Origin of the sequence: Streptomyces chlorus (genome assembly GCF_042655885.1) — a bacterium.
GTDB classification, from domain to species: Bacteria; Actinomycetota; Actinomycetes; order Streptomycetales; family Streptomycetaceae; genus Streptomyces; species Streptomyces chlorus.
Window position 1 is genome coordinate 115,883 of sequence record NZ_JBHSOA010000035.1, and the last position, 44,949, is coordinate 160,831.

General features: G+C 71.9%; 42 protein-coding genes and 1 pseudogene. 23 read left to right on the top strand and 20 right to left on the bottom strand.

Features of this window, described 5'->3' with window-relative positions:
- Positions 1–22: 22 nt before the first annotated feature.
- The gene (locus tag ACFPZI_RS17145; RefSeq protein ID WP_381363908.1) at positions 23–451 is read right to left on the bottom strand and encodes a secondary thiamine-phosphate synthase enzyme YjbQ; all 429 of its coding nucleotides are present in this window, start codon (positions 449–451) and stop codon (positions 23–25) included.
- Positions 452–556: 105 nt separating this feature from the next.
- Here ACFPZI_RS17145 and ACFPZI_RS17150 point away from each other — a divergent pair, with 105 nt between their 5' ends.
- Positions 557–1,648 carry an NAD(P)-binding domain-containing protein gene (locus tag ACFPZI_RS17150; protein WP_381363909.1) on the top strand — a complete coding sequence of 364 codons (1,092 nt, stop codon included), beginning with the start codon at positions 557–559 and terminating at the stop codon, positions 1,646–1,648.
- 24 nt (positions 1,649–1,672) lie between these two features.
- Here ACFPZI_RS17150 and mltG read toward each other — a convergent pair whose 3' ends face one another.
- Together mltG and ACFPZI_RS17160 are read right to left on the bottom strand one after the other, a co-directional pair.
- Positions 1,673–2,542: an endolytic transglycosylase MltG gene (mltG, locus tag ACFPZI_RS17155; RefSeq protein ID WP_381363911.1), complete on the bottom strand. Its 870-nt coding sequence runs from the start codon at positions 2,540–2,542 to the stop codon at positions 1,673–1,675.
- 43 nt (positions 2,543–2,585) lie between these two features.
- Complete coding sequence (locus ACFPZI_RS17160) at positions 2,586–4,388, bottom strand: ABC transporter ATP-binding protein (RefSeq protein WP_381363913.1); 1,803 nt, start codon at positions 4,386–4,388, stop codon at positions 2,586–2,588.
- Between the two features lie 155 nt (positions 4,389–4,543).
- Here ACFPZI_RS17160 and ACFPZI_RS17165 point away from each other — a divergent pair, with 155 nt between their 5' ends.
- The 5 genes from ACFPZI_RS17165 to ACFPZI_RS17185 all read left to right on the top strand — a co-directional run bounded on the left by ACFPZI_RS17165 (position 4,544) and on the right by ACFPZI_RS17185 (position 10,085).
- Positions 4,544–5,011, top strand: a complete 468-nt coding sequence (locus tag ACFPZI_RS17165) for a MarR family winged helix-turn-helix transcriptional regulator (RefSeq protein WP_381363915.1) — start codon at positions 4,544–4,546, stop codon at positions 5,009–5,011.
- Positions 5,012–5,242: 231 nt separating this feature from the next.
- On the top strand, positions 5,243–7,078 hold the full coding sequence (locus ACFPZI_RS17170) for an ABC transporter transmembrane domain-containing protein (RefSeq protein WP_381363916.1): 1,836 nt from the start codon (positions 5,243–5,245) through the stop codon (positions 7,076–7,078).
- On the top strand, positions 7,075–8,856 hold the full coding sequence (locus tag ACFPZI_RS17175; protein WP_381363917.1) for an ABC transporter ATP-binding protein: 1,782 nt from the start codon (positions 7,075–7,077) through the stop codon (positions 8,854–8,856). The genes ACFPZI_RS17170 and ACFPZI_RS17175 overlap by 4 nt, the downstream gene beginning before the upstream one ends.
- Before the next feature lie 352 nt (positions 8,857–9,208).
- Positions 9,209–9,679, top strand: coding sequence for a DUF5709 domain-containing protein (locus tag ACFPZI_RS17180; RefSeq protein WP_381363919.1), 471 nt, complete (start codon positions 9,209–9,211; stop codon positions 9,677–9,679).
- A 151-nt stretch (positions 9,680–9,830) separates the two neighbouring features.
- A complete protein-coding gene (locus tag ACFPZI_RS17185) occupies positions 9,831–10,085 on the top strand; it encodes a type B 50S ribosomal protein L31 (protein ID WP_381363921.1) in 255 nt (84 codons plus the stop codon).
- A gap of 32 nt (positions 10,086–10,117) precedes the next feature.
- On the opposite strand, the gene ACFPZI_RS17190 is transcribed toward ACFPZI_RS17185, so the two are convergent.
- Positions 10,118–10,912, bottom strand: coding sequence for a metal-dependent hydrolase (locus tag ACFPZI_RS17190; protein WP_381363923.1), 795 nt, complete (start codon positions 10,910–10,912; stop codon positions 10,118–10,120).
- Between the two features lie 144 nt (positions 10,913–11,056).
- Between ACFPZI_RS17190 and ACFPZI_RS17195 the strand changes: the two genes are divergently transcribed.
- Positions 11,057–13,570: a DEAD/DEAH box helicase gene (locus tag ACFPZI_RS17195; protein ID WP_381363925.1), complete on the top strand. Its 2,514-nt coding sequence runs from the start codon at positions 11,057–11,059 to the stop codon at positions 13,568–13,570.
- Between the two features lie 19 nt (positions 13,571–13,589).
- On the top strand, positions 13,590–14,456 hold the full coding sequence (locus ACFPZI_RS17200) for an acyl-CoA thioesterase (protein WP_381363926.1): 867 nt from the start codon (positions 13,590–13,592) through the stop codon (positions 14,454–14,456).
- A gap of 45 nt (positions 14,457–14,501) precedes the next feature.
- Here the strand turns inward: ACFPZI_RS17200 and ACFPZI_RS17205 are convergent, their stop codons facing one another.
- Together ACFPZI_RS17205 and ACFPZI_RS17210 are read right to left on the bottom strand one after the other, a co-directional pair.
- On the bottom strand, positions 14,502–15,416 hold the full coding sequence (locus tag ACFPZI_RS17205; protein ID WP_381363928.1) for a DUF6397 family protein: 915 nt from the start codon (positions 15,414–15,416) through the stop codon (positions 14,502–14,504).
- Between the two features lie 126 nt (positions 15,417–15,542).
- Entirely contained in the window at positions 15,543–15,956 is a 414-nt protein-coding gene (locus tag ACFPZI_RS17210) for a roadblock/LC7 domain-containing protein (RefSeq protein ID WP_381363929.1), read from the bottom strand.
- An 88-nt stretch (positions 15,957–16,044) separates the two neighbouring features.
- Here ACFPZI_RS17210 and ACFPZI_RS17215 point away from each other — a divergent pair, with 88 nt between their 5' ends.
- Positions 16,045–16,473 (top strand): PPOX class F420-dependent oxidoreductase, encoded by a 429-nt coding sequence (locus ACFPZI_RS17215; protein ID WP_381363931.1) that lies wholly within the window; start codon positions 16,045–16,047, stop codon positions 16,471–16,473.
- Positions 16,474–16,660: 187 nt separating this feature from the next.
- Positions 16,661–17,260 (top strand): class I SAM-dependent methyltransferase, encoded by a 600-nt coding sequence (locus ACFPZI_RS17220; RefSeq protein WP_381363932.1) that lies wholly within the window; start codon positions 16,661–16,663, stop codon positions 17,258–17,260.
- Between the two features lie 435 nt (positions 17,261–17,695).
- Here ACFPZI_RS17220 and ACFPZI_RS17225 read toward each other — a convergent pair whose 3' ends face one another.
- Positions 17,696–18,274, bottom strand: coding sequence for a restriction endonuclease (locus ACFPZI_RS17225; RefSeq protein ID WP_381363934.1), 579 nt, complete (start codon positions 18,272–18,274; stop codon positions 17,696–17,698).
- 477 nt (positions 18,275–18,751) lie between these two features.
- Between ACFPZI_RS17225 and ACFPZI_RS17230 the strand changes: the two genes are divergently transcribed.
- The 3 genes from ACFPZI_RS17230 (at position 18,752) to ACFPZI_RS17240 (ending at position 21,721) form a co-directional block, all read left to right on the top strand.
- A complete protein-coding gene (locus ACFPZI_RS17230; RefSeq protein ID WP_381363935.1) occupies positions 18,752–19,048 on the top strand; it encodes a hypothetical protein in 297 nt (98 codons plus the stop codon).
- A gap of 138 nt (positions 19,049–19,186) precedes the next feature.
- Positions 19,187–20,143 (top strand): hypothetical protein, encoded by a 957-nt coding sequence (locus tag ACFPZI_RS17235; protein WP_381363937.1) that lies wholly within the window; start codon positions 19,187–19,189, stop codon positions 20,141–20,143.
- A gap of 195 nt (positions 20,144–20,338) precedes the next feature.
- Entirely contained in the window at positions 20,339–21,721 is a 1,383-nt protein-coding gene (locus tag ACFPZI_RS17240; protein WP_381364105.1) for a tannase/feruloyl esterase family alpha/beta hydrolase, read from the top strand.
- A gap of 46 nt (positions 21,722–21,767) precedes the next feature.
- Here ACFPZI_RS17240 and ACFPZI_RS17245 read toward each other — a convergent pair whose 3' ends face one another.
- Positions 21,768–21,950 carry a hypothetical protein gene (locus ACFPZI_RS17245; protein WP_266075280.1) on the bottom strand — a complete coding sequence of 61 codons (183 nt, stop codon included), beginning with the start codon at positions 21,948–21,950 and terminating at the stop codon, positions 21,768–21,770.
- Positions 21,951–22,346: 396 nt separating this feature from the next.
- On the opposite strand from ACFPZI_RS17245, the gene ACFPZI_RS17250 reads away from it, so the two are divergent.
- Together ACFPZI_RS17250 and ACFPZI_RS17255 are read left to right on the top strand one after the other, a co-directional pair.
- Positions 22,347–25,217 (top strand): DEAD/DEAH box helicase, encoded by a 2,871-nt coding sequence (locus tag ACFPZI_RS17250; protein ID WP_381364107.1) that lies wholly within the window; start codon positions 22,347–22,349, stop codon positions 25,215–25,217.
- A 26-nt stretch (positions 25,218–25,243) separates the two neighbouring features.
- Complete coding sequence (locus ACFPZI_RS17255; RefSeq protein ID WP_381363939.1) at positions 25,244–26,650, top strand: SWF or SNF family helicase; 1,407 nt, start codon at positions 25,244–25,246, stop codon at positions 26,648–26,650.
- A gap of 45 nt (positions 26,651–26,695) precedes the next feature.
- Here ACFPZI_RS17255 and ACFPZI_RS17260 read toward each other — a convergent pair whose 3' ends face one another.
- Together ACFPZI_RS17260 and xylA are read right to left on the bottom strand one after the other, a co-directional pair.
- On the bottom strand, positions 26,696–27,046 hold the full coding sequence (locus ACFPZI_RS17260) for a hypothetical protein (RefSeq protein ID WP_381363940.1): 351 nt from the start codon (positions 27,044–27,046) through the stop codon (positions 26,696–26,698).
- 448 nt (positions 27,047–27,494) lie between these two features.
- Positions 27,495–28,661, bottom strand: coding sequence for a xylose isomerase (gene xylA, locus ACFPZI_RS17265; RefSeq protein WP_381363941.1), 1,167 nt, complete (start codon positions 28,659–28,661; stop codon positions 27,495–27,497).
- Positions 28,662–28,775: 114 nt separating this feature from the next.
- Between xylA and xylB the strand changes: the two genes are divergently transcribed.
- On the top strand, positions 28,776–30,221 hold the full coding sequence (xylB, locus tag ACFPZI_RS17270) for a xylulokinase (RefSeq protein WP_381363943.1): 1,446 nt from the start codon (positions 28,776–28,778) through the stop codon (positions 30,219–30,221).
- A gap of 75 nt (positions 30,222–30,296) precedes the next feature.
- Positions 30,297–31,535, top strand: a complete 1,239-nt coding sequence (locus ACFPZI_RS17275; protein WP_381363945.1) for an ROK family protein — start codon at positions 30,297–30,299, stop codon at positions 31,533–31,535.
- Between the two features lie 136 nt (positions 31,536–31,671).
- Here ACFPZI_RS17275 and ACFPZI_RS17280 read toward each other — a convergent pair whose 3' ends face one another.
- The 3 genes from ACFPZI_RS17280 to ACFPZI_RS17290 all read right to left on the bottom strand — a co-directional run bounded on the left by ACFPZI_RS17280 (position 31,672) and on the right by ACFPZI_RS17290 (position 33,865).
- On the bottom strand, positions 31,672–32,730 hold the full coding sequence (locus ACFPZI_RS17280; RefSeq protein WP_381363946.1) for a hypothetical protein: 1,059 nt from the start codon (positions 32,728–32,730) through the stop codon (positions 31,672–31,674).
- A 56-nt stretch (positions 32,731–32,786) separates the two neighbouring features.
- Complete coding sequence (locus tag ACFPZI_RS17285) at positions 32,787–33,371, bottom strand: TerD family protein (RefSeq protein WP_381363948.1); 585 nt, start codon at positions 33,369–33,371, stop codon at positions 32,787–32,789.
- Positions 33,372–33,499: 128 nt separating this feature from the next.
- Positions 33,500–33,865: a DUF4180 domain-containing protein gene (locus ACFPZI_RS17290; protein WP_381363950.1), complete on the bottom strand. Its 366-nt coding sequence runs from the start codon at positions 33,863–33,865 to the stop codon at positions 33,500–33,502.
- 96 nt (positions 33,866–33,961) lie between these two features.
- Here ACFPZI_RS17290 and ACFPZI_RS17295 point away from each other — a divergent pair, with 96 nt between their 5' ends.
- Positions 33,962–34,360 (top strand): luciferase domain-containing protein, encoded by a 399-nt coding sequence (locus ACFPZI_RS17295; protein ID WP_381363951.1) that lies wholly within the window; start codon positions 33,962–33,964, stop codon positions 34,358–34,360.
- Between the two features lie 57 nt (positions 34,361–34,417).
- On the opposite strand, the gene ACFPZI_RS17300 is transcribed toward ACFPZI_RS17295, so the two are convergent.
- From ACFPZI_RS17300 to ACFPZI_RS17325, 6 genes are all read right to left on the bottom strand, one after another.
- Positions 34,418–34,612, bottom strand: a complete 195-nt coding sequence (locus ACFPZI_RS17300; RefSeq protein WP_332425950.1) for a hypothetical protein — start codon at positions 34,610–34,612, stop codon at positions 34,418–34,420.
- 110 nt (positions 34,613–34,722) lie between these two features.
- Positions 34,723–35,586 carry a phosphatidylinositol-specific phospholipase C/glycerophosphodiester phosphodiesterase family protein gene (locus tag ACFPZI_RS17305; RefSeq protein WP_381363952.1) on the bottom strand — a complete coding sequence of 288 codons (864 nt, stop codon included), beginning with the start codon at positions 35,584–35,586 and terminating at the stop codon, positions 34,723–34,725.
- 237 nt (positions 35,587–35,823) lie between these two features.
- Positions 35,824–36,942, bottom strand: a complete 1,119-nt coding sequence (locus tag ACFPZI_RS17310) for an acyl-CoA dehydrogenase family protein (RefSeq protein ID WP_381364109.1) — start codon at positions 36,940–36,942, stop codon at positions 35,824–35,826.
- A 56-nt stretch (positions 36,943–36,998) separates the two neighbouring features.
- Positions 36,999–38,183, bottom strand: coding sequence for an acyl-CoA dehydrogenase family protein (locus ACFPZI_RS17315; protein ID WP_381363954.1), 1,185 nt, complete (start codon positions 38,181–38,183; stop codon positions 36,999–37,001).
- A complete protein-coding gene (locus tag ACFPZI_RS17320) occupies positions 38,180–39,157 on the bottom strand; it encodes an NADPH:quinone oxidoreductase family protein (RefSeq protein WP_381363955.1) in 978 nt (325 codons plus the stop codon). The genes ACFPZI_RS17315 and ACFPZI_RS17320 overlap by 4 nt, the downstream gene beginning before the upstream one ends.
- Before the next feature lie 139 nt (positions 39,158–39,296).
- Positions 39,297–39,869 (bottom strand): helix-turn-helix domain-containing protein, encoded by a 573-nt coding sequence (locus tag ACFPZI_RS17325; RefSeq protein ID WP_381363957.1) that lies wholly within the window; start codon positions 39,867–39,869, stop codon positions 39,297–39,299.
- A gap of 92 nt (positions 39,870–39,961) precedes the next feature.
- Between ACFPZI_RS17325 and ACFPZI_RS17330 the strand changes: the two genes are divergently transcribed.
- The 5 genes and pseudogenes from ACFPZI_RS17330 (at position 39,962) to ACFPZI_RS17350 (ending at position 44,138) form a co-directional block, all read left to right on the top strand.
- The gene (locus tag ACFPZI_RS17330; protein WP_381363959.1) at positions 39,962–40,972 is read left to right on the top strand and encodes an NAD(P)/FAD-dependent oxidoreductase; all 1,011 of its coding nucleotides are present in this window, start codon (positions 39,962–39,964) and stop codon (positions 40,970–40,972) included.
- A gap of 59 nt (positions 40,973–41,031) precedes the next feature.
- Positions 41,032–41,952, top strand: a pseudogene (locus tag ACFPZI_RS17335) (ATP dependent DNA ligase).
- Entirely contained in the window at positions 41,949–42,413 is a 465-nt protein-coding gene (locus ACFPZI_RS17340) for an NUDIX hydrolase (RefSeq protein ID WP_381363961.1), read from the top strand. The pseudogene ACFPZI_RS17335 and the gene ACFPZI_RS17340 overlap by 4 nt, the downstream one beginning before the upstream one ends.
- A 77-nt stretch (positions 42,414–42,490) precedes the next feature.
- On the top strand, positions 42,491–43,876 hold the full coding sequence (locus tag ACFPZI_RS17345; RefSeq protein ID WP_381363963.1) for an NADP-dependent succinic semialdehyde dehydrogenase: 1,386 nt from the start codon (positions 42,491–42,493) through the stop codon (positions 43,874–43,876).
- Positions 43,877–43,901: 25 nt separating this feature from the next.
- A complete protein-coding gene (locus tag ACFPZI_RS17350) occupies positions 43,902–44,138 on the top strand; it encodes a DUF6213 family protein (protein ID WP_381363965.1) in 237 nt (78 codons plus the stop codon).
- A gap of 46 nt (positions 44,139–44,184) precedes the next feature.
- Here ACFPZI_RS17350 and ACFPZI_RS17355 read toward each other — a convergent pair whose 3' ends face one another.
- Complete coding sequence (locus ACFPZI_RS17355; RefSeq protein ID WP_381363967.1) at positions 44,185–44,847, bottom strand: thiaminase II/PqqC family protein; 663 nt, start codon at positions 44,845–44,847, stop codon at positions 44,185–44,187.
- Positions 44,848–44,949: the final 102 nt, after the last annotated feature.

Here is a 44,949-nt window from a genome sequence, read left to right on the forward strand (position 1 = left end):
ACCGGCCTTCCGGCCTTTCGGTCTACCGGCCTCCGAGGAAGCTCAGCCGGACCCGGCGGTCGGGGTTGTCGCGGTTGGTGTCGACCAGGCACACGGACTGCCAGGTGCCCAGGTCCAGTTGGCCGCCCAGTACAGGCAGGGTGGCGTGCGGCGGGACGAGGGCGGGCAGGACGTGGTCGCGGCCGTGGCCGGGGCTGCCGTGGCGGTGCTGCCATCGGTCGTCGGCCGGCAGCAGGGTGTGCAGGGCCGTCAGGAGGTCGTCGTCGCTGCCGGCGCCTGTCTCGATGACGGCGATGCCTGCGGTGGCGTGCGGCACGAAGACGTTGAGCAGTCCGTCGCGGCCGGCCGCCACCTCCCGCAGGAAGGACTCACAGTCACGGGTGAGGTCGACGATCCGTTCCGCGGAGCCGGTGGCGACGCTCAGGACCCGGGTGTTGAAGGCATCTGGCATAGCTTCCATCCTGGCCCATGTGCCGGGGGTCTTCGAGGAAGGAAGTCCCCGGGTGGCGGTAACGGCTCGGGGAAGATCTCCACCCCTGGCAACGTTAGTAGAAATGTGAACTACATCAGTGAGGCCGAGGCGGCCGAGGTTCAGGCAGTCGTCATAGGCGCCGGACAGGCAGGTCTGTCCAGCGCCTATCACCTGCGGCGCACCGGTTTCGAGCCGGAGCGCGACTTCGTGGTGCTCGACCACAACCCGGGCCCCGGCGGGGCCTGGCGGTACCGCTGGCCCTCGCTCACGTACGACAGGGTGCACGGGATGCACTCGCTGCCCGGCATGGAACTCACGGACGCCGATCCGGCGCGGCCGTCCTCCGAGGTCATCACCGAGTACTTCGACCGTTACGAGCGGACGTTCGGCCTGCGGGTACGGCGACCGGTGAAGGTGCGGACGGTACGGGAGGGCGCCGGCGGGCGGCTGCTCGTGGAGACTTCGGCGGGCACCTGGTCGACGCGGACGCTGATCAACGCCACCGGCACCTGGGACCGGCCGTTCTGGCCACGCTACGAGGGGCAGGAGACCTTCCGGGGACGGCAGTTGCACACCGCGCAGTACCCCGGTCCCGAGGCGTTCGCCGGACAGCGGGTCGTCGTGGTGGGGGGAGGCGCCTCGGCCACGCAGCATCTGCTGGAGATCGCCCCGTACGCGGCGGACACCACCTGGGTGACCCGGCGACCCCCGGTCTTCCGCGAGGGCCCCTTCGACGAGGAGGCGGGACGGGCGGCCGTGGCGCTGGTCGAGGAGCGGGTGCGGCAGGGGCTGCCGCCGCGCAGTGTCGTCTCGGTGACGGGACTGCTGCTGAACGACGCGATCCGCCGGGGCATCGCCGACGGCGTACTGGACCGGCAGCCGATGTTCGACCGGATCACGCCGGAGGGGGTGGAGTGGAAGGGCGGGCGGCAGGTGGCGGCCGACGCCATCCTGTGGGCCACCGGATTCCGCCCGGCCATCGGCCATCTCACTCCGCTGCGGCTGCGGGAACCCGGTGGCGGCCTCCGCGTCGAGGGCACCCGGGCGGTCGCCGACCCCCGCGTCCACCTCGTCGGCTACGGCCCCTCGGCCAGCACCGTCGGCGCCAACCGTGCCGGACGCGCGGCCGTACGGGACATCAGGCGTCTGCTGGCGGAGGAGCGCGTCACGGTCTGATGCCGACGGCTGGTACGGGCCGCCTCACTTCTCCCCCGGCTCCGCCTGCTTCTCCTTCCGCTCCTGCTTCTCCTTCTCCTGCCACGTGTTGAACTCGGCGACGTCGCTCTGGTGTTCGTTGTAGTCGGCGGTGAAGCGGGTGTCACCCGGCTTGACCGTGATGAAGTACAGCCAGTCGCCCGGCGTCGGGGTGATCGCCGCGCGCATCGCTTCCTCGCCGGGGTTGTCGATCGGGGTGGGCGGCAGCCCCATCCGCGCATAGGAGTTGTAGGGGCTGTTGACCTCGATGCCCTCTTCCTTGACGCCGGGCGCCGAACGGCCCAGGGCGTAGTCGACCGTCGAGTCCATCTGCAGCGGCATCCCGCGCTCCAGGCGGTTGAAGATCACCCGGGCGACCTTGCCCATGTCGGCCTTGGTGGACGCCTCGGCCTGGACGATGCTCGCGATGGTGACGGCCTGATAGACGTTCATCGCGTTGCGCTGTGCACCGGCGGCGATCGGTGCTCCGTTGAACTTCTTGTTGGCCGTCTCGACCATCAGCGCCAGCAACTGCTCCGGCGTCACCTTCTCCTTCAACGGATACGTCGCCGGGAAGAGGTAGCCCTCCGGGTTCCCGTCTGCGTCGCCCGGCAGCTTGAGGTCGGCCTTCGCGAGGGACTTCTTCGTACTCCCCGCGGGCAGTTCGAGGGCCTTGTCGACGGCCGCGTACACCTGGCTCGCCCGTCGGCCCTCCGGGATCACCAGGGTCGTGGGGCGGGAGTCGCCGTCGTCGCCCAGGATGAGCAGGGGCACCGCCACGGCGGTACCGGCCACGACGGCCCCGGTCGCGATGAGGGCGAGCCGCCCCCGGCGCGTCAGTCGGATCATGCTCCGTGACGGATTGTTCGTCTGCATGCGGGCACGGTAACCCGCACATCGTCACAAACCCGGCATATTTTCATCTTGTCGGCTCCAGTTGGGCATCCCTGCGAACCAGGGCCGCGTACCTCCCGTCCCGCTCCAGGAGTTCCTCGTGCGTGCCGCGTTCGACCGCGCGTCCCGCGTCGAGCACCACGATCTGGTCGGCACCGCGGACGGTGGAGAGCCGGTGGGCGATGGTGAGCGTGGTGCGGTCGGCGGACAGCGCGTCGATGGCCTGCTGGACGGCGGCCTCGGTACGGGTGTCGAGCGCGCTGGTGGCCTCGTCGAGAACGAGCACCGGCGGATCGCGCAGAATGGTCCGGGCGATCGCCAGGCGCTGCTTCTCACCGCCGGAGAAGCGGTGGCCGCGCTCCCCCACGACGGTGTCGTACCCGTCGGGCAGGGCGGCGATGTGGTCGTGGATCTGTGCCGCCCGTGCCGCCGCGTGGAGTTCCTCGTCCGTGGCGTCGGGCTTCGCGAACCGCAGGTTGTCGGCTACGGAGGCATGGAAGAGGTACGTCTCCTGGGAGACGACGCCGACCGCGCGCGCCAGGGTGTCGAAGTCGAGGTCGCGCACATCGACCCCGTCGAGGGTGACCCGGCCCCCGGTGATGTCGTACAGCCGTGGCACGAGGTGACCCAGTGTGGACTTGCCGGCGCCGGTCGAACCGACCACCGCGAGACTGGTGCCGGCGGGGACGGTGATGTCGATGCCGTCGAGGACGGGGCCTCCCTTGCCGTCGTAGCCGAAGGTGACGTTCTCGAACCGGACCTCGCCGTCGACCCGGTCGAGGCGGACCGGGTCCGCGCGCTCGGTGATGTCGACGGGGAGGTCGAGATACTCGAAGATGCGCTGGAACAGCGCGAGCGAGGCCTGAATCTGCACCCCGGTCGACAGCAGGCTCACGGCCGGCCGGAACAGGCCCTGCTGGAGCGAGACGAAGGCGACGACCGTCCCGATGGAGACCCCGGGTCCGCCCGTCCGCAGAGCGATGCCCGCGGTCCAGTAGATGACGGCGGGCATGGCGGCCATGACGATCGTGATGACGGCCATGCGCCAGCGGCCGGCCATGCTCGACCGCACCTCCAGGTCCACCAGACGTTCGGACTCGTCGGCGAAGGCGCTGGTCAGGGAGTCGGAGCGGCCCATGGTGCGGCCGAGCAGGATGCCGCTGACCGACAACGACTCGGTGACCGTGGCGGCCATCGAGGCCATCTGCTTCTGACGCTGGGTGGTGATCTTCTTGCGTTCGTTGCCGACACGACGGCTGATCCACACGAAGGCCGGCAGCAGGACCAGCGAGACAACGGTCAGCCGCCAGTCGAGGACGAGCATCGCGACGACGGTGGCGACGACGCTGGTGAGGTTGGAGACCAGGGAGGTCGCCGTGGAGGTCACGGTGGCCTGCATGCCGCCGATGTCGTTGGCGATGCGGGACTGGACCTCGCCGGTGCGGGTGCGCGTGAAGAAAGCGAGCGACATGCGCTGGAGCCGGTCGTAGACGGCGGTGCGCAGATCGTGCATGACGCGCTGGCCGACGGTCGTGGAGATCAGCGTCTGGAGCACGCCGAAGACGCTGGTGAGGACGGCGCTGAGGATCATGCCGAGGGCCAGCAGGCTGAGCAGTCCGGTGCGGCGCTCGGGGATCGCGACATCGAGGATCGCCTTGAGCAGGAACGGGGTGGCGACCGAGACGAGCGACGCCGCTCCGACGAGCAGGCCGACGATCGCGAGGCGGCCCCGGTAGGGGCGGAACAGTCTCAGGATGCGGCGCACCTGCCGGGGCTGCTCCTCGGCGCCCGCGGGTGCGCTCCAGGCGGGTTCATGGTCGGGGTGCATGGTCTCCTTCGAGGGCTCGGGAGCGGGAAGCGGGGCGCGGGAGCCCGGGACCGCCGTGGGGATGCCGCGGGATTGCCGCGGATTGCCGGGCCAGCGGAGCCTAGCTCATTGTTACCTATACTCACAATGAGCGTCGTCCTGATATTGTTCCGCACATGACCACTCCCGACCCCGACGGCCTGCTGGCCGAGCAGCTGCTTCGGCTGACCCGCCGGGTGCATCGCATTCAGAAGCGCCATCTGGTGCGGCGCGAACTGGGCATCACCCCTGCCCAGTCCCGGTTGCTGCGCACTCTCGCCCACTACGCCTCGCCGCCCCGCATGGCCGACCTGGCGGAGCGGCTGGAGGTGGTACCGCGAGCCGTGACGACGCTGGTCGACGGGCTGGAGGCGAGCGGCAAGGTGCGGCGGGTGCCCGATCCGGCCAATCGGCGGGTGATCCGGATCGAGCTCACCGACGACGGACACGCGGCCCTGCGGGAGCTGCACGCCGCACGCAGGGCCGCCGCGGAGGAGATCCTGGCTCCGCTGGCGGACGAGCAGCGCGAGGTTCTCGGCGAGCTGCTGAACACGCTGATCGACGGGACGGCCGCCGCCCCGCAGCACCGCGACGCGTCCTGCTGAGACACCGCGCCGGAGTCGCTGCCGGGGCCTCGTGCCGTCGTCGGCCGGTGTGCCCGCCGGGGTCGTCCGGTGTGCCGTGAGGTTCCCGTCCCGTGCGTCGAGCCGGTTCTGGGCTCTGCCGTGAAAAATCGTTTGCTTTGCGGCACGCAGTGGCGTCAACCTGTCACGGTTTGCTGTCGCCGCCGTCCGAGGACGGCGCGCGGCCCCGCCTTTGCGAGCCACTGGGACGTCATGCAGATACAAGACCTTCCGTATCCCGACCCGGGCGCGCCCGACGCCCGCTCGGGCTCCCGATTCCTGCGGTGGCTCTTCCTGAATCAGCTTCCGGGCCAGCTCAAATCCCTCGCCTGGGGACTGCTGCACTTCGCCTCCGTCGCCTCGCTCCCGTTCTGTGTGGGCATCGGCGTCCAGGCCGCCGTCGACCGTTCCGGCACCCGGCTCGCCCTGGCCGGCGGGCTCATGGCGCTGGCCTGCGTGGGCAACGCGGTCGGCGACACCTTCCTGCACCGGGCCGCCGTCACCAACTGGATCACCGCGGCCGCCCGTGTCCAGCAGCTGCTGGCCCGCAGGACCGCGACGCTGGGTTCCACGCTGACCCGGCGCGTCGCGGCCGGCGAGGTCATAGCCGTCTCCACCGGTGACGTCGAGAAGATCGGCTGGTTCGTCGAGGCACTGTCCCGGTTCACCGCGGCCGTGGTCACCATCGTGCTGGTCTGCGTCGGCCTGCTCGTCTACCAGCCCGCGCTCGGTGTGGTCGTCGTCGTGGGCCTGCCCCTGCTGGCGCTCGCGGTCCTGCCGCTGCTGCCCCACGCCACTCGGCGGGCCGACGTCCAGCGGGAGAAGGCCGGACGGGCCACGGAACTCGCCTCGGACACCGTCGCCGGACTGCGTGTACTGCGCGGCATCGGCGGCGAGGAGCTGTTCCTCGACCGCTACCGTCGCGCGTCCCAGGAAGTCCGCCACGCTGCCGTGCGCAGTGCCCGGATGTGGTCCCTGATCGCCGCGATCCAGGTACTGCTGCCGGGAATCCTGCTGATCACCGTGGTCTGCTACGGCGTTCATCTGGCCCGTCAGGGGCGGATCGCCGTGGGTGAACTGGTCACCGTCTACAGCTCGGTGATGCTGCTCGCGTATCCTCTGCGCCACTTCGAAGAGATCGCGATGGCCTACTCCTTCTCCCGGCCGTCGGCCAAGCGTGCGGCGCGTGTGCTGTCGCTGGAACGGGCCGTGGACGCCGCCGGGACGCCCGGTTCCGAGAGGCCCGAGAGGCCCACCGGAGACCTGTACGATCCGGCGACCGGTCTGCTCGCCCCGGCGGGCCGGCTCACCGCCGTGGTGTGCGGGGATCCGGACATGGCGGGACGCCTGGCCGAACGGCTCGGCGGGCACGCGGCGCACACCACGCATGCCACGCGGAACGGCTCGGTGCTGCTCGGCGGCGTGCCGCTCGACGAGCTGCCACTGGACTCCGCCCGCGGCTCCGTCCTCGTCCAGGACAAGGATCCGGTACTGCTGTCGGGCACACTGCGCGAACTGCTCGACGTACCCGCGTCCGGGGCCGTCGAAGCGCGCGAGGCGCTGGACGCCGCGCAGTGCGGGGACGTACTGGCGGCGCTGGTGCAGGGTTCGCTCGACGCCGCGGACCCGATGGACGCGCAGCTCACCGAGCGTGGACGATCCCTTTCCGGTGGCCAGCGGCAGCGACTCTCGCTGGCCCGGTCGCTGGTCACCGACCCGGAGGTCCTCGTCCTGGACGAGCCGACCTCCGCCGTCGACTCGCACACCGAGGCCCGTATCGCCGAGGGCGTACGGGAACTGCGGTCGGGACGGACGACCGTCGTGTTCACCTCGTCGCCGCTGCTGCTGGACCGGGCGGACCAGGTGGTCTTCCTGCACGACGAGACGGTCGTGGCGGTCGGCGGCCACCACGAGCTGGTGCGTACCGAGCCCCGGTACCGGGCCGTGGTGACCCGCGAGACGGAGGCCGAGGCGAAGACCGAAGCAGGGGTCGGGACGGACGACCTGACCGACCTGGACAAGCTCGTAGAGATCGAGGAGACAGCATGATCGGCGTGGCGCCACCGGCCTACGACCCGGCGGCCCCGACCACGGCCGGCACCCTGCCCGTGGGCGCGCCCGCAACCGTCCGTGCCTATGTGGGCGAGCTGCTCCGCAGGCACCGCAGGGCCTTCGTGCTCCTGATCACGGTGAACACCGTCGCGGTGCTCTCCTCGATGGTCGGCCCGTATCTGCTGGGCGGCCTGGTGGAGCGGGTCCCGGACCGCGCGCGGGAGCTCCACCTGGGGCTCACCGCCGCACTGTTCGTGGTGGCGCTGATCCTTCAAGCGGTGTTCGTGCGGCAGGTGCGGCTGCGCGGGGCGATGCTCGGCGAGCGGATGCTGGCCGATCTGCGCGAGGACTTCCTGGTGCGGTCGGTCGGGCTGCCGCCCGGTGTGCTGGAGCGGGCCGGGACAGGTGATCTGCTGTCCCGGATCACGACCGACATCGACCGGCTCGGCAACGCGATGCGTGAGGCCGTGCCCCAGCTCGCCATCGGTGTGGTGTGGGTGGTGCTGCTGCTGGGCGGCCTGGTCGTCACGGCACCCGAACTGGCGCCGGCCGTACTGGTCGCCGTTCCGCTGCTCGTGGCCGGCTGCCGCTGGTACTTCCGGCGGGCGCCGGCCGCGTACCGTTCCGAGGCCGCCGGGTACGCCGCCGTGGCCGCGGTACTCGCCGAGACCGTGGACGCGGGACGGACCATCGAGGCGCACCGGCTCAGCGAGCGCCGGGTGGCGTTGTCGGACCAGCGGGTCAAGGAATGGACGGCCTGGGAGCGCTACACGCTGTGGCTGCGGTCGGTGCTCTTCCCCGTCGTCAGCATCACCCATGTGACCGTGCTCGGCTCGGTGCTGATGATCGGTGGTGTCTTCGTCCTGCAGGGCTGGATCGGTGTCGGCCAGCTGACGACCGGTGCGCTGCTGGCACAGATGCTCGTCGACCCGGTGGGGCTGATCCTGCGCTGGTACGACGAATTGCAGGTGGCCCAGGTGTCGCTGGCCCGGCTGGTCGGGGTCCGGGACATCGAGCCCGACGCCGGTGACGCCGCGCTGACCCCCGACGGACGCCATGTGCGCGCCGAGCGGGTGCACTTCGGCTACCACGAGGGCGTCGACGTGCTGCGCAAGGTGTCGCTGGAGGTCGCGCCCGGCACCAGGCTGGCGCTGGTCGGCCCCTCCGGCGCGGGCAAGTCCACCCTGGGGCGGCTGCTCGCCGGGATCTACGCGCCCCGGGACGGCACGGTGACCCTGGGCAGCGCCGAACTGTCCCGGATGACCGCGGAACACGTCCGTACCCATGTGGCCCTGGTCAACCAGGAGCACCACGTCTTCGTGGGTTCCCTGCGCGACAACCTGCGGCTCGCCCGGACGGATGCCGAGGACGCCGAGCTGTGGGCGGCGCTCGGCGCGGTCGACGCGGACGGCTGGGCGCGTGCGCTCGACGACGGCCTCGACAGTGAGATCGGCTCGGGCGGGCTGGCGCTCACTCCGGCCCAGGCGCAGCAGATCGCGCTGGCCCGGCTGGTGCTGGCCAACCCGCACACGCTGGTGCTGGACGAGGCGACCTCGCTGCTGGACCCCCGCGCGGCCCGGCACCTGGAACGCTCGCTGGCCCGTGTTCTCGACGGCCGCACCGTCGTCGCCATCGCCCACCGCCTGCACACCGCCCACGACGCGGACGTCATCGCTGTCGTCGAGGACGGCCGCATCAGCGAGCTGGGCAGCCATGACGAGTTGGTCGCTGCGGGCGGCGCGTATGCGGCACTGTGGCGCTCCTGGCACGGGTGAGGGCCCAGGTGAGGGTGCGGATGAGAGCCCAGGTGAGGGTAGGGGGAGCGCGCAGGGGACGGCCCGGCGGGCTGTGCGGCCGGGCTCGTTCGGCGGGTCCCCGGCCGCGGGGTGAGGCGCGTCCGAGGGCGGATTCGCCGTGCGCACGGTCCGTCACCGGCCGCCGCCGGTGACGGACCGTGCCGTTGCGCGGAGCCGAACCTGGGTGGAAGGGTGGAGTCAGGCACCGGCTCGGGGGGGCGCCCGGGGCTCCGGAGAACCGGGGTGCGGGTGATGACCAGTGCCCCGTGCAGGCACGGCCCGGAACGGGCCACGGCGGGAACGGGCCCGTCCCCACCCCCTGGAGGTCCCCGTGAACAGAGCCGGCGGTTGGGGAGACGATGTCTACCAGCCCGATGGATCCGAGGTCCAGGACGACGCCGGACTGCTCGACGCCGAGGACACTCTCGAGAACGACGGCGTCGACGATCCCCTCGACCGGGGCTGGTCCCCTCCCGAGCGGCCGTGGGCCGTGGAGCACCGTGGTGTGACGGCGGCGGAGCGCAGGGCGGGCGAGACCCTGGACCAGCGGCTCGCCGAGGAGCGGCCCGATCTCGCCGTCGCCGACGGTGACGACCTCGGCGACAGCGAGGGCACCGACGGCGAGCTCCTGGACAACGAGGTCGGTGCCGCGCGCTCCGGCCGGCTCGTGGCCCCCGACGAAGGGGCACACGAGGACGAGGAGACCGCCCTGGTCGCCACGGACGTCGGCATCGACGGGGCGGCGGCCTCGGCCGAGGAGGCTGCCATGCATGTCGTCGACGAGGACACCCTGCCCGGCTGACCCCGCCTTTTCACGGCCGCCCCGGCCGTCCGAACGGCGCAGGCCACCCATGCCGTCGTCCGGACCCTCCCGGTCGTCCGGGACGTCCAGGCCATCCGGATCGATCACATCGCGCGCCGCGCACATCGCCCACGTCGTACGAGGAGCGTCCATGCAGCAGGACAAGCACCCCGACTACCACCCCGTCGTCTTCCGCGACCGGGCCGCCGGATACGCCTTCCTGACCCGGTCCACCGCGACCAGCGAGCAGACGATCGAGTGGGACGACGGCGAGACCTACCCGGTCGTGGAGGTGGAGATCTCCTCGGAGAGTCACCCCTTCTACACGGGCACCGCACGGACCGTGGACACGGAAGGACGTGTCGCCCGCTTCCAGCGCCGCTACGGCGGTGAAAGCTCCGGTTGAGCCGCCGGCGACGACCACCGGTCGTCCGCGCCTCAGATCACGTTGAGCGCCACCACGCAGCCCACTCCGCCGAGCACCATGAACGCCGGCATCAGTACCTTGAGCTCCACCCAGCTGCCCGCCCGGAACCGCATCGCCTTGGGCGGACCTATGGGGTACCAGCGCTTGCGTCCCACCGGTATGGGCCACAGGATCGGGCAGCCCGAGACGGTCAGGGCGTCCCCGATGTCGTGCACCAGCGCGCCCAGGACGATCGGCAGCCCCAGCCACAGGTACTCCTGGCCGGGCTCCGTGAACAGCCAGGCGGCGCCGTTGCCCGGCTCGTCCAGGATGCCTGCGAGGATCCACGCGCTGGTCGCGGCGAGCAGCCACACCAGTACGTCGCTGCTGGCACCCCGCGTAGCCCGCCACAGCAGGCCCTCGATGGCCAGCACCATGTGGACGAAGAGAATGGCCAGCACCGCCCACCGGCCGCCCGTGATCGCCAGAACGGAAGCGCCCCCACCGATCAGGACCGCCCACAGCCAGGTGTGGGTGAGGGTGCGGTGACCGCCGGAACGGCGCGGGTCGCCCGGTTTCCTGGTGGCCTTGTAGACGGCGTACGACAGCTTGTCGACGATCTCGCACAGTCTCTTGGACACGGGGCCGAAGGCCCGCGATATCGTCGCCGCCTTGTGGTCCAGGTCCGGGGCGAGGGCAGCGCCGGCACAGATCAGAGCGCCGACCAGAAGCACCGGCCAGGGCATCGGTTTCCCGGCGGCGGCCGTCGCCGCACCTACACCGAGCCATGCCGCGGCACCCGACAGTGAGTGTGCTGGTCCCATCATCCCCGTTGCCCGTCCCATCCGCTTGTGCCGCTGTCCAGTTGGCCAGGTGCGTTGACGCCCCTTCGGCGACACAGCGTAGCGTTCGCGATCTTCATACCCGAATCCGATTCCCGCGCAGGGCCCGGCGGCAGGCAAGATGGGGGCGTGACCCTCATCGATCAGCTGCCGCCGACCGCCGACCCCGACGCCCTGTACGAAGCCTTCGAGTCGTGGGCGGGGGAACGTGGTCTCACGCTCTATCCCCATCAGGAGGAGGCGTTGATCGAGGTGGTCTCCGGGGCGAACGTGATCGTCTCGACCCCGACCGGCTCGGGCAAGAGCATGATCGCGGCCGCTGCCCACTTCGCCGCGCTGGCTCGGGACGAGGTCACCTTCTACACGGCACCGATCAAGGCGCTGGTGTCGGAGAAGTTCTTCGAGCTGTGCAAGATCTTCGGCACGGAGAACGTCGGCATGCTGACCGGCGACGCGTCCGTGAATGCCGATGCCCCGGTCATCTGCTGCACCGCCGAGGTGCTGGCGTCGATCGCGCTGCGTGATGGCAGGAACGCCGATGTCGGCCAGGTCGTCATGGACGAGTTCCACTTCTACGCGGAGCAGGACCGCGGCTGGGCGTGGCAGATTCCGCTGCTGGAACTGCCTCAGGCGCAGTTCGTGCTGATGTCGGCGACGCTCGGCGATGTCTCCTTCTTCGAGAAGGACCTCGCCCGCCGCACCGGTCGCCCCACGTCGGTGGTCCGCTCGGCGACCCGGCCGGTCCCGCTGTCCTACGAGTACCGCTACACGCCGCTCACCGAGACGCTCACGGAGCTGCTGGCGGCCCGGCAGGCTCCGGTCTACATCGTGCACTTCACGCAGGCCCAGGCGGTGGAGCGGGCACAGGCGCTGATGAGCATCAACATGTGCACGCGCGAGGAGAAGGACAGGATCGCCGACCTGATCGGCAGCTTCCGCTTCACCACCAAGTTCGGCCGCAACCTCTCCCGCTACGTCCGGCACGGCATCGGTGTACACCACGCCGGCATGCTGCCCAAGTACCGGAGGCTGGTGGAGAAGCTCGCGCAGGCCGGTCTGCTGAAGGTCATCTGCGGTACGGACACGCTGGGCGTGGGGGTCAACGTCCCGATCCGCACCGTGCTGTTCACCGCCCTGACCAAGTACGACGGGACCCGGGTGCGCACGCTGCGGGCCCGCGAGTTCCACCAGATCGCGGGCCGGGCCGGACGGGCCGGCTTCGACACCGAGGGGTTCGTCGTCGCGCAGGCCCCCGAGCACGTCGTCGAGAACGAGAAGGCGCTGGCCAAGGCAGGCGACGACCCGAAGAAGCGCCGCAAGGTCGTCCGCAAGAAGGCGCCGGAGGGGTTCGTCGCCTGGTCGGAGCAGACCTTCGAGAAGCTCATCGGTTCCGAGCCCGAGCCGCTGACCTCCCGTTTCCGGGTGACGCACACCATGCTGCTGTCGGTGATCGCACGGCCGGGGAACGCCTTCGCGGCGATGCGTCACCTCCTCGAGGACAACCACGAGCCGCGCAAGCAGCAGCTGCGGCACATCCGACGGGCGATCGCCATCTACCGATCCCTGCTGGACGGCGGCATCATCGAGAAGCTGGACACACCGGATGCCGAGGGGCGGATCGTCCGGCTCACCGTGGATCTGCAGCAGGACTTCGCGCTGAACCAGCCGTTGTCCACCTTCGCGCTGGCCGCGTTCGAGCTGCTGGACCCCGAGTCGCCGTCCTACGCGCTCGACATGGTGTCCGTGGTGGAGTCCACGCTGGACGATCCTCGCCAGATCCTCGCCGCACAGCAGAACAAGGCGCGCGGTGAGGCGGTCGCCCTGATGAAGGCGGACGGCGTCGAGTACGAGGAGCGCATGGAACGCCTCCAGGACATCACGTACCCGAAGCCGCTGGAGGAACTGCTCTTCCACGCCTACGACACCTACCGCAAGAGCCACCCGTGGGTCGGTGACCATCCGCTGTCGCCGAAGTCCGTGGTGCGGGACATGTACGAACGGGCGATGTCCTTCACCGAGTTGGTGTCCCACTACGAGCTGGCCCGGACCGAGGGCATCGTGCTGCGGTACCTGGCCAGCGCCTTCAAGGCCCTGGACCACACCGTCCCGGACGATCTGAAGTCCGAGGATCTCCAGGATCTGATCGCCTGGCTGGGCGAGATGGTGCGTCAGGTCGACTCCAGTCTGCTGGACGAGTGGGAGCAACTGGCCAACCCCGCGGAGATGACCGCCGAGGAGGCCCAGGAGAAGGCCGACCAGGTCAAGCCGGTCACCGCCAACGCGCGCGCCTTCCGCGTCCTGGTCCGCAACGCCTTGTTCCGCCGTGTCGAACTGGCCGCTCTGGACCAGGTGGAGGCGCTGGGCGAGCTGGACGCCGAGGCCGGCTGGGACGCCGACGCCTGGGGCGAGGCGATGGACAAGTACTGGGACGAGTACGAGGAACTCGGCACCGGTCCCAACGCCCGCGGTCCCAAGCTGCTGCTGATCGACGAGGAGCCGGACAACGGACTGTGGCGGGTCCGGCAGATCTTCGACGACCCGAACGGCGACCACGACTGGGGTATCAGCGCCCAGGTCGACCTCACCGCCTCCGACGCGGAGGGCCGTGCGGTCGTCCGGGTCACCGATGTCGGCCAGCTGTGACGGCAGGAGATCAGTACTCATGACGAACCCGACCGAGAGCCTCGTCGCCCTGCTCGACCTGGAGCAGATCGAGGTCGACATCTTCCGTGGCCGCAGTCCGCAGGAGTCGCTGCAGCGGGTCTTCGGCGGCCAGGTGGCCGGCCAGGCGCTGGTCGCCGCGGGCCGCACCACGGAGGGCGACCGCCCCGTGCACTCGCTGCACGCGTACTTCCTGCGCCCGGGGCGGCCCGGGGTACCGATCGTGTACCAGGTCGAACGGGTACGGGACGGCCGGTCGTTCACGACCCGCCGGGTCGCCGCCGTGCAGCAGGGCCGCACGATCTTCACTCTCACCGCCTCCTTCCACAAACCTGAACAGGGGAGTTTCGAGCACCAGCTGCCGCCGGCCCGCGAGGTCCCGGATCCGGAGTCGCTGCCGACCGTCGTGGAGGAGATCCGCGGGCATCTGGGTGAGCTGCCGGAGCAGTTGGAGCGGATGGCCCGCCGTCAGCCCTTCGACATCCGCTACGCGGACCGGCTGCGCTGGGACCCGGACGACGTCAAGAACGCCGAACCGCGCAGCGCCGTGTGGATGCGCGCGGTGGGCCCGCTCGGCGACGATCCGCTGGTGCACACCTGCGCCCTGACCTACGCCAGCGACATGACCCTGCTGGACGCCGTTCGGCTCCCGGTGGAACCCCTGTGGGGTCCGCGCGGCTTCGACATGGCGTCGCTGGACCACGCGATGTGGTTCCACCGCCCGTTCCGTGCGGACGAGTGGTTCCTGTACGACCAGGAGTCGCCGATCGCCGTGGGCGGGCGTGGTCTGGCCCGAGGGCGGATCTACGACCGTGAGGGGCGGATGCTGGTGTCCGTCGTCCAGGAGGGGCTGTTCCGGGCGTTGTAGATCACCGGGTGGATCACCCGGGCCGGCTGGTCAGCGGTCGGCCGGTCACTGGGCGGCCGGTCCTCGGTTTCTGCCGCGCCACCGGGCGAGCAGCGCGCGGAACACCCCGCGTGGACGCTCCGGCTCCCGGGGAGCCCGCCCGGCCGGTGCGGGGCGGGGAGGGGCGGAAGCCGGACGGGGTGCCGGCCGGTGTTCGCGGGCCTCTGCCAGCAGCTGTGCGAGCTCCGCCTGGAACCAGGCGATCTCGTCGGGGTCCTGAGCGGTCACGAGGGTTTCCGTGAGGACGGCGCCGGGTGAGCCGGGGGCGCCGTGGGAGGGCCTCTCTGGACAGAACCGGCTGAGGTGGGAACGCTCGTAGGGGTCCTTGACGACCTCGCAGATGTGGAGCGGGTCGAGCAGGGACGCGAAGGCTCCGGCGCGCGACCACGGGTCGGTGGCCCGACGGAGCAGGATTGCCAGACGGCGGGTACGCCAGTTGCGGGCCCGCAGGTCGAGGCCGGTGTCGAGCTGTCCTCTGAGGTTGTCGAACGTGCGGCCCCTCAGCAGCGGGGTGTTCTTCTCGTCGGCCGTGAACTGCCGTAGCTCCTCGGCGAGATAGAGCCAGACCACGGCGCGGTAGCGGTTGAGGTAGAACCTCGTGGGGGCCAGCAACCCCAGCCGGGCCAGCCGCGTGAACCGGTCCTTCGTCACCCCCATGAGCAGTGCACCCTCCGTGGTGCCCACGGTCCTGACGCTCTCGCGCAGAGCCTCCGGGTGACCTGGCCGGGCGCGGAGCCGTTCGAGTTCGGCGCGGTCCACGCGGCGGCCGACTCCCCGCTCGTCGGGGGTGGTGCGGATCCGGGCAAGGTCCACAGCGAGGTCGAACTCGCTGGGCTTGAGGCCGAGTTCCCGTGCCGCACGGCCTGCCGTGACCCAGGGACCGACGGTCGTGACTTCGTGTGTGGCGGTGTTTTTGGACATGCTCGTCTCCCCCGTGGAGTGTGCTCGGCCGACGCCGTGTGCGCCGCTCGGAGAAAACCGTAGCCGGTCCGTCACTCTTCGCGACAGGCCTGTGGATAACTCCACGGGGGCCGACGAACGTGCAGGTCAGGTACCTGTGGGGTCGTCGGGTTCCGGTCGGCGGGCGTCCACGTCCAGGTGTTCGCCGACCCGGTTGACCAGCAGCGTCATCTCGTACGCGATCCGGCCGATGTCGGCCTCGGCCGCGCTGAGCACGCACAGGCAACTGCCTGTACCGGCCGCGGTGACGAAAAGCACCGCGTCGTCGAACTCGATCATCGTCTGGCGCATCCCGCCCGCGCCGAATTGCTGTCCGGAGCCCTTGGCGAGACTGTGCAGTCCGGACGAAACCGCGGCTAAGTACTCCGCGTCCTCGCGTCGAAGCCCCGTGCTCGTCCCCGTCACCAGCCCATCGTTGGACAGGACCAGCGCGTGCCGTACCTCCTCGACTCTCCGAGTCAGGTCGTCCAGCAGCCAGTCGAGTCCCCGTTTTTGCGTCATGTCGCGAATCTCCCCCTTGCTCTTCCCCGTATGGTTCCCTCCGCCAGCCTTCCCCACGGCCGTGCGGCGGACAAGGAGGATAGGAGCCATGGAACAGAGGATGACCGACGAGGAATGGCGGGGGTTCGTCTCGTACGGAACCCGCACCGCCAAGCTTTCCACCGTGCGCGCCGACGGCAGTCCGCACGTGGCGCCGATCTGGTTCGTGCTCGACGGGGACGACGTGGTGTTCAACACCGGCAAGGAGACGGTGAAGGGCCGCAACCTGGCCCGTGATGAGCGGGTCGCCCTGTGCGTGGACGACGACCGGCCGCCGTTCGCCTTCGTGGTGCTGCGGGGCCGGGCGCGGATCTCGGAGGATCCCGAGGATCTGGTGCGCTGGGCCACGCGGATCGCCGGGCGATACATGGGCCAGGACCGCGCTGAGGAGTTCGGGGCGCGCAACGGTGTGCCGGGCGAGCTCCTCGTCCGCGTCGCCGTCGAGAAGGTCCTGTCGGAGAAGGGCGTCGCGGACTGATTGCCGGGCCGTGGCACGGAGTGACGCGGCCCGGGTGACCTCACGCGGGGTGACACGGCCAGGGGCCGTCGTGGCCGGATCCAGTGCCTCGGCGGCGCGGGCGATCGCGCAGGACGGTACGTCGCCAAGGCTCGCCGGGTGCTGGGCCCGGGCCGTCCGGGCCGTCCGGTGGGGGATCATGCCGGGCATGAGCGACGACCACACACATGTCCAGGAGTTCTTCACCGCGCGTGCCGCCGACTGGGACCGCCGCTTCCCCGACGACGGTCCGGCCTACGCGGCGGCGGTGGCCGAGCTGGGGCTGCGCGAGGGCGCCCGGGTGCTCGACGCCGGCTGCGGTACCGGACGAGCCCTGCCACCGTTGCGTGCGGCCGTGGGCCCCTCTGGAACGGTCCTCGGGGCAGATCTGACCCCGGCCATGCTGCGGGAGGCCGCGCGGGCCGGACGGGGCCACGACGGGGTGCTGCTGCTCACCGACGTCTCCGCGCTGCCGCTGCGCTCGGGATCGCTCGACGCCGTGTTCGCGGCGGGCCTGATCGCACACCTGCCCCACCCGGCCGAGAATCTCCGGGAGCTCGCGCGGGTGGCGCGTCCCGGTGGCGTGCTCGCGCTGTTCCACCCGATCGGCCGGGCGGCGCTCGCCGCGCGTCAGGGCCGCTCGATCACGCCGGACGACCTCCGCGCGGAGCCGAACCTCCGTCCGCTGCTGGCCGGTCCGGGCTGGCGCATGACGTCGTACGTCGACGAGGACGCCCGGTTCCTGGCGCTGGCCGTCCGCGCGGGCTGAGCGTCCGCCCTCGCGCCGGGCCTCTCGGTCCGCGTGCCGCACCGGGCAACCCGCAGCCACGGGACCGGGTGCGTGTCCAGGCCCTCCAGCCGGTGACCATTCGGGGGACGGAGCGGCCCGGTACGAATGCGCTGGCGCGGATTCCTCCACCAGAAGGTCGTTGATGCCGAGGGCGAAGCCGCGCCACGGACGGTCCGGAAGTGTCCGCTGCCGCCGGAGGTACGGAACATCCCGGCTGCCTCGGGGCCGTAGAACTCCTCACCGGCCGGAATATGTTCGGTACGGGCCGGCAGCACCCGGGCGATTGTCCCGCCGGCACTTCGCAGCCTGTCGCCAGGAGCTGGATGTTCGGGATGAGCGGCCGCCGGCACTCCTGGTCGTCGATGCGCCGGGCGTGAAGGGGGGAACGCTGTTTACGGCACGGCGGTTCTCCTGTCAGTCGTGGTCCGGGTGGAGCTTGCGGTGGGTGCCGGAGCGGCTGATGTCCAGGTCCAGGAACGAGGTCAGCGGGGTGCCGCTGTTCCAGAAGCCGAGCAGGTTGACGTCGATCAGGCACAGCCGGTGGCGGGCGGCGAACTCGCGGGCCGGCCTGGTGAAGACGCAGGAGGCCACGAAGACGGGTGCGTCGGCGCCGTGTTCGGCGCGAGCCGTGCCGTTGAACGTTTGGATGTCACGGCTCCCGACCGTGCGGTGCTTGGCGTACCGCTTGCACTGGATGACGAAGCGACGGCCGTCGGGCAGGTAACCGGTCACATCGGCTCCGAGGTCACCGGCCCCGCCGACGCGCGTGACGTCGGTGCAGCCGTCCCGGCGGCACAGGTCGGCGACGTACCTCTCGAACTCGCGGTCGTCCATCGCCCAGACCGCGTCCAGCGACCGGCGCGCCTGCCGTCGCGCCTCTTCGGCGAGCCTGGCCCTTTCCGCCCGTGCCTCACGCCGCCCGGCGCGTACCAGGCCTGCAGCGACGGCTGCGGCCACGGCGGCGGCCAACACAACCAGCAGCACTGTCCCCATGCGTTCCGCCCTTCCCTGTTCCCTCCGTCGGAGTGCCGCCTTATTGCTCCCCATTCGGGTACGGGTCCATCCGGCGAGGTGGCGCACGGTGGGGTCACTGTGGCTCGAGGAGCATCCGTCCCCGCAGCGCTCGGCCACCTTCGAGGAGGGAGTCGAGGCGGGCGATGACCTGCGGCCGTGTCCCGGGGAGAGTAGGCAGAGGGCGTCCCGTGACAGCACGGACGACGCGGGTGTCCACCGGCACAAGCACCTGCCCGCGCAGACCTCAGCGGCGTCGAACAGGAGATTCTTCAGGCGCGTGCGCTGTTGAGCCTTGATTCGGTAAACGAGTGAGCTCGAAGGGGACGGTTGAACGGTTCCAGCCGTTCGAAGCGCCTCACCGCGCTGTCCCTTCTGTCTCGGACGCTCCAGCTCTACGGTGAGTGGCAGGATATGAACGTTGGGTGAGGGAAACCGCTCAGGGGGAAGGTGGATCGGATGTGGGACAGGGTTCGCAGGATCGGGGGCAAGGTGGTGGACAACCTGCGCGCGGAGGAGAGGACCGAGCGGGAGGAGCGTCCGCACAATCTGTTCGAGGCCGCCGCGACGTATGTCTCGGCCTGTGTGGAGGACGATCAGGAGCGGATCGACGAGGCGGCCGGCTGGGTGTCGCCGGAGGCGCTGGCGTTCGGGGTGAACGAGTTGGCGTGCCGGGCGGTCATCGCGCTCGCGCGGGAGCGCGACGCGTCTCCGCGGACGGTCGCGCGGGACCTGCTGGGGCTTCCGGCAGTCTGATCCGGCCGGGAGTGCGTGGCCGATTCGCCCCGTCGGGCCGGAGAGCCACGGCTCCGAGTGCGGCTGCGAGGTCGTGACAAGGGGCTCGGGGTCGGATTAGTGTGCGCGCCGGTGGACGAACCCGACGGGGAGGCTGGAATGGCCGGAACGGACGAGGAAGCCGTCGCCGCCGCGGACGACGCGCTCTATGTGCTGACGGCGGCGCTGCTGACGCCGGCGAAGTTCCCGAGCGTGCTGGGTGACGACTACCCGGAGGCGTGCGCGGCGCTCGGTCTCCCCCCGCTCGCCGACGGGTACGGGCTGGTGCTCGGCCAGGACGGTGAGGGCGCCCGGTGGACCGTCGCGGTCGACGACGTGTCGCTGGTCGCCGTCGCGATCGCTTCCTGGGACTGCGGCATGGAACACGATCTGTCTCCGGAGGAGCGCACGGTCGTCGCAGCGCTGCCCGGCTGGCCTCTCGCGGTCGCCGTGGCGGCTCCGAACGTGCCCGCGCCGCACGATCCCGGCCCCGAGGTCGCCGAGGGGCCCGTGCTGGCGCCGCCCGACTCCGACGCCTGGGGGCCGGCGCAGCGGCGTCTGGGCGCCGACGAGATCGCACTCCAGTGGGCGTTCTGGCGGGACCAGGTCGGCGACTCGGCGTTCCCTGTTCGGGACGGCTCCGTGCAGGCCTCCGACAGCGCTGGAGAAGCCGCCGGTGACGGCCCGGCCGACGGCAGTCCGGCCGGCGAGGAACCGGCCGGTGAGAGCACGGCCGCGGAGCAGCCGAGCGAGGGCACCCCGTCCGACGACGGCGCCTCGGCCGACGGCCCGAACGGGCAGCAGACGGGCCACAGCGGCATTCGGCGGGTCCTGGCGGAGGCACGTGCCTACGTCTCCTCGCCGCCGCCGCTCGGCCGGGTCCGCTCGTCCTTCGCCCCGGGCGACGCCCGCACGCTGCGTGCCGACGGGCCCGGCTGGTCCCTGGTGGCCAGGACCGACGACATGGCGTTCGTCCTGCTCGACGACGAACCCGGCGAGGTCCTCCCGGTGGGCAGGGGGCCGGAACTGCCGGGCCTCCTGGAGGGCCTGGACAGGATCGCCGTACGGCCGCTCTGAACCGCGCCCGGCGGGGGCGTCTGTCTCCGCATAAGGTGTGCGCCTGCCTTCGCATGTGGTGTGAACTCCCATGCGAGGGCGCCGTTCCGTAGGGCGCCAACCCATCGATGATGGCAGCGTTGGGCCCGCACCATGGGGCAGCTTCGTGCTCCGTACCGTGCCCTCTTCCGCTTCCCGTCCTTCCTGGAGGCCGCCATGCGCCCGTCCCTCGGCGTTCCGTTGCTCGCCGTCGCCCTCGCGGCGGCAGCCCTCACCGCTCCGGCTCCTGCCGCTGCCGAGGACGAACACTGTGCGCGCCAGGAGCGTGTGCGGGTGCCGGGCGCGGCCCACCAGCGCACCGCCTGTCTGGCCGATCTGACCACCACGGGGCTGGCCGGCACCCCGTACACCGACCTGGCGGACCAGGCGGGACTGATCGCGGCCGCCACCCGGTCGCCGTCCGGAGTGCCCGGCATCCAGGTCGACGGGTACTTCCCGGACTCCTCCCGCTTCAACACGACACACGGCTGGGCGCACGACGCGCAGTTCGTGATCCGGCTGCCCGACCGGTGGAACGGCGGACTGGTCGTCACGGGCGCACCCGGCACCCGCAAGCAGTACGCGACCGACAAGGCCATCTCCGACCGGGTACTGGCCCAGGGATACGCGTACGCCTCGACGGACAAGGGCAACAACGGCGTCGACTTCTACCGTGACGGGGTCCGGCCCGGTGACGCGGTGGCCGAGTGGAACACCCGGACCACGCAGCTCACCCGGGCGACCAAGCGCGCGGTGGCCCACCGCTACGGGCATGCCCCGCGCCGGACGTACATGACCGGCATCTCCAACGGCGGCTATCTCACCCGCTGGCAGCTGGAGAACCAGCCGGAGCTGTACGACGGCGGCGTGGACTGGGAGGGCGCGCTGTGGACCGCCGACGGGACCGGTCTGTTCACCACCCTGCCGGTCACGGTGGCCCGGATGTTCGGCACGGCACGGGACGAGGACCTGCACGCGGTGGGCTTCGCACCGGGCTCCGAGTTCCTGTGGCCGTACCACGAGAAGGCCTACTGGGGTGTCACGCAGAAGATCTACCGCGCCGAGTTCGACCCGGCCTACGATCCCGCTTGCCCGGGGCCCACGGCCGGGACCACGGTGGAGCAGGTCCTGGCGCCGTGCGCGTCCGACGCCACCTACGACTACGCCTCGCGTCCCGCCTCCGTGCACCGCGCCGCGGCCCGGGTGGCGCTGACCGGGCGTATCGGCCGGCCGCTGATCACGCTGCACGGTGATCTGGACGCACTGCTGCCGAAGGCCGCCCACTCCGATGTGTACGCCCGCATGATCGACGCGAAGGGCCGGGGGCCACTGCACCGCTACTACACGGTGCAGGGCGGCACCCACGTCGACGGGCTGTACGACACCCATCCGGACCGGCTGCGGCCGATCCTGCCCTGCTACCGGTCGGCGTTCGACACTCTGACCGCATGGGTGGAGCGCGGAGTCAGGCCGCCCGCGGACCGGACGATCGGCAGGCCCGCGGACGGTGACGTGGTCAACTCCTGCGCGCTGGACGGTGCTGGGGCGGCGGCGCGGTAACAGTGCCCGAGCAGGGGCCCGATCCTCCGGGACGGGCCCCTGCGTCTCAGCGGCCCAGCTCCTTGCGCGAAACGCGGCGCAACCTGCTCCGCTGCGAGGGGTCCAGGGCGAGGTACGCGGCGGCCGGGACTCCCAGGATGATCAGGAGCGCCGCCCACCAGGGCAGCCAGATGAGCAGGATGAGCCCGGCCGCCACACCCCCCGCGGCGATCTTGGCATTCTTTGACATGGTGTCGCCTCCTTCGCGGCCACTGCCGCTCTCTGTCGTGACAACGGCCCCGCGCTCCCGGCGGTTCCGACCGCGACCCTGAGACGTCCCTGAGGTTCGCCCCCAGGGTTCCCCCGGAGGCCGTCGCCGACTCGCCGGATCCTCGGCTCGCCGGCCCCTCGGGACGGAGCACGACCGCGTGTCCATAGTGTCCCGGTTCACATCCCAGGCATACCCGGCCGACCACGGCCGTGCTGTACTCTCGGCGACTCCGGCCCCACTAGTCAAGTTTGATGAATCAAGGATTCCGTGAGCGCTGCGCAGACGACCCCCGTGCTTACCTCCCCCGCCCAGTACGCCGACCTGGCCCGCTGCTCCGCCGTATTCGTACCCGGCGACCCCGCCCGCACCGGCCGCATGGCCTTCTGGCGGCCCGACGGGTCGGCCCCCCCTGTAGTGAACACGGCGCGGGTCGAGGAGCTGACCGTCGTCGTACCCGGCGGCGAGGGGGTGCAGCCGGTGAGCGTCCCCGCGGTGCTGCTGCCGGTGCGTGCCGCCCTGCCCGTCCTCGCGCGCGCACGGGCCTGCGATGACGGGCACCCGGCCGCCGTCTTCTGGGGTGCCGCCGCCGTGCACGCGCTGCGTCTGGTGGCGCGCGGTCTGCTGCTGCCGGGGCTGTCCCCGGCCGGTCACGACGCCTGGCGCACGGGTCCGCTGGACACGGAGGACATTGAGGCCGTGCGCCGGCTCGCCGCCGCGATGCCGCCCGAAGCGCACGCCCAGCCGCTGGACGGCACCGGGCCCCTGCGGCTGCCCGACCCCGAACGGCTGCTGCGCGCCTTCCTCGACGCGGTCGCCGACACCATGCCCCGCTCCCCCGCCGCGCCCCTGGTGACCGGCTCCCCCGCCTTCGCCGTGCCCGAGCCGCAGCACCTGCCCGAACTGCGCGACTGGGCCGCCGACGTCGCCGCGGGCCACGACGCGGGCGTACGCCTGTCGCTGCGCATCGAAGTGCACGGCCTCACCGATCCGGTGAACGCCTGGGACGCGGCCGGGACGACGGAGGCCACGGACGACGCCGACGGCACGGACCTCACGTTCCGGGCCGTGCTCCAAGTGCACGGCGTGAGCGATCCCGCGCTCGTCGCGGACGCCACCGACGTGTGGGCCGGGGCCGCGGAAGGCCAGGACGGCTCGGTCGGCTCAGCCGGCCCGGACGACGGCTTCGGGCCACGGGCCCGGATGGACACGCTGCTCGCGCTGCGCCGGGCCGCCCGCGCCTGGGCCCCGCTCACACCCCTGCTGTCGGCGACCGTGCCCGACGCGGTCGAACTCGCCGACGAGGAGGTCACCGAGCTCCTCGGAGAAGGTGCGAGGGCGCTCGCGGCCGCGGGCGTCGACGTGCACTGGCCCAAGGAGCTGACCCGCGAACTGACCACCCGCGCGGAGATCGGTCCCGCCGGCGAGGAGCGGCCACCCGGCCGGGCAGGCTTCAAGAACGCTTCCCAGCAACCGTCCTTCCTGTCGGCCGACGCGCTGCTCGCCTTCGACTGGTCGTTCGCCCTGGGCGACCGGACGCTCACCCGCGCGGAGCTGGACCGGCTCGCGGAGACCAAACGCCCCGTCGTGCGGCTGCGCGACCAGTGGGTGCTGATCGACCCCCAGGAGATACTCCGCGCCCGCGCGCGCCAGGACCACGAGGTCGCCCCCGTCGACGCGCTCGGCGCGGCCCTGACCGGCTCGGTGGAGGTGGACGGCCGCCGGTTCGAGGTGCGTCCCACCGGCTGGCTGGCGACCCTGCGGGACCGGCTCGCGGACCCCGAGTCCCAGGAGCCCGTCCCGCAGCCCGCGGCCCTCGTCGCCACGCTGCGGGACTACCAGCGGCGCGGGCTGAACTGGCTGGCCCACATGACGTCCGGGGGCCTGGGCTGCTGTCTCGCCGACGACATGGGCCTCGGCAAGACGATCACCCTGATCGCCCTGCATCTGCACCGGCAGTCCGACCCCGCGTCCGCCGGGCCCACCCTCGTGGTCTGCCCGACCTCCCTGATGGGCAACTGGCAGCGGGAGATCGAACGATTCGCGCCGGGCACCCCGGTCCGCCGCTTCCACGGTGCGCGCCGCTCGCTGGACGGCCTGGCCGACGGCGAGTTCGTGCTCACCACGTACGGCACCATGCGCCTGGACGCTCCCCGGCTCGCCGAAGTGTCCTGGGGGATGGTCGTCGCCGACGAGGCGCAGCACGTGAAGAACCCGTACGCGGCGACGGCCCGGCAGTTGCGGTCCATCGGCGCACGCGCGCGCGTGGCGCTCACCGGCACGCCGGTGGAGAACAATCTCTCGGAGCTGTGGGCCATCCTCGACTGGACGACGCCCGGACTGCTGGGCCGGCTCGGCACCTTCCGCAGGCGGTACGCGGATGCCGTGGAGGGTGGGACGGACCCTGCCGCGGCGGAGCGACTGGCCCGGCTGGTACGGCCGTTCCTGCTGCGCCGCCGCAAGTCGGACCCGGGGATCGCGCCCGAGCTGCCGCCGAAGACGGAGACCGATCACGCGGTGTCGCTCACGCAGGAGCAGGCGGCGCTGTACGAGGCCGTGGTCCGCGAGGCCCTGACCGAGCTCTCCGGCACCTCCGGCGTCTCTGGGACCGATGGCATGGCGCGGCGGGGAATGATCGTGAAGCTGTTGACCGGGCTGAAGCAGATCTGCAACCACCCGGCGCAGTTCCTCAAGGAGGAGCGACCCGCGATCGCGGGACGGTCCGGGAAGCTCGAACTGCTCGACGAACTCCTCGACACCGTGCTCGCCGAACAGGCCTGCGCGCTGGTCTTCACGCAGTACGTGCAGATGGCGCGGCTGCTGGAGCGGCACCTCACCGCGCGGGGTGTGCCGTCGCAGTTCCTGCACGGTGGCACACCGGTCGCCGAACGCGAGGCGATGGTGCGGCGCTTCCAGGACGGCGAGGTCCCGGTCTTCCTGCTGTCGCTCAAGGCGGCGGGCACCGGGCTGAACCTCACCCGCGCCGAGCATGTCGTGCACTACGACCGCTGGTGGAATCCCGCCGTGGAGGCGCAGGCCACGGACCGCGCTTACCGCATCGGCCAGACCCGGCCGGTGCAGGTGCACCGGCTGATCGCCGAGGGCACGATCGAGGATCGCATCGCCGAACTGCTGGTCCGCAAGCGCGAGCTGGCGGACGCGGTGCTCGGCTCCGGCGAGGCGGCGCTCACGGAGCTGACGGACGCGGAACTGGCGGATCTGGTGGCACTGCGAGGGGGACCGCGATGACCCGGTACGACGGTGGCGGAGCAGACATGGAAGACACCGACGACTGGTACGAGCCGGAGGGAGCCCCGGTGGGCGGGACCGACCCGGAGGGGACCGACCCGCAGGGAAGCGACGGCGGGGCCGGCGCGGAGCGGACATTCGCCGCGCTGCCTCCCGCGCGGGGACGTGGTTTCGCGCAGACCTGGTGGGGCCGGGCCTGGCTGACGGCGCTGGAGGGCACGGCACTGGACGCCCAGCAGCTCAAGGCGGGCCGCCGGCTCGCCCGCGCGGGAGCGGTCGGCGCCGTGTCCGTACGGCCGGGGCGGATCACTGCCGTCGTGCAGGACCGTGACCGCACGGCGCACCGCGCGGACGTGCTGTTGCAGGAACTGTCCGACGAGCAGTGGGACCGCTTCCTGGACATGGCCGTCGAGCGGGCCGGGCACGTGGCGGCGCTGCTCGACCGGGAGATGCCGCCGCATCTGATGGAGGACGCGGAACTGGCCGGGGTCGAACTGCTGCCGGGCCTGGGCGATCTGGAGCCGGAGTGCGACTGCGGAGCGTGGGACCACTGCGGTCACACGGCGGCGCTCTGCTACCAGGTGGCCCGGCTGCTGGACCATGACCCGTTCGTCCTGCTCCTGGTACGGGGGCGCGGTGAGCGCGCCCTGCTGGACGCGCTCCAGTCGCGTGGCGGGCCGCCGACCGCCTCCGGGAAGCGGCCGTGGCCGGAGGGTGTGGACGCGGCCGAGGCGTTCGCGGTGGGCGGCATCCGGCCCGCGCTGCCCAGCGTTCCGCCGCTCCCCGCGGAGCCGGGGGTGCCGCCGTCTCTGGACACGGCCGAGCCGCCCACTGCCGGAGTCGACCCGTCCGCCCTGGAGTTCCTCGCCGCGCGGACCGCCGTACAGGCCCACCGTCTGCTGGCGGAGGCGCTCCGGGACGGGCATGAACGGCGCCCGGCGGCGCCGGAACCAACGGTGGCGCGGGACGCGGTGCGACTGGCCGCCGGTGAGCCCCCGCGCGCCATGACGGCCCGGCTCGCCGACGGTTCGGGCCGTGGCCGGGAAGGCCTGGCGGTGGCGGTGCGGGCCTGGCGCCAGGGCGGTGCGGCGGCGCTGACCGTGCTCGACGAGGAGTGGACGGTGGACGCCGAGGCCCTCGCACGCGCGCGTGCCGCCCTCCAGTCGGCCTGGGCCGAGAGCGACGAGGCCGAGCGGCCGGTGTTCCGGGCCCGCGCCAACCGCTGGACCCTCGACGGCGGGCGGATCCAGCTGCGACTCGGGCGCGACGGCCGCTGGTGGCCGTACCGCAAGGAGCGCGGCCGTTGGGTCCCGGCCGGAGGCGCCGCCCAGGACCCGGCAACAGCCCTGGCCACAGCGGGCTCGGAGGCGCGAACGGAGGCGCGCGCGGAGCCGGGGACGGACGCGGCGGCGGATCGGCCCTCCGGAACGTAGCCCTCCCGGAGCACCGCCGCACCGCCCCTGGTACACCCACTCGGTTCAGCGCAGCGCGGCCTCCCCCAGGGACGGCGGAAGCGATTCGAGGCCGCTCGGCAGGTGGCTGGGCACGCCGCTCGGCAGGTCGGAGGGCAGATCCGGCAGCTCGGTCGGCAGCAGGCTCTCCAGGCCGCTGGGCAGCTCGCTCGGGAAGTCCGAGGGAAGTTCGGTGGGGAAGCCGGACGGCAGCAGGCTCTCCAGATCACTGGGGAGTTCGGACGGGATGCCCGGGGACGGCTCCGGCGAGCCGTCGGTCCGGCTCCCTGTGGGCTGGTCGTCCGGCGAGTCGTCGTCTCCCGACGCCATCAGCACGATGACGATGACGGCCGCCACGGCCACGATCGCGGCGAGCACGATGAGCAGAAGATTCCGGCGCCCGCCGGGCCCGCGCCCCGAGCCGCCTCCGTCGTCGGGCGGGCCCGGCGGCGGAGGGGGGTCCTGTGGCGGCGGTGCACCGCCGTACGAGGGAGGTCCGAAGCCGCCGCCCGGGGGCGGCGTGTCACCCGGCGAACCGGGCGGCTGGGGCGGTACCGGTGGCGTGGCCATACCGACCATGGTCGCCTCGGACCCATTCTTGCGCGAGTATCCCGCACGGAATTCGCCACGGAGTCGGACGTCGGATTCCGGGTTCGGGGCCGGAAATCGGTGCCGGACGGGCTCCGCGCGGAGACCGTCCGGTACCGCGCGGAGAGGCGCGGCCGATGCGCGAAAGCACCACGTCGGCCGCGCCCACATGCCCGCCTCCGCGTCCGCGTCCGCGGCAGACCCTGGCAGCTCTCCGGGAACTCCCGGAGCCGGGAACTCAGCCCCGGGCGCCCAGCAGGTGATCCATCGCCAGCTGGTCGAGGCGCTCGAAGCCCATCCCGCGCGCGGCGGCGGTGTCGGCGTCGAAGTCCTCGAAGGCGGACCGGTCGCCGAGCAGGGCCTGGAGGCCGTCGGCCGCCGTGGGCTCGGCCAGCTGGTCCAGGCGGGCCGCGCGCAGCGCCTCCTGCACCTCGGGGTCGGAACGGAAGGCGGCCGCGCGGTCCTTGAGGATGAGGTAGTTGCGCATGCAGCCGGCCGCCGAGGCCCACACACCGTCGAGGTCCTCGGTCCGCGGCGGCTTGAAGTCGAAGTGCTTCGGGCCGCTGTAGCCGGCCGTCTCCAGCAGGTCCACCAGCCAGAACGCGGCGCGCAGGTCACCGGCGCCGAACCGGAGGTCCTGGTCGTACTTGATGCCGGACTGGCCGTTGAGGTCGATGTGGAACAGCTTGCCGGCCCACAGCGCCTGCGCGATGCCGTGCGGGAAGTTCAGCCCGGCCATCTGCTCGTGGCCGACCTCGGGGTTGACGCCGTACAGCTCGGGCCGCTCCAGGCGCTCGATGAACGCCAGGGCGTGGCCGACGGTCGGCAGCAGGATGTCGCCGCGCGGCTCGTTCGGCTTGGGCTCGATGGCGAAGCGGATGTCGTAGCCCTGGGAGGTGACGTACTCGCCGAGCAGGTCGAAGGCCTCCTTCATCCGGTCCAGGGCGACCCGTACGTCCTTGGCGGCACCGGACTCGGCGCCCTCACGGCCGCCCCAGGCCACATACACCTCGGCGCCGAGCTCGACCGCGAGGTCGATGTTGCGGATGGTCTTGCGCAGCGCGTAGCGGCGCACGTCACGGTCGTTGGCGGTGAACGCGCCGTCCTTGAACACCGGGTGGGTGAACAGGTTGGTCGTCGCCATCGGCACCTTCATGCCGGTGGAGTCCAGCGCCTGGCGGAACCGCTTGATGTGTCCCTCGCGCTCGCTGTCGCTCGAGCCGAACGGGATCAGGTCGTCGTCGTGGAAGGTGACACCGTGGGCGCCCAGCTCGGACAGGCGCTGCACCGACTCGACCGGGTCGAGGGCGCGTCGGGTGGCGTCACCGAACGGGTCCCGTCCCTGCCAGCCGACGGTCCACAGGCCGAAGGTGAACCTGTCCTCGGGGGTGGGCTGGTAGTTCATGCCGCGGCTCCTTACTCGCTGAGACTATTTCGTCATGGCGATTTACAAATTAGTATGCAGCAGCATCTCTGGGAAGATGGTCAGCCCGCCGAGCCGCGTTAGAGGGAGAAACCGATGTCAGCAGCCGAGGGTCCGCTCGTCGTCGGCGTGGACACGTCCACCCAGTCCACCAAGGCACTGGTCGTCGACGTGGCCACCGGACGGGTCGTCGCGAGCGGCCAGGCACCGCACACGGTGACCTCGGGTGCGGGCCGCGAGAGCGATCCCCGTCAGTGGTGGGACGCCCTGACGGAGGCGCTGCGCCAGTGCGGTCAGGCGGCGCACGAGGCCGCCGCGGTGTCGATCGGCGGCCAGCAGCACGGGCTGGTCGCTCTGGACACCCACGGCGAGCCGGTGCGCCCGGCGCTGCTGTGGAACGACGTGCGCTCCGCGCCCCAGGCCCACCGGCTGACCGAGGAGCTGGGCGGCGCGAAGTTCTGGGCCGAGCGCACCGGAAGCGTGCCGGCCGCCTCCTTCACGGTCACCAAGTGGGCCTGGCTGGCGGAACACGAGCCGGAGTCGGTCCGTGCCGCCAAGGCCGTCCGGCTCCCCCACGACTACCTGACCGAACGGCTCACCGGGCAGGGCACGACCGACCGCGGCGACGCCTCCGGTACCGGCTGGTGGGCCTCCGGGACCGAGGCGTACGACGAGGAGATCCTCGCGCACGTGGGGCTGGACCCGGCGCTGCTCCCCCGGGTCGTGCGCCCCGGCGAGGTGGCCGGGACCGTGCGCGCGAGCCATGACCTGCCGTTCTCCAAGGGCACCCTGGTGGCGTGCGGCACCGGGGACAACGCGGCTGCCGCGCTGGGGCTTGGCATACGACCCGGCACGCCGGTGATGAGCCTCGGCACCTCGGGCACGGTGTACGCGGTGTCGCGGCGGCGGCCCGCCGATCCGACCGGCATCGTGGCGGGCTTCGCCGACGCGCGCGGCGACTGGCTGCCGCTCGCCTGCACGCTCAACTGCACCCTCGCCGTGGACCGGGTCGCGACGCTGCTGGGCCTGGACCGCGAGGCCGTCGAGCCGGGCACCGGCGTCACGCTCCTGCCCTTCCTGGACGGCGAGCGCACCCCGAACCTGCCGAACGCGTCCGGTCTGCTGCACGGGCTGCGCCACGACACGACCGGTGGCCAGCTGCTCCAGGCCGCCTACGACGGTGCCGTGCACTCGCTGCTGGGCGCGCTGGACCGCGTGGTCGACGAGGACGCGGACCCGTCGGCGCCCCTGCTGCTGATCGGCGGCGGCGCGCGGGGCGCGGCCTGGCAGCAGACCGTACGGCGGCTGTCGGGGCGGCCCGTGCAGGTGCCCGAGGCGCGGGAGCTGGTCGCACTGGGGGCGGCGGCGCAGGCGGCCGGTCTGCTCACCGGCGAGGACCCGGCCGCGGTCGCCCGCCGCTGGGACACGGCCGCGGGGCCGGTGCTGGAGGCGGTGGAGCGGGACGAGGGAACGCTGGCCAGGATCGCCGGGGTACTCTCCGACGCGGCCCCGCTCCTGGAGCGCGGCACGGACACCGCCTGACGACCAAGAACCGATTCACGACCGATTCAGGACCGACCGGGAACGACCCGGCCCCGACCGAGGACTGACGGAGGCATGAGCGCACCGCTGCACGAGGCCCGCCCGGCCGGCCCGGGGCGGGTACTGCCCTCGACCGGTCCGGAGCGACGCGCGCTGCCCGACACCCAGCAGGGCATGCGCCGCCGCAATCTCTCGCGGGTGATGCACACCGTCAGCGCCGAGGGGCCGCTGTCCCGGGCCGCCGTCGCCTCACGCATCGGCCTGACCAGGGCGGCGGTGTCCACCCTGGTGGACGAGCTCGTCCGCTCGGGCCTGCTGGAGGAACTGGGCCCCGAGCGGCCCGGCCGCGTGGGCCGGCCCGGCTCGGCACTCGCCGTCAGCGGGCGCGGTCCGGCCGGGATCGGCGCCGAGGTCGGCGTCGACCATCTCGCGGTCTGCGCGGTCGACCTGCGCGGAGAGATCCGGTCACGGGCCGTGCGGCTGGTCCCGAACCGCGGCCGTTCCCCCGAGACGGTGCTCCGGGAGCTGACCGCGTTGCTGCTCCGGGCCGTCGGCGCGATCGAGGACGAGGGTCTGTGGCCGGCCGGGCTGACCGTGGCCGTACCGGGCCTGGTGGCACGCGACGCACGGACTGTCGTCCGCGCGCCGAACCTGGGCTGGCACGACACCGACCTCGGCGCCCTGCTCCCGGCACGGTTCCCGCTGACCGTGGCCAACGAGGCCAACTGCGGCGGGCTGGCCGAACTCTGGCTCGGCGAGGGCGCCCCGCGCGACTTCCTCCATGTGTCGGCCGAGATCGGCATCGGCGCCGCAGTGGTCGTGGACGGGCAACTGCTGCTCGGAAACCGCGGCTTCGCGGGCGAGTTGGGCCATGTGCCGGTCCGGCCCGACGGCCCTGAGTGCGCGTGCGGCGGCCGCGGCTGCCTGGAGCAGTACGCCGGCGAGGAGGCGGTGCTGCGCGCCGCCGGCCTGGAGCCCGGCGAGGACCGCGTGGGCCTGCTCGCGGGCCGCGCCGAGCAGGGCGACCCCGCCGTACGACGTGCCCTGCACGACGCGGGAACGGCGCTGGGCATCGCGCTGACCGGGGCGGTCAACCTCCTGGACCCCGAGAGCGTCGTCCTGGGCGGCGCGCTGTCCGGGCTCGCCCCCTGGCTGCTGCCGTCGCTCCGCTCCGAACTGGCCCGCCGCACGGCGGGCCCGGCCTGCCCCGTCTCGGTGTCCCTCCTGGGCCCCGAGGGTCCCCTGCTGGGCGCGGCCCACTCGGTGATCCGGGGAGTCCTGGACGACCCCGCGTCCGTCGCCGAACGGGCTTGAGCCGAACTGTCCGGCCGGCCCGGGGCCGTTCGGTCCGCCGCAGAGTGTGGTCGCCGGTTGTCAGGGACGCCTGGTTACCGGCTGTTGTCGCCGGGGCGGGGTGAGGAAGAGACCGATATCCCTGGTGGCCCCGCGGCTAGTCCCCGCCGCCACCGCCGTCACCGCCGCCTCCGCCACCGTCGTCGCCGCCTCCGCCACCGCCGTCGTCCGAGCCCCAGCCGTCGTGGCCGCCGGGCTCGTTGTCGTCCCTCCCCCTGCCGAGGTTGCTGAACCAGGGGTGGCCCCACGACGCGTCATCGGCGCCGGCCGACTCGTAGCCGTCCCCCGCGCGGCGCTCCGACCGGAACCGGGCCGAACCGGTCGTGTCCCCCAGCCCGAAGGCGACGGCGAAGACCTGCGCCATGACGGCGTCCAGCGGGTCGTGGCTCTCGTACCGCACGGGGGCCAGCGGCAGCAGTACCGTGTCCTTCTCCGGCTCCGGCCAACGCGAGGGCTGCGCCAGGAGGGCGACACGCCGTTCGTCGCGCAGAAGCCACGAACTCTCCGCGTCCTTCCTCGACAGCACCCAGTGCCGGTCGGGCAGTCGCACTTCCACGGAACTCTTGGACTTGCGCACTTTCTTCCGGAGAACCAGTTCCGCGGCGACGTCGCCGACGGTCAGCCGCAGCCCTTTGTCCGGCTCGGAGCTGTCGCGGTGGAAGCCGCGCGGCGCCCGTATCCGTACGACGGGCGCGCCCGGCCCCCACACGTCCACACGCACCAGCCGTCGGTCCACGGTGACGGTGACCGGCCCGGCGGGCCCTTGCGCGAACCGCCGCGCGATCCACAGCGGCACCCCCTCGGCGCGGGCCCGGGCCGCCAGAGCGGCCACCTGGTCGGGCCCACCGCACCGCCGGACCGCCAGTTCCCCGAGCGTGCGGGCGAACTCCGTGGCCTGTCGCACCTTCAAGGGCGTGGTCGTGCCGGTGACGCGGGTCACCGGCACGGCCCCAGCCCCGTCCGGCAGCCATTCCAAGGGGCGTTCCGTCCCGCCGCCTCCGAGCCAGAATCCGCGGTGGAACGCCTCAGCCATGGCGCCGAGGTTCAGCTCGCCCAACGGCGTGATCCTGCCACCCCTGCGCAGCCGGTCCTCGGTCAGTTCCACGGTCCGTACCAGCGGATTCCTCGACCGCTCACCGTAGAGCACCTGGCTCACCACGGCCCCGCCGCCCCCCATATCCACGCAGCCGGCTCGGCCGGCCCCCGTTCTCGCTACTTGCTGACAGCGAACCGCATCAGGGCATGCTCGTCACCCTGCTTGATCTTGCCCGTCACATTGATCACCTCGAGCTTCCACGTGCCACCGACCCGGATCGCCTTGGCCACGGCGCAGCAGTTGTCCTGGGTGAGCATGCTCGGCCAGATGTCGGCGACCTGCTGGGTGCTGCCCCCGGTGGCGTCGTAGACCTTGAAACTGATGTTGCGCGCCTTCTGGAAGGCGCTGCCCTTCTTGTAGGCGGCGGCGACGAACACGATCGACGTGATGTTGGACGGGACCCGGGCGAACTCGACGGTCACCGTCTCGTCGTCCCCGTCGCCGTGTCCCGTCTGGTTGTCTCCGCTGTGGACCAGCGAGCCGTTGCCCAGTGGGTCGAGCGAGTCGAGACCCGCGAGGCGTACCGGGTCCCCGCCCTGCATGGCAATGGCGATCAGGTCGAGGTCTGTGCCGGTCTTGCGGCGCAGCTTGCCCAGCACCCCGCCGCTGCTGCCGGCGGTCGGGTCCCAGGAGGCCCCGATGGACAGGTGGGTCACTCCGTCCAGGTCTGCCGGGCCGTCTTCCTTCGTAAGCGTGATCATGAGTGAGTCATCCTTCATCAAGACGGACTACGACACGCAAAGTGTGCCCGATGCCCCGCCCGCCCCCTGCGACCGGCCCCAGGGAGGGAGGGCGGGGCCTCCTGTCAGCAGGGCTCCTGCCGACACTCTCAGGCCAGCCGCGCCTCGAGTTCCGCACGGTCGGGGACGAACCAGAGTTGATTGCCCCGGTTCGCCTCGCGCACGAAGTCGCGGAGGGCATCACTGCCGTCCATGTGGGAGGCGATGTCGCCGATGATCGCCAGGCGGATGCGGTAGTTGACGAACTTCTGCGCGACCTCACCGGCAACGCCCGAGCGCAGGGCGAAGAAGTCGTCCGCCACCCGCTCGACCGGGACGGCCACCATGTCGGCCTGACACCCCAGGGCATCACCGATCAGATCGAGGGCGGTCTGGCCGCCGCTCAGTTTCGATCCGTCCTTGTCGCACACGAGAACGGAGACTCCGTGCATGGTCGTGAGGTGACTGCCTGTCATGATGTGATCATACGCGTGGGGGTGCGTCGCCTCACTGATCGATTACGAAACGCCCAACCACTGGTTGCCGCACGGTGAGCAGGACACTATGAGGCCATGACACCGGCGCAGCAAGCCATGGAGCGACTTCGGGCCTGGCCCGATCTCACCGCCTGCAAGGCGGGGTGCGGTACCGGACAGGCTCTCCTTTTCGCCCGGGACGAGGTCGTCCACTTCCACACAGGACGGGATGTCGACCTCCACCTGACCCGCCGCGCCATCCAGCGCTTCCGCTACGACCTGAGCGCCTCGACCGCGATCCAACTGGTCCCGGGTTCGAACTGGGTGACGGTGCATCTGGACTGCGCCACCGACATCGACCTGCTGCTGACCCTGGTGAGCGTCGCCCTCAAGGCCCACCAGGCCTCCCCTCTCCCCTCCCCCGCACCGACGGCCTCCGGGTGCAATTTCCACCGGGTCACGGTGTTGTCGCGCGACCCGGTGACCGAACGCTGAGGAGACGCCCGCCCCTTGGCCGATCAGGGACCTCCGGCGTCGGCGGCCCTGGCCTCCTCACGGCCGCAGACCACTGACGATGTCCGCCGTCGCCGTCAGGCCGCTGTGGATGGCGGGGGCGATGCCCGAGCCCGCCAGATAGAACCCGAGCAGCAAGCAGACGATCCCGTGGGAGAGCTTCAGTCCGCCGTTGCGCAGGAAGATCACCGCCAGGATCGCGAGCAGCAGCACCACAGAGATGGAAATGGCCATCGTCAACCTCCTCCGCCACGTCCGCTTCGCGGCGTTCGGCCGCAAGTGTGACGTAGCGGAGGGTTCGCCCGGGCGGCTGAGCTGTCCTCCGAACGTGTGGTGTCTACGACTTACCGCGGGCGGTACGCGTCGAGGAAGGATTCCAGTCCCGCGAGGTCGTCGGTGTTGAGGTGGTCGACGTCCGCGGCGACCAATTCGCCCCACAGGGCGTCCCGGGCGGGGCCCGGCAGGTCGGGGGTGGCCCAGAACCGCACCGTCTGGCCGCGCCCGTGCGCGGTGCCCACGATGGCGTGCAGCTTCCGGCGCTCGGCGACGGGGAACGCGCCGACGCCCTGCCAGGTGAAGTTGAGCGTCCAGTTGTCGCTGATCAGCGGGATCAGGGAAGAGCGGGCCGACCCGCCGAGGTCGGCCAGTCGGCCGTCGTAGAAGGCATGCCGCACCCGCTGGGCCTCCATCGGTACGCGGGCGGCACGGTCGCCGGAGATGACGGCGGTGACCGGACCGGGCAGCACCCGGCCGCCCGCGTAGGTGGTGAACAGGTGCCGGTACCGACGGAGTTGGCGGTGGAGCTCGAGGTAGGTGGACGCGCCCTCGGTCTTGATGTCGATGAGCAGCTGGAGCGGCTTGCGGTGCCCCCGGTACACCGACCCGTGGTGGGCCCGCACACGAGCGGTGAGTGGATCGAGGTAGAGGGACTCGAGAGTGCGTGACGGGTCGAGGTCCTCGGGGTCGTGAGCGACGAGGAGTTGGTCGCCGGCGAGGTGGATGTCGGCCTCGACGCTGCCGAAGCGGTGGTCGAGGGCATCGAGGAGGGGACGCGGGTGCTCATAGTCGTTGTGGGCATGGGCCCGCCACAACGGCCGCGGGCGGTAGCCGTGTTCACCGGCCAGCGCCTGGGTGGCCGGCAGGGTGAACGAGGCCGCGAGGGCGGCGCCGAGGGTGGTGAGGGCTCTGCGACGGGTGGTGAGGGCCATGCTCCGCCTCCCTGGAATGGCGTACGGGAACCTCTGGAGTATGAGGCCCCCGTATGCCCAAGAAGCAGTGCCGTGGCGCGAGTTGTCCGATCCGCTGCCGCACGTTCACCTCGCGGGAAGCCGAACATCCCACGGGAGAGCCCGCCGTGACGGCGGGCTCTCCCGTGGGACGTTCGGCCGAGTGCGCGTACCAGTGCCCAGCGGATTCGACGGTGCGGAAGGGTACGTGACGATACGTCAGGGTGTCTGCAGATCGACGAGTTCGGCCAGCGCCTCACGGTGGGCGCCCGCCGTACCGTAAGCGAGCGAGTCGGCCTTGGCCCGCTTCAGGTACAGGTGGACCGGGTGCTCCCAGGTCATCCCGATGCCGCCGTGCAGTTGCAGCGCCTCCTCGGCGGCATGGACGGCGGCCTGGCCCGCGTAGGCCTGCGCGACAGCGACAGCGACAGCGACAGCCGCATCGGCGTCGTCACCCTCGGCCGCCGCGTCGGCGGCCAGCGCGTCCGCCGCGTTGCGGGCCGCCGCACGGAGGTTGACGACTTCCAGCCACAGCTGGGCGAGCCGGTGCTTGAGCGCCTGGAAACCGCCCACCGGCCGGTTGAACTGCCTGCGATCCTTCAGATAGCGGACGGTCTCTGCCAACGACCATTCGGCGAGGCCGAGTTGCTCCGAGGCCAGCAGTCCGGCACCCGCGCGCAGAGCCCGTCGTACGGCGGGTTCGGCGGTGCCCACCCGGTGCCCCGGGGCGCCCTCCAGGGCGACGCGGGCAAGGGGACGGGTCAGGTCCAGGGACGTCTGCCCGGTAACGGTGACACCGGCGGCGTCCGCCTCGACGGCGTACAGCCCGCCGTCGTCCGCCGGGACGAGCAGCACGTCGGACGCGGCCGCGTCCGCGATGCCGGTCAGCTCGCCGTGCAGGACACCGTCCGCCGCACGGACGGTGGGAAAGGGTGCACCCGGGGCAGTGTGCAGAGGGACGGCAAGGGCGCCGATCCGGCGCGCGGACGCCAGCGAGGCGAGCGCCTCGCCCCCGTCGGCACAGGCCAGCAGCGCCTCGGTGGCCACAACGGCGCTGGTCAGATAGGGCACGGGGGCGACGGCCCGCCCCAGCTCCTCAAGGACGACCGCGGCCTCCCGGTGCGTGGCGCCCTGACCGCCGCGGCCCTCGGGCACCAGCAGCCCGGCGAGGCCCATGCCGTCAGCGAGTGCCTTCCACAGCGACAGGTCGTGCGGGGTGTCCGACTCGGTGCGGGAGATCACCCGGGCCGCGTCGCAGTGGTCGGTGAGCAGGTCCCGGACGGCGGCGCGCAGCGCCTCTTCCTCCTCCGAGTACAGGAGATCGGGCTGCGCGCTCACCGGATTCGCCGGGCCGGCCTTCGCCGTGCTCGTCGTATTCGTCGGGCTCGTCGTGCTCATCGGGCCAGGTCCTTCCAGGCGACGTCCTTGTCGGTACGCGGCTCGGCCGGCAGGCCCAGGACGCGCTCGGCGACGATGTTCAGCAGGACCTCGCTGGTCCCGCCCTCGATGCTGTTGCCCTTGGAGCGGAGGTAGCGGTAGCCGGCCTCGCGACCGGTGAAGTCGACCAGTTCGGGGCGCCGCATGGTCCAGTCGTCGTACAGCAGACCCTCTGCTCCGAGGAGTTCCACCTCCAAGCCGCTGATCTGCTGGTTGAGGCGGGCGAAGCTCAGCTTCGTCCCGGCGCCCTCCGGGCCCGGCTGGCCGACGGCGAGCTGCTGGCGCAGGCGTTCGCCGGTGAGCCGGGCGACCTCGGCCTCCACCCAGAGCTCGAGCAGGCGCTGGTGCAGGTCGTGGGTGCGCAGTTCGGGACGTTCGCGCCAGGTCCTCGCGACCGGGCCGATCATGCCGCCCTCACGGGGCAGCCGCATGCCGCCGATGGCCACGCGCTCGTTGTTGAGCGTGGTCTGCGCGACCCGCCAGCCGTCGCCGACCTCGCCGAGCCGGTGGGAGTCGGGGATGCGGACGCCGGTGAGGAAGACCTCGTTGAACTCGGCCTCACCGGTGATCTGGCGCAGCGGCCGTACCTCGACACCGGGGTCGGTCATGTCGCAGACGAAGTAGGTGATGCCCCGGTGCTTGGGCGCGTCCGGGTCGGTGCGGGCGATGAGGATGGCCCAACGGGCGGCATGGGCACTCGATGTCCACACCTTCTGCCCGTCGACCACCCAGCCGTCCCCGTCCACGCGGACCGCCCGGGTGCCCAGGGCGGCCAGGTCGGATCCGGCGCCCGGCTCGCTGAACAGCTGGCACCAGACCTCCTCGCCGGTCCACAGCGGCCGCAGGAAGCGGCGCTGCTGCTCCTCCGTGCCGAACTGCAGAATCGTCGGCGCGGCCATGCCGAGGCCGATGCCGATGCGCCGCGGGTCGTTGTCGGGCGCCCCGGCGGCCTCCAGCTCGGCGTCCACGACGGCCTGGAGGGACCGCGGGGCGCCGAGTCCGCCGAGCCCCTCGGGGTAGTGCACCCAGGCGAGTCCCGCGTCGAAGCGGGCGCGCAGGAAGTCGAGGCGGCCGGTGGTGGCGGGCGGCTGTGCGGCCAGCAAATCCTGGGTGTGCCGCCTCAGTTCGGCTGCTTCGGTCATGCGACGGCTCCGTTCTCCGCCGAGGGCAGCACGGCGACGCGTCCGGTGGTGACGCCGTCCGCGACCCGCTGCACGGCGTCGGCGGCACCGGACAGCGGCACGCGCTCGCTCACCAGCGGCTTGACGGCGCCCCGGGCGGCCAGCTCCAGAAGCTGCTCGTGGCAGTGCTGGACCAGCTTCGGGTTCCTGGTGTTGTAGAGGCCCCAGTGCAGGCCGAGGATCGAGTAGTTCTTCACCAGGGCGTGGTTCAGCGCCGGGCCGGGAATCGTGCCGCTCGCGAAGCCGACGATCACGATCCGGCCCTCGAAGGCCACGACCTTGGCGGACTGGGCATAGGCCTCTCCGCCGACCGGGTCGTAGATCACGTCGGCTCCCCGACCGCCGGTGGCCTCCTTCACCGCGGCGATGACCTCCTGCTCACGCCGGTCGATCACCACGTCGCAGCCCAGTTCGCGGGCGACGGGCACCTTGGCGGCACCGCCGACCACGCCGATGACGGTGGCGCCGGCGGCCTTGCCGAGCTGCACGGCCGCGCTGCCGACCCCTCCCGCGGCGGCGTGCACGAGCAGCGTCTCGCCGGCCTCCAGGCCGGCCCGGCGGTGCAGCCCGAACCAGCCGGTCTGGTAGCCGATGTGCAGGGCGGCGGCCTCGGCGTCGTCCAGCACGTCCGGGGCGGAGCGCAGTCCGGCGGCGTCCGCGACCGCGTACTCGGCGAAGCCGCCGTACGGCAGCGCGGGGCTGGCGAGCACCCGGCGCCCGTCCTCGGTCTCGCCGCAGATCTCCACTCCGGGGGTGAACGGCAGCGGCGGCCTGACCTGGTACTGGCCCCGGCACATCAGCGCGTCCGGGAAGTTGATGTTCGCGGCACGCACCTTCAGCAGGACCTGGCCTTCACCGGGCGTCGGCCGCTCCACCTCCGCGAGGCTCATCACCTCGCCCGGCTCGCCGATCTCGTGCACCTGCCATGCCTGCATGCGGAGCCTCCACGGGACTGTGAACGTCGTGTTCGCCTGACCGGGTCCATCGCATACTAAGCGGTCGCTTGCCTTCAGGGAACCGTCTCGCACGTCACGGCCTTGCGCACCCCGGTCCGCCGAGGGGGCGCCGAGTCCGTCAGGACCGCTTGGGACGTGCCCGTACGTGCATCCGCTCCCCCTGCGGACCGAACAGGCTGAGGAACTCCACCGGACCCTCTCCCGTCGACCCGAAGGCGTGCGGCACGCGCGTGTCGAACTCCGCCGCCTCCCCCGCCGTCAGCACCACGTCGTGCTCGCCCAGTACCAGCCGCAGCTTGCCGGACAGCACGTACAGCCACTCGTAGCCCTCGTGCGTGCGGGGTTCGGGCTCGAACGTGCGTTGCGGTTCGAGCACCTTGTACGCCTGGAGTCCGCCGGGCTGGCGGGTGAGCGGCCAGTGGGTGCGGCCACAGTGCTGGAACGGCTTGGAGCGGATGCGCGGATCACCGACGGGCGGCGCACCGACCAGTTCGTCCAGCGGCACCTGGTGGGCCCGCGCGATCGGCAGCAGCAGTTCGAGGCTGGGTTTGCGCAGTCCGGACTCCAGCCGCGAGAGGGTGCTCACGGAGATGCCGGTCGCCTCGGACAGCCCTGCAAGGGTCACCTCCCGCTCCTTCCTGAGCCGCCTCAGCCGGGGACCCACATCCGCGAGAACGTCATCGGTAGTCATGCCGTCGGTAGCCATACCGATATTGCAGGATCGGCAAAGACATTTGTCAATCCGATAGCACTCGGGCGACGGTCGGCGTGGAGGTGGTCGCCATGACCGAGAAGAGCGGGAACACCCGCGACGGATTCACACACGGGACCGGAGAAACGGACGGCACCGGGACTGGCACCGACTACGACGTGGTGGTGATCGGAGGTGGTGCGGCCGGGCTGTCCGCCGCGCTGGTGCTCGGCCGGGCCCGGCTGCGGACCCTGGTCGTCGACGCGGGCGAGCCGCGCAACGCGCCCTCGCCCCACATGCAGGGCTACCTGTCGCGGGACGGGATGTCACCGGCCGCGTTCCTGGCCGCCGGCCGTGAGGAGATCGCGGGCTACGGCGTCGAACTGCTCGCGGGCCGGGTGACGGACGTGACCCGGAACGGCACCGGCACCGCAGACTTCGCCGTACTGCTGGACGGTGACCGGACCGTCCGCGCGCGGCGGCTGATCGTCGCCACCGGGCTGAAGGACGAGCTGCCCGCGGTCCCCGGAGTCACCGAACGGTTCGGACGGGACGTGCTGCACTGCCCGTTCTGCCACGGCTGGGAGGTCCGCGACCAGCCGTTCGGGGTGCTCGCCTCCAGCGCCATGAGTGTGCACCAGGCGCTGATGGTGTCCCGGTGGTCCAAGGACGTCACCTTCTTCCTGCACACGGTCGCCGAGGAGGAGCTGTCCGACCAGGACCTGCGCCGGCTGGCCGCGGCCGGTGTCGGTGTGGTGCCCGGCGAGGTCACGGAACTGATAATCGAGGACGACCGACTCACCGGCGTCCGTCTTGCCGACGGCTCCGTCCACGCCCGCTCCGTGCTGTATGTCGGGCCGCGCCCCGTGCCGCGGACGGGCCTGCTGGAGCGGCTCGGCGCCGAGCTGTCCGAGACCCCGCTCGGTGCGTACCCGGTCGTGGACCCGACGGGCCTGACCTCGGTGCCGGGCGTCTGGGCGGCGGGCAACGCGATCGGCTTCGCCGAACAGGTCGTCCACGCGGCGAGCGGGGGTTACCGAGCGGCGGCCGCGATCGTCGGGGATCTGCTGTTGACGGACCTGGACGCCGCGGTGACCGCGTGATCCTCGGCCGCTTCGGCGACCCGGGTGTGGAACGCCGCTCCCCGTAGCACCATGGCTGCATGCTGCTGTCCCGGCTGGCCCGTGTGTCGCAGGAGGTCGCCGCCGCCTCGGCGCGGTCCCGGAAGGTCGCGCTGCTCGCGGAGCTGTCCGGGACGCGGAGGCGGACGATGTCCCCGTCGTCATCCCGTATCTGGCGGGCCGGCTGCCGCAGGGCCGGATCGGCGTGGGCTCGAAAACGCTGGGCCGGCCGGTCGCCCCGGCGGAGCGGGCGACCTTGACCGTCCGCGCCGTCGACACTCTGCTCGCCGGGGTGCCCGGCCCCGGCGCGCAGGCCGAGCGGGCCCTGCTGGTCGGGGAGCTGCTGGGCGCGGCGACCGAGGACGAGCAGCGGGTTCCTGCTCACCGACACACTGGCGCGCGGTCACGAGGGCGTCGTGGTCAAGGGACTCGACGCCCCCTACAGCGCCGGACGGCGCGGCGCGTCCTGGCTGAAGGTGAAGCCCGTGCACACGCTCGACCTGGTGGTGCTGGCGGCCGAGTGGGGCCACGGACGCCTTAGCGGCAAGCTGTCCAACCTGCACCTGGGTGCCCGCACCGTCGACGGCGGTTTCGTGATGCTCGGCAAGACCTTCAAGGGGATGACCGACGCCATGCTGACGTGGCAGACCGAACGGTTGCGCGAACTGGCCACCGGTCCCGGCACCGGCGAGGGTGAGGGTGAGGGTGAGGGTGAGGGTGAGGGTGAGGGTGAGGGTGAGGGTGAGGGTGAGGGTGAGGGCGACACGAGCGCGTACGTCGTCACCGTGCGCCCGGAACTCGTCGTGGAGATCACCTACGACGGCCTCCAGCGCTCCACCCGCTACCCGGCCGGTGTCACCCTGCGCTTCGCCTGGGTGGTCCGCTACCGCGAGGACAAGCGCCCGGACGAGGCGGACACGGTGGAGATCCTGCTCGCCGCGCACCCGGAGGTAGGCCCGTGACGGGTGCCCGAAGTGCCGGTCTGCTGGCGTTCCGACACACCGATCACGGGCTCGAGGTGTTGCTCGGTCACATGGGCGGCCCGTTCTTCGTTCGCCGGGACGCCGGCGCGTGGACCGTGCCGAAGGGCGAGTACGACGCCGGTGAGACGGCCTGGGACGCGGCGCGCCGGGAGTTCGAGGAGGAACTGGGCCTGCCGCCGCCCGACGGGGAGGCCGTGCCGCTCGGCGAGGTCCGGCAGTCGGGCGGCAAGATTGTCACGGCCTGGGCCGTCGAGGGCGACCTCGCCCCGGCGGCCGTCGTGCCCGGCACCTTCCGGATGGAGTGGCCGCCGAGATCGGGCCGGATACAGGAGTTCCCGGAGCTGGACCGGGTGGAGTGGCTCGCCCTGGACCGGGCGCGGGAACTGATCGTCTCCGCCCAGGCGGCGTTTCTCGACCGCTTGGCGGAGCACTCGCCCTGAAGAACCCTTCCGCGTTGCGACGCCCACCGTCGCGCGGGAGGGTCGACATGCACGCTCCGTCCCCAGGGAGGCCAGCCATGCCCATCGCAACGGTGAATCCGGCGACCGGCGAGACGCTCAGGACGTACGAGGCCATGGGCGAGGAGGAGACCGAGCGCCGGCTCCAGCTCGCGGAGGCCACGTTCCGCACGTACCGGACGACGATGTTCGAGGAGCGCGCCCGTCTGCTGCACCGGGCCGCCGACCTCCTCGACGAGGACCGGGACAGCATCGCCGAGGTGATGACCACCGAGATGGGCAAGCCGGTCGGGCAGGCCCGCGCGGAGGCCGCCAAGTGCGCCAAGGCGATGCGCTGGTACGCCGACCGGGCCGCGGTCCTTCTCGCCGACGAGGAGCCCGACCCGTCCGACATGAAGGACTCCGGGGCCTCCCGGGTCCTGGTGCGCTACCGGCCGCTCGGCCCGGTGCTCGCCGTCATGCCGTGGAACTTCCCGCTGTGGCAGGTCGTGCGGTTCGCCGCGCCCGCGCTGATGGCCGGCAACGTGGGCCTGCTCAAGCACTCCTCGAACGTGCCGCAGACCGCCCTGTACCTGGAGGACCTGTTCCACCGGGCGGGCTTCCCCGAGGGCTGTTTCCAGACCCTGCTCATCGGCTCCGCCGCCGTGGACGACATCCTGCGGGACGAGCGGGTCAGGGCCGCCACCCTCACCGGCAGTGAGCCCGCCGGACGCGCGGTGGCCTCCACCGCCGGGGAGATGATCAAGAAGACGGTGCTGGAGTTGGGCGGCAGCGACCCGTTCGTCGTCATGCCCTCCGCCGACCTGGACCGGGCCGCCGAGGTCGCGGTCACCGCGCGGGTGCAGAACAACGGGCAGTCCTGTATCGCCGCCAAGCGGTTCATCGTGCACACGGACGTCTACGACGCGTTCGCCGAACGCTTCACCCGGGGCATGCGGGCACTGACGACCGGCGACCCCATGGACGAGGGCACGGAGGTCGGCCCGCTCGCCAGCGAGCAGGGGCGCAGGGACCTGGCGGAACTGGTCGACGACGCCGTACGGTCCGGGGCCCGCGTGCTGTGCGGCGGCGAACTCCCCGACGGGCCCGGCTGGTACTACCCGCCGACCGTCCTGACCGGGATCACCCGCGACATGCGCGTCCACCGGGAGGAGGCCTTCGGCCCGGTCGCCACGCTGTACCGGGCGGCGGACCTGGACGAGGCGGTGCTGATCGCCAACGACTCCTCGTTCGGTCTGAGTTCCAACGTATGGACGCGTGACGAGGCCGAGGCCGACCGCTTCGTCCGGGACATGGAAGCGGGCAGCGTCTTCGTGAACGGGATGACGGCGTCCCATCCGGCGTTCCCGTTCGGCGGGGTCAAGCGGTCCGGGTACGGGCGTGAGCTGTCCGGGCACGGAATCCGCGAGTTCTGCAACATCACCACGGTTTGGCACGGTGCGTGACGCTCCCGCGGTTACGATCCGATCTGTGAACCGCGAAGTGACTCTGCCTCTGATCGTCGACGACCGCGGTACCTTGCAGGTCTCCGCGGCGGACGTGAGCAAATTGCTGCGCACGATGGGCGGGCGGTGGCTGCATCTCGTGGAGTCCGGCGACGACCGGCTCGACGAGGACACGGTCGCCGCGCTCACCATCGAACTGGCGAAGCTGGCCGACCGGATCGACGTGGCGTGCATCGCCCACAGCAGCGGAACCAGGGCCTAGGTCTCCCGCCCGGGCAAGCGCGGGCGGCGGTCTGCCGGCCGCGTGCTCAGACCGGCCGGAGCAGCGTCCTCCAGAACAGCGACTCGTAGCTCTGCAGCAGGTGGCCGTACCCCCGCGCCAGGCTCTCGTCGAGGCGGCCCGTGTCCAGGCCGTCCTGGACCGCTTCGGCCGCCGTCCGGTCCAGGACGGGGGCCGGTTCGGCGAAGAAGTCGAAGAACCCGCAGGCCTCGTCGGTGAAGCCGTAGTGGGTGCGCAGCGCTTCGGCGATGGTGGCGCAGTAGCCGCCCCAGGCCGAGAAGTTGGCGGTCACCGAGAGGACGGCGTCCGCCGGTGCCGCGTTGAGGGCCAGCCAGGCGACGTAGGCGGGGTAGGCCTGGCAGCCCGGCAGGGGGTCGTACGACGCCACACGCTCCCGGTCCACGCCGCAGGCCGCGGCGAAGGCGTCCAGCCGCGCCGCCGCCAGGTCCTCGCCCTCGGCCAGGGCGGTGAAGTACGCGGCGGCCCGCGGCTGGTCCGCGGAGCGGTCCGCCAGGTGCTGGAACGCACGGCGGTCGGCGGGGATCACCCAGCTCTGTTCCAGGGCGAGCGCGGCCAGGGTGTCCCGGCCGGCGTCACCGCGGGCGATCAGTGGTACGAGCGGGTTGGACCGGGGGTCCGGGGCCAGTTCCCGCGTGATCGTCTCCAGCAGTTCCCGGGCCGTGCGCGTCATCGCGGTCTCCGTCGCGTCGGTCGGCCGGTCCGTGGGACGACCGGCTCCCCCAGCATGGTCCCCCAGGAGCCGGACGGACGTCACCCGTGGGGAACCGGCAGA

Bases quoted from the DNA above. Each gene is read 5' to 3' on its own strand.
- ACFPZI_RS17145 (WP_381363908.1), bottom strand. From the start codon at position 451: ATGCCAGATGCCTTCAACACCCGGGTCCTGAGCGTCGCCACCGGCTCC.
- mltG (WP_381363911.1), bottom strand. From the start codon at position 2,542: ATGCAGACGAACAATCCGTCACGGAGCATGATCCGACTGACGCGCCGG.
- ACFPZI_RS17160 (WP_381363913.1), bottom strand. From the start codon at position 4,388: ATGCACCCCGACCATGAACCCGCCTGGAGCGCACCCGCGGGCGCCGAG.
- ACFPZI_RS17165 (WP_381363915.1), top strand. From the start codon at position 4,544: ATGACCACTCCCGACCCCGACGGCCTGCTGGCCGAGCAGCTGCTTCGG.
- ACFPZI_RS17170 (WP_381363916.1), top strand. From the start codon at position 5,243: ATGCAGATACAAGACCTTCCGTATCCCGACCCGGGCGCGCCCGACGCC.
- ACFPZI_RS17175 (WP_381363917.1), top strand. From the start codon at position 7,075: ATGATCGGCGTGGCGCCACCGGCCTACGACCCGGCGGCCCCGACCACG.
- ACFPZI_RS17185 (WP_381363921.1), top strand. From the start codon at position 9,831: ATGCAGCAGGACAAGCACCCCGACTACCACCCCGTCGTCTTCCGCGAC.
- ACFPZI_RS17190 (WP_381363923.1), bottom strand. From the start codon at position 10,912: ATGATGGGACCAGCACACTCACTGTCGGGTGCCGCGGCATGGCTCGGT.
- ACFPZI_RS17200 (WP_381363926.1), top strand. From the start codon at position 13,590: ATGACGAACCCGACCGAGAGCCTCGTCGCCCTGCTCGACCTGGAGCAG.
- ACFPZI_RS17205 (WP_381363928.1), bottom strand. From the start codon at position 15,416: ATGTCCAAAAACACCGCCACACACGAAGTCACGACCGTCGGTCCCTGG.
- ACFPZI_RS17210 (WP_381363929.1), bottom strand. From the start codon at position 15,956: ATGACGCAAAAACGGGGACTCGACTGGCTGCTGGACGACCTGACTCGG.
- ACFPZI_RS17215 (WP_381363931.1), top strand. From the start codon at position 16,045: ATGGAACAGAGGATGACCGACGAGGAATGGCGGGGGTTCGTCTCGTAC.
- ACFPZI_RS17220 (WP_381363932.1), top strand. From the start codon at position 16,661: ATGAGCGACGACCACACACATGTCCAGGAGTTCTTCACCGCGCGTGCC.
- ACFPZI_RS17225 (WP_381363934.1), bottom strand. From the start codon at position 18,274: ATGGGGACAGTGCTGCTGGTTGTGTTGGCCGCCGCCGTGGCCGCAGCC.
- ACFPZI_RS17230 (WP_381363935.1), top strand. From the start codon at position 18,752: ATGTGGGACAGGGTTCGCAGGATCGGGGGCAAGGTGGTGGACAACCTG.
- ACFPZI_RS17235 (WP_381363937.1), top strand. From the start codon at position 19,187: ATGGCCGGAACGGACGAGGAAGCCGTCGCCGCCGCGGACGACGCGCTC.
- ACFPZI_RS17240 (WP_381364105.1), top strand. From the start codon at position 20,339: ATGCGCCCGTCCCTCGGCGTTCCGTTGCTCGCCGTCGCCCTCGCGGCG.
- ACFPZI_RS17245 (WP_266075280.1), bottom strand. From the start codon at position 21,950: ATGTCAAAGAATGCCAAGATCGCCGCGGGGGGTGTGGCGGCCGGGCTC.
- ACFPZI_RS17250 (WP_381364107.1), top strand. From the start codon at position 22,347: ATGGCCTTCTGGCGGCCCGACGGGTCGGCCCCCCCTGTAGTGAACACG.
- ACFPZI_RS17255 (WP_381363939.1), top strand. From the start codon at position 25,244: ATGGAAGACACCGACGACTGGTACGAGCCGGAGGGAGCCCCGGTGGGC.
- xylA (WP_381363941.1), bottom strand. From the start codon at position 28,661: ATGAACTACCAGCCCACCCCCGAGGACAGGTTCACCTTCGGCCTGTGG.
- xylB (WP_381363943.1), top strand. From the start codon at position 28,776: ATGTCAGCAGCCGAGGGTCCGCTCGTCGTCGGCGTGGACACGTCCACC.
- ACFPZI_RS17275 (WP_381363945.1), top strand. From the start codon at position 30,297: ATGAGCGCACCGCTGCACGAGGCCCGCCCGGCCGGCCCGGGGCGGGTA.
- ACFPZI_RS17285 (WP_381363948.1), bottom strand. From the start codon at position 33,371: ATGATCACGCTTACGAAGGAAGACGGCCCGGCAGACCTGGACGGAGTG.
- ACFPZI_RS17290 (WP_381363950.1), bottom strand. From the start codon at position 33,865: ATGACAGGCAGTCACCTCACGACCATGCACGGAGTCTCCGTTCTCGTG.
- ACFPZI_RS17295 (WP_381363951.1), top strand. From the start codon at position 33,962: ATGACACCGGCGCAGCAAGCCATGGAGCGACTTCGGGCCTGGCCCGAT.
- ACFPZI_RS17300 (WP_332425950.1), bottom strand. From the start codon at position 34,612: ATGGCCATTTCCATCTCTGTGGTGCTGCTGCTCGCGATCCTGGCGGTG.
- ACFPZI_RS17305 (WP_381363952.1), bottom strand. From the start codon at position 35,586: ATGGCCCTCACCACCCGTCGCAGAGCCCTCACCACCCTCGGCGCCGCC.
- ACFPZI_RS17315 (WP_381363954.1), bottom strand. From the start codon at position 38,183: ATGACCGAAGCAGCCGAACTGAGGCGGCACACCCAGGATTTGCTGGCC.
- ACFPZI_RS17320 (WP_381363955.1), bottom strand. From the start codon at position 39,157: ATGCAGGCATGGCAGGTGCACGAGATCGGCGAGCCGGGCGAGGTGATG.
- ACFPZI_RS17325 (WP_381363957.1), bottom strand. From the start codon at position 39,869: ATGACTACCGATGACGTTCTCGCGGATGTGGGTCCCCGGCTGAGGCGG.
- ACFPZI_RS17330 (WP_381363959.1), top strand. From the start codon at position 39,962: ATGACCGAGAAGAGCGGGAACACCCGCGACGGATTCACACACGGGACC.
- ACFPZI_RS17345 (WP_381363963.1), top strand. From the start codon at position 42,491: ATGCCCATCGCAACGGTGAATCCGGCGACCGGCGAGACGCTCAGGACG.
- ACFPZI_RS17355 (WP_381363967.1), bottom strand. From the start codon at position 44,847: ATGACGCGCACGGCCCGGGAACTGCTGGAGACGATCACGCGGGAACTG.